The sequence below is a fragment of the Streptomyces sp. NPDC047917 genome (assembly GCF_043204345.1).
Classification (GTDB): domain Bacteria; phylum Actinomycetota; class Actinomycetes; order Streptomycetales; family Streptomycetaceae; genus Streptomyces; species Streptomyces sanglieri.
This window is the reverse complement of sequence record NZ_JBIDCA010000008.1, coordinates 288,151-343,792: the sequence shown is the minus strand read 5'-3', so window position 1 is coordinate 343,792 and position 55,642 is coordinate 288,151. Positions and strand designations below refer to the sequence as shown.

The 55,642-nt window shown below is 68.9% G+C and carries 53 protein-coding genes, 1 tRNA gene and 1 riboswitch (2 of these 55 running past the window's edge); of the genes, 32 read left to right on the top strand and 22 right to left on the bottom strand.

Annotation, left to right across the window (positions count from 1 at the left end; genetic code table 11):
- Positions 1-886: the 3' portion of an FAD-binding oxidoreductase gene (locus tag ACGF8B_RS21525; protein ID WP_392740801.1), read on the top strand. 482 nt of this gene lie to the left of the window's left edge; only the last 886 of its 1,368 coding nucleotides appear in the window; its start codon lies off the left edge, out of view; the stop codon is at positions 884-886.
- Between the two features lie 50 nt (positions 887-936).
- On the opposite strand, the gene ACGF8B_RS21520 is transcribed toward ACGF8B_RS21525, so the two are convergent.
- Positions 937-1,413 (bottom strand): SsgA family sporulation/cell division regulator, encoded by a 477-nt coding sequence (locus tag ACGF8B_RS21520; RefSeq protein ID WP_342287117.1) that lies wholly within the window; start codon positions 1,411-1,413, stop codon positions 937-939.
- A 212-nt stretch (positions 1,414-1,625) separates the two neighbouring features.
- On the opposite strand from ACGF8B_RS21520, the gene ACGF8B_RS21515 reads away from it, so the two are divergent.
- Positions 1,626-3,368, top strand: a complete 1,743-nt coding sequence (locus ACGF8B_RS21515) for an RDD family protein (protein ID WP_392740798.1) — start codon at positions 1,626-1,628, stop codon at positions 3,366-3,368.
- A gap of 110 nt (positions 3,369-3,478) precedes the next feature.
- Complete coding sequence (locus ACGF8B_RS21510) at positions 3,479-4,144, top strand: RDD family protein (RefSeq protein WP_266493292.1); 666 nt, start codon at positions 3,479-3,481, stop codon at positions 4,142-4,144.
- A gap of 93 nt (positions 4,145-4,237) precedes the next feature.
- Here ACGF8B_RS21510 and ACGF8B_RS21505 read toward each other — a convergent pair whose 3' ends face one another.
- Positions 4,238-4,603, bottom strand: a complete 366-nt coding sequence (locus ACGF8B_RS21505; RefSeq protein ID WP_392740795.1) for a hypothetical protein — start codon at positions 4,601-4,603, stop codon at positions 4,238-4,240.
- A gap of 370 nt (positions 4,604-4,973) precedes the next feature.
- Between ACGF8B_RS21505 and ACGF8B_RS21500 the strand changes: the two genes are divergently transcribed.
- Complete coding sequence (locus ACGF8B_RS21500) at positions 4,974-7,373, top strand: immune inhibitor A domain-containing protein (RefSeq protein ID WP_392740793.1); 2,400 nt, start codon at positions 4,974-4,976, stop codon at positions 7,371-7,373.
- 124 nt (positions 7,374-7,497) lie between these two features.
- A complete protein-coding gene (locus tag ACGF8B_RS21495) occupies positions 7,498-7,833 on the top strand; it encodes a hypothetical protein (RefSeq protein ID WP_342287123.1) in 336 nt (111 codons plus the stop codon).
- 120 nt (positions 7,834-7,953) lie between these two features.
- Here ACGF8B_RS21495 and ACGF8B_RS21490 read toward each other — a convergent pair whose 3' ends face one another.
- Positions 7,954-8,538, bottom strand: coding sequence for an isochorismatase family protein (locus ACGF8B_RS21490; protein ID WP_392740789.1), 585 nt, complete (start codon positions 8,536-8,538; stop codon positions 7,954-7,956).
- Positions 8,539-8,806: 268 nt separating this feature from the next.
- Positions 8,807-10,135: a nicotinate phosphoribosyltransferase gene (locus ACGF8B_RS21485; protein WP_392740785.1), complete on the bottom strand. Its 1,329-nt coding sequence runs from the start codon at positions 10,133-10,135 to the stop codon at positions 8,807-8,809.
- A 78-nt stretch (positions 10,136-10,213) separates the two neighbouring features.
- Here ACGF8B_RS21485 and clpS point away from each other — a divergent pair, with 78 nt between their 5' ends.
- From clpS to ACGF8B_RS21450, 7 genes are all read left to right on the top strand, one after another.
- Entirely contained in the window at positions 10,214-10,528 is a 315-nt protein-coding gene (gene clpS / locus ACGF8B_RS21480) for an ATP-dependent Clp protease adapter ClpS (RefSeq protein WP_124723297.1), read from the top strand.
- A gap of 71 nt (positions 10,529-10,599) precedes the next feature.
- On the top strand, positions 10,600-11,184 hold the full coding sequence (locus ACGF8B_RS21475) for a DUF2017 domain-containing protein (protein ID WP_392740781.1): 585 nt from the start codon (positions 10,600-10,602) through the stop codon (positions 11,182-11,184).
- 381 nt (positions 11,185-11,565) lie between these two features.
- Positions 11,566-13,005, top strand: a complete 1,440-nt coding sequence (locus ACGF8B_RS21470; RefSeq protein WP_392740778.1) for an amino acid permease — start codon at positions 11,566-11,568, stop codon at positions 13,003-13,005.
- A gap of 97 nt (positions 13,006-13,102) precedes the next feature.
- On the top strand, positions 13,103-13,534 hold the full coding sequence (locus ACGF8B_RS21465; protein ID WP_392740776.1) for a Mov34/MPN/PAD-1 family protein: 432 nt from the start codon (positions 13,103-13,105) through the stop codon (positions 13,532-13,534).
- Between the two features lie 133 nt (positions 13,535-13,667).
- A complete protein-coding gene (locus ACGF8B_RS21460; RefSeq protein WP_392740773.1) occupies positions 13,668-13,793 on the top strand; it encodes a putative leader peptide in 126 nt (41 codons plus the stop codon).
- Positions 13,794-13,896: 103 nt separating this feature from the next.
- Positions 13,897-14,175: a MoaD/ThiS family protein gene (locus ACGF8B_RS21455; RefSeq protein WP_392740770.1), complete on the top strand. Its 279-nt coding sequence runs from the start codon at positions 13,897-13,899 to the stop codon at positions 14,173-14,175.
- Positions 14,175-15,125: a PLP-dependent cysteine synthase family protein gene (locus ACGF8B_RS21450; RefSeq protein WP_392740768.1), complete on the top strand. Its 951-nt coding sequence runs from the start codon at positions 14,175-14,177 to the stop codon at positions 15,123-15,125. The genes ACGF8B_RS21455 and ACGF8B_RS21450 overlap by 1 nt, the downstream gene beginning before the upstream one ends.
- 46 nt (positions 15,126-15,171) lie before the next feature.
- On the opposite strand, the gene ACGF8B_RS21445 is transcribed toward ACGF8B_RS21450, so the two are convergent.
- Entirely contained in the window at positions 15,172-15,681 is a 510-nt protein-coding gene (locus ACGF8B_RS21445) for a type II toxin-antitoxin system PemK/MazF family toxin (RefSeq protein ID WP_392740765.1), read from the bottom strand.
- Between the two features lie 177 nt (positions 15,682-15,858).
- Between ACGF8B_RS21445 and ACGF8B_RS21440 the strand changes: the two genes are divergently transcribed.
- The gene (locus tag ACGF8B_RS21440; protein WP_392740762.1) at positions 15,859-16,611 is read left to right on the top strand and encodes an MBL fold metallo-hydrolase; all 753 of its coding nucleotides are present in this window, start codon (positions 15,859-15,861) and stop codon (positions 16,609-16,611) included.
- Positions 16,612-16,708: 97 nt separating this feature from the next.
- Here ACGF8B_RS21440 and ACGF8B_RS21435 read toward each other — a convergent pair whose 3' ends face one another.
- Positions 16,709-17,974, bottom strand: a complete 1,266-nt coding sequence (locus ACGF8B_RS21435) for a PTS transporter subunit EIIC (RefSeq protein WP_392740759.1) — start codon at positions 17,972-17,974, stop codon at positions 16,709-16,711.
- A 270-nt stretch (positions 17,975-18,244) separates the two neighbouring features.
- On the bottom strand, positions 18,245-19,555 hold the full coding sequence (locus tag ACGF8B_RS21430; protein ID WP_392740756.1) for a PTS transporter subunit EIIC: 1,311 nt from the start codon (positions 19,553-19,555) through the stop codon (positions 18,245-18,247).
- A 222-nt stretch (positions 19,556-19,777) separates the two neighbouring features.
- On the opposite strand from ACGF8B_RS21430, the gene ACGF8B_RS21425 reads away from it, so the two are divergent.
- The 4 genes from ACGF8B_RS21425 to rdgB all read left to right on the top strand — a co-directional run bounded on the left by ACGF8B_RS21425 (position 19,778) and on the right by rdgB (position 22,008).
- Positions 19,778-20,011 (top strand): glucose PTS transporter subunit EIIB, encoded by a 234-nt coding sequence (locus tag ACGF8B_RS21425; protein ID WP_014156020.1) that lies wholly within the window; start codon positions 19,778-19,780, stop codon positions 20,009-20,011.
- Between the two features lie 140 nt (positions 20,012-20,151).
- A complete protein-coding gene (rph, locus tag ACGF8B_RS21420) occupies positions 20,152-20,889 on the top strand; it encodes a ribonuclease PH (RefSeq protein ID WP_124723307.1) in 738 nt (245 codons plus the stop codon).
- Between the two features lie 102 nt (positions 20,890-20,991).
- Positions 20,992-21,384 (top strand): hypothetical protein, encoded by a 393-nt coding sequence (locus tag ACGF8B_RS21415; protein WP_392740752.1) that lies wholly within the window; start codon positions 20,992-20,994, stop codon positions 21,382-21,384.
- Between the two features lie 21 nt (positions 21,385-21,405).
- Positions 21,406-22,008 (top strand): RdgB/HAM1 family non-canonical purine NTP pyrophosphatase, encoded by a 603-nt coding sequence (rdgB, locus tag ACGF8B_RS21410; RefSeq protein WP_392740749.1) that lies wholly within the window; start codon positions 21,406-21,408, stop codon positions 22,006-22,008.
- Positions 22,009-22,073: 65 nt separating this feature from the next.
- On the opposite strand, the gene ACGF8B_RS21405 is transcribed toward rdgB, so the two are convergent.
- From ACGF8B_RS21405 to bcp, 3 genes are all read right to left on the bottom strand, one after another.
- Positions 22,074-22,157: transfer RNA gene (locus tag ACGF8B_RS21405), tRNA-Leu, on the bottom strand.
- Positions 22,158-22,751: 594 nt separating this feature from the next.
- Positions 22,752-24,248 carry a glycine betaine/L-proline transporter ProP gene (proP, locus tag ACGF8B_RS21400; RefSeq protein ID WP_392740746.1) on the bottom strand — a complete coding sequence of 499 codons (1,497 nt, stop codon included), beginning with the start codon at positions 24,246-24,248 and terminating at the stop codon, positions 22,752-22,754.
- Between the two features lie 163 nt (positions 24,249-24,411).
- Complete coding sequence (bcp, locus tag ACGF8B_RS21395) at positions 24,412-24,879, bottom strand: thioredoxin-dependent thiol peroxidase (RefSeq protein WP_392740744.1); 468 nt, start codon at positions 24,877-24,879, stop codon at positions 24,412-24,414.
- Positions 24,880-25,007: 128 nt separating this feature from the next.
- On the opposite strand from bcp, the gene ACGF8B_RS21390 reads away from it, so the two are divergent.
- From ACGF8B_RS21390 to ACGF8B_RS21380, 3 genes are all read left to right on the top strand, one after another.
- Positions 25,008-25,328, top strand: a complete 321-nt coding sequence (locus ACGF8B_RS21390) for a DUF3618 domain-containing protein (protein WP_342285624.1) — start codon at positions 25,008-25,010, stop codon at positions 25,326-25,328.
- A gap of 61 nt (positions 25,329-25,389) precedes the next feature.
- Entirely contained in the window at positions 25,390-25,728 is a 339-nt protein-coding gene (locus tag ACGF8B_RS21385; RefSeq protein WP_030923137.1) for a co-chaperone GroES, read from the top strand.
- Positions 25,729-25,798: 70 nt separating this feature from the next.
- Positions 25,799-25,863: riboswitch (guanidine-III (ykkC-III) riboswitch) on the top strand.
- Between the two features lie 39 nt (positions 25,864-25,902).
- Positions 25,903-26,223 (top strand): DMT family transporter, encoded by a 321-nt coding sequence (locus tag ACGF8B_RS21380; protein WP_392740740.1) that lies wholly within the window; start codon positions 25,903-25,905, stop codon positions 26,221-26,223.
- Here ACGF8B_RS21380 and ACGF8B_RS21375 read toward each other — a convergent pair.
- Positions 26,217-28,658, bottom strand: coding sequence for a transglycosylase domain-containing protein (locus tag ACGF8B_RS21375; protein WP_392740737.1), 2,442 nt, complete (start codon positions 28,656-28,658; stop codon positions 26,217-26,219). The two genes, ACGF8B_RS21380 and ACGF8B_RS21375, sit on opposite strands and share 7 nt — an antisense overlap.
- A gap of 179 nt (positions 28,659-28,837) precedes the next feature.
- On the opposite strand from ACGF8B_RS21375, the gene ACGF8B_RS21370 reads away from it, so the two are divergent.
- From ACGF8B_RS21370 to ACGF8B_RS21355, 4 genes are all read left to right on the top strand, one after another.
- Entirely contained in the window at positions 28,838-29,638 is an 801-nt protein-coding gene (locus tag ACGF8B_RS21370; protein ID WP_392740734.1) for an ABC transporter permease, read from the top strand.
- A 19-nt stretch (positions 29,639-29,657) separates the two neighbouring features.
- Positions 29,658-30,560 carry an ABC transporter permease gene (locus ACGF8B_RS21365; protein WP_392741023.1) on the top strand — a complete coding sequence of 301 codons (903 nt, stop codon included), beginning with the start codon at positions 29,658-29,660 and terminating at the stop codon, positions 30,558-30,560.
- Positions 30,561-30,592: 32 nt separating this feature from the next.
- Positions 30,593-31,579 (top strand): ATP-binding cassette domain-containing protein, encoded by a 987-nt coding sequence (locus tag ACGF8B_RS21360; RefSeq protein WP_392740731.1) that lies wholly within the window; start codon positions 30,593-30,595, stop codon positions 31,577-31,579.
- Positions 31,580-31,686: 107 nt separating this feature from the next.
- On the top strand, positions 31,687-32,409 hold the full coding sequence (locus ACGF8B_RS21355) for a DUF1707 domain-containing protein (protein ID WP_392740728.1): 723 nt from the start codon (positions 31,687-31,689) through the stop codon (positions 32,407-32,409).
- 130 nt (positions 32,410-32,539) lie between these two features.
- On the opposite strand, the gene ACGF8B_RS21350 is transcribed toward ACGF8B_RS21355, so the two are convergent.
- The gene (locus ACGF8B_RS21350) at positions 32,540-33,799 is read right to left on the bottom strand and encodes a GDSL-type esterase/lipase family protein (RefSeq protein ID WP_392740725.1); all 1,260 of its coding nucleotides are present in this window, start codon (positions 33,797-33,799) and stop codon (positions 32,540-32,542) included.
- Positions 33,800-33,945: 146 nt separating this feature from the next.
- Here ACGF8B_RS21350 and ACGF8B_RS21345 point away from each other — a divergent pair, with 146 nt between their 5' ends.
- The gene (locus ACGF8B_RS21345; protein ID WP_392740722.1) at positions 33,946-35,337 is read left to right on the top strand and encodes a DUF445 domain-containing protein; all 1,392 of its coding nucleotides are present in this window, start codon (positions 33,946-33,948) and stop codon (positions 35,335-35,337) included.
- A gap of 112 nt (positions 35,338-35,449) precedes the next feature.
- Here the strand turns inward: ACGF8B_RS21345 and ACGF8B_RS21340 are convergent, their stop codons facing one another.
- Complete coding sequence (locus ACGF8B_RS21340) at positions 35,450-35,752, bottom strand: hypothetical protein (protein ID WP_392740720.1); 303 nt, start codon at positions 35,750-35,752, stop codon at positions 35,450-35,452.
- A gap of 238 nt (positions 35,753-35,990) precedes the next feature.
- On the opposite strand from ACGF8B_RS21340, the gene ACGF8B_RS21335 reads away from it, so the two are divergent.
- From ACGF8B_RS21335 to ACGF8B_RS21325, 3 genes are all read left to right on the top strand, one after another.
- Positions 35,991-37,604 carry an MFS transporter gene (locus ACGF8B_RS21335; RefSeq protein ID WP_392740717.1) on the top strand — a complete coding sequence of 538 codons (1,614 nt, stop codon included), beginning with the start codon at positions 35,991-35,993 and terminating at the stop codon, positions 37,602-37,604.
- A gap of 215 nt (positions 37,605-37,819) precedes the next feature.
- Positions 37,820-38,395 (top strand): TetR family transcriptional regulator, encoded by a 576-nt coding sequence (locus tag ACGF8B_RS21330; RefSeq protein WP_392740716.1) that lies wholly within the window; start codon positions 37,820-37,822, stop codon positions 38,393-38,395.
- Between the two features lie 141 nt (positions 38,396-38,536).
- Positions 38,537-39,112: a hypothetical protein gene (locus ACGF8B_RS21325; protein WP_392740714.1), complete on the top strand. Its 576-nt coding sequence runs from the start codon at positions 38,537-38,539 to the stop codon at positions 39,110-39,112.
- 85 nt (positions 39,113-39,197) lie between these two features.
- Here the strand turns inward: ACGF8B_RS21325 and ACGF8B_RS21320 are convergent, their stop codons facing one another.
- Positions 39,198-39,794 carry a MepB family protein gene (locus ACGF8B_RS21320; protein ID WP_392740712.1) on the bottom strand — a complete coding sequence of 199 codons (597 nt, stop codon included), beginning with the start codon at positions 39,792-39,794 and terminating at the stop codon, positions 39,198-39,200.
- A gap of 137 nt (positions 39,795-39,931) precedes the next feature.
- On the opposite strand from ACGF8B_RS21320, the gene ACGF8B_RS21315 reads away from it, so the two are divergent.
- A complete protein-coding gene (locus tag ACGF8B_RS21315) occupies positions 39,932-40,771 on the top strand; it encodes an alpha/beta fold hydrolase (RefSeq protein ID WP_392740709.1) in 840 nt (279 codons plus the stop codon).
- 241 nt (positions 40,772-41,012) lie between these two features.
- Here the strand turns inward: ACGF8B_RS21315 and ACGF8B_RS21310 are convergent, their stop codons facing one another.
- Both ACGF8B_RS21310 and ACGF8B_RS21305 read right to left on the bottom strand, forming a co-directional pair.
- The gene (locus ACGF8B_RS21310; protein ID WP_392740706.1) at positions 41,013-41,567 is read right to left on the bottom strand and encodes an NADPH-dependent FMN reductase; all 555 of its coding nucleotides are present in this window, start codon (positions 41,565-41,567) and stop codon (positions 41,013-41,015) included.
- Between the two features lie 205 nt (positions 41,568-41,772).
- A complete protein-coding gene (locus ACGF8B_RS21305) occupies positions 41,773-42,120 on the bottom strand; it encodes a hypothetical protein (RefSeq protein ID WP_392740703.1) in 348 nt (115 codons plus the stop codon).
- Between the two features lie 212 nt (positions 42,121-42,332).
- Between ACGF8B_RS21305 and cpt the strand changes: the two genes are divergently transcribed.
- Complete coding sequence (gene cpt / locus ACGF8B_RS21300; RefSeq protein WP_392741021.1) at positions 42,333-42,854, top strand: chloramphenicol phosphotransferase CPT; 522 nt, start codon at positions 42,333-42,335, stop codon at positions 42,852-42,854.
- Positions 42,855-43,034: 180 nt separating this feature from the next.
- Here the strand turns inward: cpt and ACGF8B_RS21295 are convergent, their stop codons facing one another.
- The 4 genes from ACGF8B_RS21295 to ACGF8B_RS21280 all read right to left on the bottom strand — a co-directional run bounded on the left by ACGF8B_RS21295 (position 43,035) and on the right by ACGF8B_RS21280 (position 46,778).
- On the bottom strand, positions 43,035-43,514 hold the full coding sequence (locus ACGF8B_RS21295) for a GNAT family N-acetyltransferase (RefSeq protein ID WP_392740701.1): 480 nt from the start codon (positions 43,512-43,514) through the stop codon (positions 43,035-43,037).
- Between the two features lie 147 nt (positions 43,515-43,661).
- Complete coding sequence (locus tag ACGF8B_RS21290; RefSeq protein ID WP_392740698.1) at positions 43,662-44,570, bottom strand: hypothetical protein; 909 nt, start codon at positions 44,568-44,570, stop codon at positions 43,662-43,664.
- Positions 44,571-44,937: 367 nt separating this feature from the next.
- The gene (locus ACGF8B_RS21285) at positions 44,938-46,152 is read right to left on the bottom strand and encodes an MFS transporter (RefSeq protein ID WP_392740695.1); all 1,215 of its coding nucleotides are present in this window, start codon (positions 46,150-46,152) and stop codon (positions 44,938-44,940) included.
- Positions 46,153-46,466: 314 nt separating this feature from the next.
- A complete protein-coding gene (locus ACGF8B_RS21280; RefSeq protein WP_365463113.1) occupies positions 46,467-46,778 on the bottom strand; it encodes a metalloregulator ArsR/SmtB family transcription factor in 312 nt (103 codons plus the stop codon).
- Positions 46,779-47,350: 572 nt separating this feature from the next.
- Between ACGF8B_RS21280 and ACGF8B_RS21275 the strand changes: the two genes are divergently transcribed.
- Positions 47,351-48,334: a YDG/SRA domain-containing protein gene (locus tag ACGF8B_RS21275; RefSeq protein WP_392740693.1), complete on the top strand. Its 984-nt coding sequence runs from the start codon at positions 47,351-47,353 to the stop codon at positions 48,332-48,334.
- On the opposite strand, the gene ACGF8B_RS21270 is transcribed toward ACGF8B_RS21275, so the two are convergent.
- Positions 48,331-51,468 (bottom strand): DUF3427 domain-containing protein, encoded by a 3,138-nt coding sequence (locus tag ACGF8B_RS21270; protein WP_392740691.1) that lies wholly within the window; start codon positions 51,466-51,468, stop codon positions 48,331-48,333. The two genes, ACGF8B_RS21275 and ACGF8B_RS21270, sit on opposite strands and share 4 nt — an antisense overlap.
- Before the next feature lie 95 nt (positions 51,469-51,563).
- Entirely contained in the window at positions 51,564-52,073 is a 510-nt protein-coding gene (locus tag ACGF8B_RS21265; RefSeq protein WP_392740688.1) for a GNAT family N-acetyltransferase, read from the bottom strand.
- 256 nt (positions 52,074-52,329) lie between these two features.
- On the opposite strand from ACGF8B_RS21265, the gene ACGF8B_RS21260 reads away from it, so the two are divergent.
- Positions 52,330-55,642, top strand: the 5' portion of a protein-coding gene (locus ACGF8B_RS21260) for a hypothetical protein (protein ID WP_392740685.1). The gene runs 242 nt beyond the window's last position; the window shows 3,313 of its 3,555 coding nt (coding positions 1-3,313); the start codon lies at positions 52,330-52,332; the stop codon falls past the right edge of the window.

Here is a 55,642-nt window from a genome sequence, read left to right as displayed (position 1 = left end):
GTACGTACTCGGCCTGGAGGTCGTGCTCGCCGACGGGCGGCTGCTCACCACCGGCCGGCGCACCGCGAAGGGCGTCGCCGGATACGACCTCACCCGGCTCTTCGTCGGCTCGGAGGGCAGCCTCGGCATCGTCGTCAAGGCCGTGCTCGCGCTGAAGCCCCGGCCGGCGCAGCAGCTGGTCCTGGCCGCGGAGTTCCCGAGCGCGGCGAGCGCCTGCGACGCGATCTGCCGGATCATGGAGCGTGGTCACACTCCGTCACTCCTCGAACTGATGGACCGTACAACGGTCCGGGCCGTCAACAAGATGGCCCACATGGGCCTCCCCGACACCACCGAGGCGCTCCTGCTCGCCGCCTTCGACACCCCGGACCCGTCGGCCGATCTGGCCGCCGTCGCCGAGCTGTGCACCGCCGCGGGCGCCACCGACGTGGTTCCCGCCGAGGACGCCGCCGAGTCCGAGATGCTGCTCCAGGCCCGGCGGATGTCGCTCACCGCGCTGGAGACCGTCAAGTCGGCCACGATGATCGACGACGTCTGCGTACCCCGCTCGAAGCTCGGCGCCATGCTGGAGGGCACCGCGGCCGTCGCCGAGAAGTACGACCTCACCATCGGTGTCTGCGTGCACGCGGGTGACGGCAACACCCACCCCGTCGTCTGCTTCGACCACACCGACGCCGACGAGTCCCGGCGGGCCCGCGAATCGTTCGACGAGATCATGGCCCTCGGCCTGGAGCTCGGCGGCACGATCACCGGCGAGCACGGCGTCGGCCTCCTGAAGAAGGAGTGGCTGGCGCGCGAGCTCGGCGAGGTCAGCGTCGAGCTGCACCGGGGCATCAAGCAGGCGTTCGACCCGCTGGGGCTGCTCAACCCCGGCAAGGTGTTCTGACAGCCGGGATGGCCGGGATAGCCAGGGCGGCCGGGCGAAACGGCGCCCGCTCACGCCTCGCCGTCCTGCGACTCGTCCGACGGCCACGGGTCGCGCAGCCACAGGTCGTCGGCCGGCAGCGGGGCGAGCAGCTCGGCGAGGCCCTCGTCGATCCCGAGCCGCTCGGCCTCCGTGCCGGGCGGGACCACCCGCAGCGTCCGCTCCACCCAGGCGGCCACCGCGGCGGACGGCACCTCCAGGAGAGCGTTCCCGTCGGGCGAGGTCAGCGCGACGAAGATGACGTTGCGCCGGTCGACCTTGGTCGGCCAGATCCGGACGTCCCCGTGACCGCACGGCCGGAACACGCCCTCGACCAGCAGGTCGCGGGCGAACGTCCAGTGCACCGGGAATTCGGAGCCGATGTGGAAGGCCACGTGCACGGCGTACGGGTCCGCTGTCCGGTACGTCAGACGGGCGGGGACGGGGATGCTGCGCTCGGGCGACAGGACCAGCTTGAGTTCCAGCTCGCGTTCCACGGTGGTGTGCATGAGTGCGTCCTTCCGGTGTGCGTGGACCGGTCCCATGACCGGCCTGCACAGGGAGAGAGCGCCCTCCACGCCATCTATTACGCGACTTCCGGGAAAAACTTTCGGGCGACGGGAAAGCGGCCCAAACCCCTGGAGTGGCCCAGGGGTACGCGGGCGTCTGGTAGATGTGGACCCGTTGCATTCAGGCCTCGAAGAGATACGGGACCACGGTGATGAGCGCCCCAACCCCGGCACCCGGTGACGAAAGCCCCCGCGAGGGGTACTACCCCGACCCGTCCATTCCCGGATATGTCCGGTACTGGAACGGTGCTTCGTGGGTGCCAGGCACAAGCCGCCCGGCTCCTGAGCAGGGCGGGTCGACGCCGGTGACACCCTCCGGAGAAGAGCCCTCCGCACCGGTGCCCGAGCCCCAGCCACAGCCACAGCCCCAGCCACAGCCGCAGCCGCAGCAGTCCGCACCGCCTCCCGCTCCGGCTCCGGCTCCGGTGGACGAGACCGGTCCGGTTTTCCTGGACGAGGGACCGCACGCGGACAACCGCCCCGAACCGGCCACCGCCTGGCAGGCCGACGCCTCCCGGCAGACCGGATTCGGCGGCGAACACGACCGGCGGGTCTCCTGGGGCGGCGGGCAGCCCGGCGAACCGGGCGGACAGGACGGCGAACCGGGCCGGCCGGACAGGCAGAACGATCCGCGTACGCCCACGGACCGCGCCCCGGCCGACCCGGTGCCGGGCGATCGCGTCCCGGCGGTCCGCGCCCCCGCGCCGGACCCGCGACAGCCCGCCGCCTCTCCCGCGCTTCCTCCCGCACCTTCTCCTTCTCTTCCCGCTCTTCCCGCTTCTTCTTCTCCCTCTCCGTCGTCGTCTCCCGCACCGTCGTCTCCCGCACCGTCGTCCCCCGCGCCGGAGAACACCGTTGCGATCCGGATCGGCCGTCAGGGCCGCCCCGGCGGCGGTACGGATGCCGGCACGGGCGACGCGGGACGCCCGCCCACCGACGGGACGGTCACGATCCGGGCCGTGGGACGGGGCGGCGGCCCGCCGGCCCGTCGGGCGACCGAACCGGCGGTATCGGAGGGGACGATGGCGATCCGCGCGATCGCCCCGGGGCCGGGCGCACAGCCCTCCGCCCCGGCGCAGAATCCCGCCCCGGCGCAGAACCCCGCCCCCGTGCAGGGCCAGAATCCCGTGCAGGGTCAGAACCCTGCGCAGGGCCAGAACCCCGCGCAGCGGCAGAGTCCCGCGCAGGCTCAGAATCCGGCCCCCTGGGCGCAACAGGGCAATCAGCCCGCCCCGCCACCCGCTCAGGCAGCCCATCCCCAACTTCCGGCGCAGCAGTCCCAGCCGCAGCCCCAGCCCCAGCAGCCCCAGCTCCGCCCCCAGCCGCAGCAGTCCCAGCAGTCCCAGCAGCCCGTCGTGCCCTGGAAGCCGCCGGTCGACGACCCCTTCCAGCAGCTCGCGCAGGCCCAGGCGGCGGCCAGGCCCGCCGGGCTCGGCAAGCGGTTCGTCGCCCGGCTGATCGACAGCGTCGTGCTGATGGCGCTCGTCGGCGCGATCGGCTTCCCGCTCGTCTCGCAGGCGCTGGACCACATCGACGAGAAGATCAACGCGGCGAAGCTCTCCGGTGAGACGGTCACCGTCTGGCTGGTGGACCCCACCACGGCCGGCCTGTTCGGCGCGATGCTCGGCGCGTTCCTCGTGCTCGGGGTCCTGCTGGAGGCGCTGCCGACGGCCAAGTGGGGCCGCACCCTGGGCAAGAAGCTCTGCGGGCTCGAAGTACGGGACATCGAGTCCCACGGCCCACCGTCCTTCGGCGCCGCGCTGCGCCGATGGCTGGTCTACGGCGTGCTCGGCATCCTGGTGATCGGGGTGGTCAACGTGCTGTGGTGCCTGATCGACCGGCCGTGGCGCCAGTGCTGGCACGACAAGGCGGCACACACCTTCGTGGCGGGCTGACCGCACCCGGTCGGCCGACGGCCCACCGGGTGAAGGGCCGTCGGGGCCGGGGTTCCCCCGAACGCACCTGAGCCGTTGCGGGCGCCTCCGGGGCGGGATGCACTGCCCCCATGAGCAACGATCAGCCGACGTCCGGTCAGCCGCCCGAGGACGACCCGTTCCTCAAGAAGCCGCATGAGCCCCCGCCGTCGTCGGGCTCGCCGTACGACAGCGCTCCGCCCCCGCCCCCGCCGCCGTACGATCCGGGCCCCTACGGCGGCGGTGGACCGTACGGCGGTGCGGATCCGCTGGCCGGCATGCCGCCGCTCGCGGAGCCGGGCAAGCGCATCCTGGCCCGGCTGATCGACTTCCTGATCATCTCGATCCCGCTGTATCTGATCTCGCTGCCCTGGGGCGGCGCGGTCGAGGTGACGGACAACAACGGCAACGGCAGTGACGTCGGCGACGTCTTCAGCCAGACGTACAGCGGGCACCAGTTGATCTGGTCGCTCATCGGTCTGGTCGTGTACGTCGCCTACGACACGTACTTCACGCACAAGGACGGCCGGACCATCGGCAAGCGGCTGCTGAAGCTGCGCGTCGCGATGCTCAACGACGGGCGGGTGCCGGACACCGGTGCCTCGTTCCTGCGGGCCGTGGTGCTGTGGCTGCCGGCGCTGCTGTGCTGCCCGTGTCTGTGGTGGCTGATCAACATCGTGCTCATGTTCACGGACAAGCCGTACCGGCAGGGCCTGCAGGACAAGGCCGCGAAGACAGTGGTCGTCCAGACCAACTGACGCAGCCGGCCCCGGCCCGTACCGGCTGACGCCGCCGGTCCCGGCCCCGTCCCGAGACCCAGTCCCGCGGTCCCCTCCCGCGGCCCCGGTGGCTCAGTGGCGTACGGAGTGCCGGCTCACGTGCTCGTCCGCGGCGGCCGCGGGCCGCGGTGCGGCCTCGCGGGGGGCGGAGACCGGGGCATGGGCCCCGTCGCGGGCGAGGCCCTCGGCCTCGACGGCCGCGGAGACCGCGTCCTGATTCACCCGGACCGCGGAGCGGGCACCTGTCCGCCTCGCGGTTTTCGCGCGTGACGGCTGGGGTACGGTCACGGCCACCAGCAGACCGAGCGCGAGCGCCGCGGTCCCGATGACGGCGATGCCGAGGCCCGACCCCGTACGGGAGAGCAGCAGCATGGCGAGGGTCGAGAAGATGACGGTGACCGAACCGTAGGAGAGCTGTGCGGCTGTGGGACGCGGCATGGCGGTATCCGTCCTCGGGGCGTCGGATGGGCGGTCTCTCAACACGGTCGCACTGTCAAGCGACTCTACGACGGTGGATGCCCGAGCGGAGCCACCGGTAAGCACGGCCTAACCCAAGGTGCCGGTGCACAGGGGGCGCACGGAGTCATTCGCCGCTCCAACCGTGGTCCGCGACGCGCCGGTTGGCCCCTTGTTGAACGTCCGGATAACGGAAGCGTTCTCCTGCATAGTGCACTTGGCCTGTCCAAGTCAAGATCTGTCTTTTCTCGCGTAACTCCGGTCGAATGTCGTCACTTGTGACGCGTATTCGCGCGCGCGGCCCACATCACCCCCTGGCCGCAGCGGCGAGCGCCGGGGAGGACTGCATCAAGTGACCACAAACAGACGGGCGCTTCGCGCCGCTGCGGTTGTCGTGGCCATGGCCGCCACTGCCGCCACGGCGTCGGCTTTCGCCACGGCCCAGGCAGACGACAAGGCGCCGGGAGCCAAGAGCACCAGCGTCGACCGCCGTGACCCGGGGTCGGCCAAGGGCAACGAGCACGACCTGAAGGGCCCGTTCAGCGAGCAGCAGGACGCACAGCGTCAGGCCGCCCTTGAGCAGGTCATATCGGGCGACAAGAAGATCTCGAAGCGGGGCGGCTCCAAGGTCGTCAAGCTCGACGACAAGAAGTACGTCGAGCTCGGCCGCGAGAAGACGGACAAGATCTTCACGATCCTGGTGGAGTTCGGCGACAAGGTCGACAACACCACCATGTTCGACCCGGACGGCGACGGCCCGAAGCCGGCCGTCCCGAAGTACGGGGGCACGCCCGGCCCGCTGCACAACAAGATAGCCAAGCCGGACCCCAAGAAGGACAACAGCACCGCCTGGCAGGCCGATTACAACCAGGCGCACTTCCAGGACCTCTACTTCGGTGAGGGTGCCGGCAAGGACTCGCTGAAGACGTACTACGAGAAGACGTCCTCCGGGCGCTACTCGGTCGACGGCGAGGTCTCCGACTGGGTCAAGGTGCCGTACAACGAGGCCCGTTACGGCTCGAACTACTGCGGCTCGACCAACTGCGCCAACGCCTGGGACATGATCAAGGACGGCGTGAACGCCTGGGCCGCCGATCAGAAGGCCCAGGGCCGTACGCCCGAGCAGATCAAGACGGATCTCGCCAAGTACGACCAGTGGGACCGTTACGACTACGACGGCGATGGCAACTTCAACGAGCCCGACGGCTACATCGACCACTTCCAGATCGTCCACGCCGGCGAGGACGAGTCCGCGGGTGGCGGCGTCGAGGGCACGAACGCCATCTGGGCCCACCGCTGGTACGCCTACGGCACCGACGCCGGCGCGACCGGCCCGGCCGAGAACAAGGCGGGCGGCACCCAGATCGGTGACACCGGCATCTGGGTCGGCGACTACACCGCGCAGCCCGAGAACGGCGGCCTGGGCGTCTTCGCCCACGAGTACGGCCACGACCTGGGTCTGCCGGACCTCTACGACACCACCAACACCGCCGAGAACTCGGTCGGTTTCTGGTCCCTGATGTCGGCCGGTTCCTGGCTCGGCAAGGGCAAGGACTCGATCGGTGACCTGCCCGGCGACATGACCGCCTGGGACAAGCTGCAGCTGGGCTGGCTCGACTACGCCGAGGCCAAGGCCTCGACGAAGTCCACCCACAAGCTGGGCGTGTCGGAGTACAACACCAAGAACAAGCAGGCGCTCGTCGTCACGCTGCCCGAGAAGCCCGTCACCACCGCCGTCACCAAGCCGGCGGAGGGCTCCAAGCAGTGGTGGAGCGACATGGGCGACAACCTGAACAACACCCTGACCCGCTCGGTCGACCTCACCGGCAAGTCCAAGGCATCCCTGGACCTCGCGGGCTGGTGGGACATCGAGAAGGACTACGACTACCTCTACGCCGAGGTGTCGGACAACGGCGGCACCAGCTGGACCGCGATCGACGGCACGGCCGACGGCAAGGCGATCACGCGCGACGCCAGTGACAAGCCGGCCCTGACGGACGTCTCCGGCAAGTACCAGAAGCTCTCGTACCCGCTGGACGCGTACGCGGGCAAGAAGATCGACGTCCGCTTCCGTTACGCCACCGACGGCGGCGCGGGCGGCATCGGCTTCGCCGCGGACACCATCTCGGTGACCGCCGACGGCGCCGCGCTCTTCACGGACAACGCCGAGGGCGACGACAACGGCTGGACCGCCAAGGGCTTCTCCCGCGTCGGCGAGTCGTTCACCAAGGACTACCCGCAGTACTACATCGCGGAGAACCGCCAGTACGTCAGCTACGACAAGACCCTCAAGGTCGGCCCGTACAACTTCGGCTTCTCCAAGACCCGTCCGGACTGGGTGGAGCACTACCCGTACCAGAACGGTCTGCTCGTCTGGCTCTGGGACAAGTCCCAGAAGGACAACAACGTGTCGCAGCACCCCGGCCAGGGCCTGATCCTGCCGGTCGACGCGCACGCCAAGCCCCTGAAGTGGGCCGACGGCACGATCATGCGCAACAAGATCCAGCCGTTCGACGCTCCCTTCAGCTGGTACGCGACGGACGCCTTCACGCTGCACAACGCGGACGCGCCGGTCCGGGTGAAGTCGCAGCGCGGCATCCCGGCCTTCGACGACCACAAGGGCACCTACTGGTACAAGGAGAACCCGACCGGAAGTGTTCAGGTCCCTGACACGAACACCCGGATCTCGATCGTCAAGGAGCCGCGCAGCGGCCAGACGATCACCGTCAAGGTCGGTCCTTCGCACAAGTAGTCCCGTATAACCGCAGGTCAAAGCATGATCGGCCGTCGCCCTCTAGCGGGCGGCGGCCGATCGTGTTTAGGTGCGTCTTGTTCGGATTCTTATTGACACGACGTCTCACGGGGGAGCGCGGAACATGGCAGGCGGAGGATTCTGCAGGTTGCCGGACGGCAATGTGGTGGTGGCGATCACCCTGCCCCATCCGGCCGACGGACCGGGTTCCGGCACCCCGGTCCGGGTCCTGGTGCACGCGGCCAACCGGGCCCGCGCCCTGACCCGGCTGCGCAACGCCGGACTGCGCGCGGTCTACCTCCGCGGCAACGCAGAGCCGCCCACCCCCGACGAGATCACCGCCGTGCTGCACCACCCCGACGGGCTCCTCTGGCGCGCCAGACCGGAGCGGGCACAGGAGCTCTGGCACCCGATCCGGGCTCTGCTCCGCCCGGCCATCCCCGTCCGGCGGCCGGCCTGAGACACGGGGCTCCGGGCTCCGGGCTCTGGTCTCCGGGCTTCGGGCCGCGAACAGGCCGGACAGGTGCCAGGGCCTCGGCCCGGGTCGGGCCGGAGCCCGGGCTGGTTCGGGCGAAAGGCCCTAGACCACCGGCTTGCCGGTCAGCTTCACGCCCGCCCTGCGGAGCTCCTCCAGTGCCCGCTCCGTGGTCGTCTCGGCGACCCCGGCGGTCAGGTCGAGCAGCACATGCGTCGTGAAGCCCGCGCGGACCGCGTCCATCGCCGTCGCCCGCACACAGTGGTCGGTCGCGATGCCGACCACGTCGACCTCGGTGACATGGCGCTCCCGCAGCCAGTCGGCCAGCCCCACACCGTTCTCGTCGAGGCCTTCGAAGCCGCTGTACGCCGCCGCGTAGGCGCCCTTGTCGAACACCGCGTCGATCGACCCCGAGGCGACCGCGGGGGCGAAATTCGGGTGGAAGCCGACGCCCTCCGTGCCGGCCACGCAGTGCGGGGGCCAGGAGTGCTCGAAGTCCGGACGGTCGGAGAAGTGGCTGCCCGGGTCGACGTGGTGGTCGCGGGTGGCCACCACATGGCGGTACCCGGCCTGGGCCTCGCCGATCAGGTCGGTGACGGCGGCGGCGACATCGGCGCCGCCCGCCACGGCGAGGCTGCCGCCCTCGCAGAAGTCGTTCTGAACGTCGACGACGATCAACGCGCGGTGCATGACGGGTGTCCTTAGGTGGGGGACGGTCGGCGGTCGTGGGGGTGTGGGCGGGTTCGAGCCTTGTGGGGGGCGCATTTCGAGCCTAGAGACTCCGGCCCCGGATAGGGAGGGGACGGGACGGAGCCCTTGCGGCGTCCAGCGCCACAGACACGGCCGGAGCCGGAGCCGCATAGGTGAATGGGGCTGAGGGGGTGACCGGGGCTGCTGGGGTGATCCGGGCGGCTGGGGTGACCCGGGCGGCCCCGGTCACCGCACCGCACGGCCCACGTCAGATGTACTCGGTGGGAATCACCGGTTCGCCGCGCGACAGCTGCACCGCCGACATCGGCAGCCCCGCCCGCGCCGCGATGTGCCGCTCGCGCGCCGCGTCCAGCGGCTCGCGGGCGATCACCTCGCCGTCCTTGACCAGCTCCGCCAGCAGCTGCCGGTCGGCCAGCTCGGCGGGTACCGCGCCGGTGCCGATCACCTCGGCCTCGGCGATCCCGTGCTCGTCCAGCCGGCGCGCGGCCCACTTGCGACCGCCCACCGACGACTTCGCGCCGAGCGACTTCTTGGCCACCGGACGCAGCGGCTCGGCGGGATCGGCGGAGCCGGCGCGGGCGACGAGCTTGTAGACCATCGAGCAGGTGGGCTGCCCGCTGCCGGTCACCAGCTGCGTGCCCACCCCGTACGCGTCGACCGGCGCCGCCGCCAGCGAGGCGATGGCGTACTCGTCCAGGTCCGAGGTCACCACGATCTTCGTCTCCGTGGCGCCCAGCTCGTCCAGCTGCTGCCGCACCCGGTGCGCGACCAGCAGCAGATCGCCGGAGTCGATCCGCACCGCGCCCAGCTCGGTCCCGGCGACCTCGACCGCCGTACGGACCGCCTCGGTGACGTCGTACGTGTCGACCAGCAGCGTGGTGCCCCGGCCGAGCGAATCGACCTGGGCCCGGAACGCGTCGCGCTCGGTGTCGTGGAGCAGCGTGAAGGCGTGGGCGCTGGTCCCGACGGTCGGGATGTTGTAGCGGAAGCCCGCCGCCAGGTCGGAGGTGGTGTTGAAGCCGCCGATGTACGCGGCACGCGCCGACGCCACCGCCGACAGTTCATGGGTGCGTCGTGCACCCATCTCGATCAGACCGCGCCCGCCGGCCGCGGCGGACATCCGTGAGGCCGCGGCGGCGATCGCCGAGTCGTGGTTGAGGATCGACAGGATCACCGTCTCCAGCAGCACGCACTCGGCGAAGGAGCCCTCGACCCGCAGGATCGGGGAGCCGGGGAAGTACACCTCGCCCTCCGGGTAGCCCCAGATGTCGCCGCTGAAGCGGTAGTCGGCCAGCCAGGCGAGGGTCGGCCCGTCCACCACGTTCTGTTCGCGCAGGAAGGTGAGCATCTCGTCGTCGAAGTGGAAGTTCTCCACCGCGTCCAGTACCCGTCCGATGCCCGCGACGACGCCGTAGCGCCGCCCTTCGGGAAGCCGGCGCGTGAACGCCTCGAAGACCGAGCGCCGATCGGCCGTGCCGGCCTTCAGCGCGGCCTGCACCATCGTGAGCTCGTACTGGTCGGTGAAGAGCGCGGTCGACGGCACACCGACCCGTCGCCCAAGGTCCGCAGAGTTCATGTTCCGGATGCTACCCCTATTTCGTCAGAGTGACGAGATCTCGGGTCGTTTGTGCGATGCCCCCTCCCGAGTGGCAGCATGGGGTGGGTGAGCGTCGCCCCCACAGAGATCACGCGTCCCGAATCGGCCGAGGAGAGTCTTGTCGTCCCCGAGCCCGACGTCCCCTGGGTGACGCTGGTCCACAACGACCCGGTCAATCTCATGAGCTATGTGACCTATGTCTTCCAGGCCTACTTCGGCTACTCCAAGGACAAGGCGCACAAGCTGATGCTGGACGTCCACCAGAAGGGGCGCGCGGTCGTCTCCAGCGGCAGCCGCGAGGAGATGGAGCGCGACGTCCAGGCCATGCACGGCTACGGACTGTGGGCCACGCTCACGCAGGACCGCAACTAGACCTCCCCGCCGGACCTCCCCGCCCGTCCGCCCGACTCCTGCCCCGCCCGACCCACCATCGGAGAAAACCCATGGCCGGCCACTTCGAGGCCACTCCCGGCGGCGGCGCGGCCGTCGCGCTCGACGAGGTGGAGATCGCGATCCTGCGCTCCCTCGCCGTCCAGCTGCTGGAACTGATCGGTCCCGGCGACGAACCCGCCGAGGACGCGGACCCGCTCGCCGCCCTCTTCGCGGAGGGGCCCAGCGAGCCGCCCACCGACCCAGCCCTGGCCCGCCTCTTCCCCGAGGCGTACGGCGACCAGGACACCGAACTGCGGGCCGCCTCCGCCGAGTTCCGCCGCTTCACCGAGAACGACCTGCGCGCCCGCAAGCGCACCGACGCCCTCGCCGTCGTACGCACCCTGGACGCGCTCACGGTCACCGGGGACGACGGCGCCGTGCTCGAACTCACCGGCGACGAATGCCGCAACTGGCTCGGCGCCCTCAACGACCTCCGGCTCACCATCGGCACCCGCCTGGAGGTCTCCGACGAGGACGAGGGCGAGGCCGGATCGCTCTACCGGCTCCCGGACAGCGACCCGCGAAAGCCGATGGTCATGGCCTACCTCTGGCTCGGCGCGCTCCAGGAGACGCTCGTGGAAACGCTGATGCCGTAAGGGCTGTCCCGAAACCGTGCGGCGGTGCGGTGGTGCCGCGGTGCCGTGGTGCCGCGGTGCGGCGGTGCCGCGCTCCCGGAGGGCGCCGAGTGTTCGCTCAGCGGATGCTCAAATCCGAATAACGATCCCGTCACCTGAACGGTCGTCTTTGCTGCGGCAGGAAACTCTTGTCCGCTTTTAACTGTGGTGTACGCCACAGAACGTCAGGTGGGTCGCCCGAGTGGCCGTGATAGATCTTCACGACCACTCGGGCACGCCACCCCTGTTCCCGAGGGCGCCAAGAGCCGGCCACCACCGGCGGCACTCCATCCATATCCGGGGGGATCAGGAACCGATCCGCAGCCTCGACGGCGCGGATCGGCGTGGAGAAAGGCGCAGCACATGACATCGGCGCAGGTCGACAAAGGGAACAGCGGCGGGCAGGCCGTAGAGGTATCGGAATCCGGCGCGCCCGGTGAGGGATACCAGCGGGCCCTCGGTGCCCGCCAGATCCAGATGATCGCCATCGGCGGGGCCATCGGCACCGGGCTCTTCCTCGGTGCGGGAAAGGCGATCGCCAAAGCCGGGCCCAGCCTCGTCCTGGCCTATGCCGTCGCGGGCCTGGTGATCTTCTTCATCATGCGGGCCCTGGGCGAACTCCTCATGTACCGGCCGGTCTCGGGCTCCTTCTCCGAGTACGCCCGTGAATTCATCGGCCCCTTCGCGGGCTTCGTCACCGGCTGGACCTACTGGCTCTTCTGGGTCGTCACCGGAATCACCGAAGTCACCGCCGCAGCCCAGTACATGACGTTCTGGTTCGACATTCCGCAATGGATATCCGCACTGATCTTCACGGTCATCCTCTACGGGGTGAACCTGATATCCGTGAAACTCTTCGGCGAACTCGAATTCTGGTTCTCGATGGTCAAGGTCACCGCCATCGTCGGCATGATCCTCATCTGCGCCGGAATTCTCACCCTCGGCTTCTCCGACGCCGGGGACACCGCGTCCGTCAGCCACCTCTGGGCCGACGGCGGCTTCTTCCCGCACGGCATCAAGGGCACCCTGATGACGCTGCAGATCGTGATGTTCGCCTTCCTCGCCGTCGAACTGGTCGGCGTCACCGCGGGCGAGTCCAAGGACCCGAGGACCGTCCTGCCCAAGGCCATCAACACCGTGCCGTGGCGCATCGCCGTCTTCTACGTCGGCGCGCTCATCATGATCCTCTCCGTGGTTCCGTGGACCGAGTTCCAGCCCGACGTCTCGCCGTTCGTCGCCGCCTTCAAGAAGATGGGCCTCGGCCTCGGCGCCGGCATCGTCAACTTCGTCGTGCTGACCGCCGCGCTCTCCTCCTGCAACTCCGGCATGTACTCCACCGGCCGCATGCTGCGCGACCTCGCCCTCAACGGGCAGGGCCCGAAGTTCTTCACCAGGCTCACCAGGAGCGGCACCCCGCTCGTCGGCACCACGTTCTCCGCCGCACTGATGCTCGTCGGCGTCTGGATCAACTACCAGTGGCCCGGTGACGCCTTCACCTACGTCGTCTCGTTCGCCACCATCTCCGGCATGTGGGCCTGGATCATGATCCTGATCAGCCAGCTCCGCTACCGGCGCCTCTCCGACCTCGGCGTGCTCCCGCGGTCGGACTTCCGGGCCCCCGGCGCCCCGTACACCAGCGTCTTCGCGCTGTTCTTCATCGCCGTGGTCATCGTGATGATGGGCATCGACAAGGACACCAGGATCTCGCTGTACTGCGCCCCGCTCTGGGCCGCGCTCCTCGGCATCTCGTACGTGGTCCTCAAGGCCCGCAACCCCGGGAACAAGGCCTTCGCGAAGAACTGAACCCCCTTTACCACCCGGCCGCCCCAACGGCCATGTCCACCATGCGGGCCCTCTCGGACCACACTTCGGTACGAGAGGGCTCGCCTATCCTGGCGAAATGCTGACCATCACCCAGGCGCTGTACGACCAGATCGTCGCGCACTCCCGTGCCGACCACCCCGACGAGGCGTGCGGCGTGGTCGCGGGCCCGGAGGGGACCGGCCGCCCCGAGCGGTTCATCCCGATGCTCAACGCCGCCCGCTCGCCCACCTTCTACGAGTTCGACTCGGCCGACCTCCTCAAGCTCTACCGCGAGATGGACGACCGCGACGAGGAGCCGGTGATCGTCTACCACTCCCACACCGCGACCGAGGCCTACCCCTCCCGCACCGACGTCACCTACGCCAACGAGCCCGGCGCCCACTACGTGCTCGTCTCCACGGCGGACACCGACGACGCGGGCCCCTTCCAGTTCCGCTCGTACCGCATCGTGGACGGTGTGATCACCGAGGAGGACGTCGAGGTCGTCGAGGCGTACGAACCCGCCTGACCCCGCCGCACCACCGGAAACCGGCCGGACGGGACCGGGCTCACTAACGGTCCCGTCCACCTGTCGAACACCGGGCATCCATCAGGTGAGATCACACTCGGGATTACGGACCGGGAATCGATACGATGAGCGCATGGTTCTCCATGACGTGAGCGACAAGACGCCGGGCACGCTGCTCGTCGCGCGCCTGCACGTCGACCTGTGCAGGCTCTCCAGCGCGATCTGTACGTGCCGCCTGCCCGCCGGCCGCAAGGTCTGAGCCGGGCCCGCGGCCCCCAACACCACACGTACGCACCACCCCCGCGCGGGGGCAGAGCCGCGCGCCCCACGTCACCTCTCCGCTTCCGACAGGAGCCCACGCCATGGCCATCGAGGTCCGCATCCCGACCATCCTCCGCACCTACACCGACGGCGCCAAGGCCGTCGAGGGCGACGGAGCGACCCTCGCCGACCTCTTCACGGACCTGGAGAGCCGGCACAACGGCATCCGCGAGCGCATCGTCGACGGCGACCAGCTCCGCCGCTTCGTGAACGTCTACCTCAACGACGAGGACGTCCGCTTCCTCGACGGCATCTCCACCAAGCTCAGCGACGGCGACAACGTCACCATCCTCCCGGCCGTCGCCGGCGGCATGAACTGATGCGGTACGACAGCCCGCTCGCCGCGGTGGGCAACACCCCGCTCGTCCGCCTGCCGCGGCTGTCACCCTCCGACGACGTCCGGATCTGGGCCAAGCTGGAGGACCGCAACCCCACCGGCTCGATCAAGGACCGCCCCGCGCTCCACATGGTCGAACAGGCGGAGAAGGACGGCCGGTTGACCCCCGGCTGCACCATCCTGGAACCCACCAGCGGCAACACCGGGATCTCGCTCGCCATGGCGGCCAAGCTCAAGGGCTACGGCATCGTGTGCGTCATGCCGGAGAACACCTCCCAGGAGCGGCGCGACCTGCTCGCCATGTGGGGTGCCGAGATCATCTCCTCCCCGGCGGCGGGCGGCTCCAACACCGCCGTCCGCGTCGCCAAGGAACTGGCTGCCGAGCACCCCGACTGGGTCATGCTCTACCAGTACGGAAACCCGGACAACGCGGGCGCCCACTACGCCACCACCGGCCCGGAGATCCTCACCGACCTCCCGTCCGTCACCCACTTCGTGGCCGGCCTCGGCACCACGGGAACCCTGATGGGCGTCGGCCGCTACCTGCGCGAACACAAGCCGGACGTCAAGATCGTCGCCGCCGAGCCGCGCTACGACGACCTCGTCTACGGACTCCGCAACCTCGACGAGGGCTTCGTCCCCGAGCTCTACGACGCCTCGGTCCTCACCACCCGCTTCTCCGTCGGCTCGGCCGACGCCGTCACCCGCACCCGCGAACTCCTCCAGCAGGAGGGCATCTTCGCGGGCGTATCCACCGGCGCCGCGCTCCACGCGGCGATCGGCGTCGGAAACAAGGCCGTCAAGGCGGGAGAACCGGCCGACATCGTCTTCGTCGTCGCGGACGGCGGCTGGAAGTACCTGTCGACGGGCGTCTACACAGCCCCGACCACGGAAGCGGCCATCGAGACCCTGCACGGCCAGCTCTGGGCCTGACAGCCTCCGGGGAGGTGCGCCCGGCGCGGGCGCACCTCACCTCACCTCATCCGAGGTTCCGCACCCGCTCCCACACCGCCGGGTCCACGACCCCCACCCGGCGCCGGAACCCGCGTACCGCGACCTCCCGCAGCTCGTCCGTCTCCAGGAAACTCGCCCGGCCCTGAGCGTCACCCACCGTTCCCGCGGGCAGCGCGATCACCCCGGGCCGGTCCGCGTGATGCTTGCTGGTGATCTTCGCGACGAGCGCCGAGCCACCCCGTACCGACAGCACCAGACAGGGCCGGTCCTTCGCCCCGGGCCCGTCCTCGTACGGCACCTCGGCCCACCAGATCTCCCCCGGCCGCGGCCGCCGCTCCGGCCCACGTCCGGGCCCCGCCGGCGGGCGCGTCCGGCCGCCCGGACGCCCACCCGAGCGCGCCCCCTCCGCCCCCGCCGACCTGCGGGAACCCCCACGGGGCCGACGCCCGCCACGCCCCCGCCCATCGGCGACCGCCGCGACGAGCGCGAGCAGCACGACAAGAACGAGCGCGATCCACCACCAGGACATGTCCATGCCCCGACCGTACCGGCGTCGGCACCCCTTCCATCGAACCGGTGACAGAGCAGGTGAGTTCCCCCACAACGGACGGCCGTGGAGGAGCGACCGGCTGTTTCGCGCCTTACGCTCGACGGACCGCTCAACAGACCGCACGAACCCTCCCCGTTCCCACGTCTCGGAGGTTCACGCTCCATGAAGCTCACCGTCGTCGGCTGCTCCGGCTCGTTCCCGTCCGCGGGATCAGCGTGTTCGAGCTACCTCGTAGAGGCCGACGGCTTCAGGCTGCTCCTCGACATGGGCAACGGCGCCCTCGGCGAGCTGCAGCGCCATGTCGGTCTCTACGACCTCGACGCCATTTTCCTCAGTCACCTCCATGCCGATCACTGCATCGACATGTGCGCGTACTTCGTCGTCCGCTACTACCGGCACGACGGCGGACGCCCCGCCCCCATCCCGGTCTACGGGCCCGAGGGCACCGAGCAGCGGCTGACCACCGCGCACGCCGACACCCCGTCCGAGCACGCGATGGGCGAGGTCTTCGACTTCCACACGCTGAAGCCCGGATCGTTCGAGATCGGCCCCTTCTCGGTCCGCACGGAGAAGCTCTGCCACCCCGTCGACACCTTCGGGATCCGCATCGAGCACGGCGGCCGCTCGCTGACGTACTCCGGCGACACGGGAGTCTGCGAGGCCCTGGACGAACTCGCCGAGGGCGTCGATCTGTTCCTGTGCGAAGCATCGTTCATCCATGGCAAGGAGGACATCCCGGACCTCCACCTCAACGGCCGCGAGGCCGGCGAGACCGCCGCCAGGGCCGGCGTGGGACGCCTGGTCCTCACCCACATCCCGCCGTGGACCGACGCCGGCCGCAACCTGGCCGACGCCCGCGTGGTCTTCGACGGACCGGCGGAGGTGGCGGTGCCGGGGGCGGTGTACGAGATCTAGTGCCTCTCGTGCCACTCCTGCGCGCAGCGTCGCGGACAGCACGAAGCCCTCACCTCCCGCCGGGGAGGTGAGGGCTTCGTCGTGTGCCGGGCGCGGCCTACTTCGCCTCGGCCTTGAGGAGCTCGGCGAGCTCCTCGTCCGACTCACGGCCCGGAGTCGGCAGGTTGAACCTGGTGATCGCGAAGCGGAAGACCACGTAGTAGATCACCGCGAAGCAGAGGCCGACCAGCACCAGCATCCACGGCTTGCTGGCGATGCCGAGGTTCAGGAAGAAGTCGACCGCGCCGGCGGAGAAGCCGAAGCCGTCCTTCATGCCGAGGCCCCAGGTGAGGGCCATCGAGACACCGGTGAGCACCGCGTGGATCGCGTACAGCACCGGGGCGATGAACATGAAGGTGAACTCGATCGGCTCGGTGACACCGGTCACGAAGGCGGTGAGCGCGAGCGAGAACATCATGCCGCCGACGACCTTGCGGCGCTCCGGGCGGGCGCAGTGCACGATGGCGAGGCAGGCGGCCGGGAGGGCGAACATCATGATCGGGAAGAAGCCGGTCATGAACTGTCCGGCCGTCGGGTCACCGGCCAGGAAGCGGTTGATGTCGCCGCTCTTGCCGTGGAACTCACCGGCCTGGAACCACGGGAACGAGTTCAGCAGGTGGTGCATGCCGACCGGGATGAGCGCACGGTTGGCGACACCGAAGATGCCCGCGCCGACCGCGCCGGAACCGACCAGCCACTCGCCGAAGTTGTGCAGCCCGGTGCCGAGGACCGGCCAGATGTAACCGAAGACGATGCCGATGACCAGGCCCGCGAAGGCGGAGAGGATCGGGACCAGGCGGCGGCCGCCGAAGAAGCCGGCCCAGGCGGGCAGCTTCGTCCGGTAGAACTTCTGGTAGAGCAGCGCGACGACGATGCCCATCACGACACCACCGAGGACCTTGGCGTCCACCGGGGCGTCCGTCATGACGACCTTGCCGTCGACCACCGTCGCGACCTGGGGAAGGTTGCTGTCGGTGAAGGTGGCGAGCACCTTCTGGAAGACCAGGTAGCCGGTGACGGCGGCGAGCGCGGTCGAACCGTCCGACTTCTTCGCGAAGCCGATCGCGATGCCGACGGCGAACAGCAGCGCCATGTTGTCGAGGATCGCGTTGCCGCCCGCGGCCATGAAGCTCGCGATCTTGGTGACGAAGTCCGGGAACGAGTCCCTGCCGAGCATGTCGTTGTTGCCGAGACGCACCAGGAGCGCGGCTGCGGGCAGCACCGCGACCGGCAGCATGAGGCTGCGGCCGATGCGCTGCATGACCGACATCACGCCGGCACCCTTCTTCTTGGTGACCGCGGGTGCGGTGTCTGCCGTGGACATCAACTTCCTCCATGGGGCAAGGCGCCGCCCAGGTCGTTGGATGGGGGGAGGCGGCGACTCTAGAAACGCGGCAGAGTGCCACGTGGTCTGGACCACTCAGTGGTGTAGACCAGTTGTAGCACGGTGAAGGTTGGATAAGGAACCTGTACATTCCGACTACTTCGCATGAGCGATCGCCCACGCTCGGTGACACGGCAGAAGGCCCCCGGACCACGCGGGTCCGGGGGCCTTCGGGACTGCTCGGGACGGGTCGGCAGCCCGTCCGATCTGCTACTTCGTGAGGTTCCTCTCGATCTCCTCCTCCAGCTCGTCGGGTTCGCGGCCCGGTGTCTGGAGGTTGAACCTGGTGATCGCGAACCGGAAGATCGCGTAGTACCCGGCGGCGAAGACCAGTCCGATCGGAATGATCAGCCAGGGTTTGGTCGCCAGGCTCCAGTTGATGACGTAGTCGATCAGACCCGCCGAGAAGCTGAAGCCGTCCTTCACCCCGAGCGCCCACGTCACCGCCATCGAGACACCGGTGAGCACCGCGTGGATCCCGTACAGCAGCGGTGCGACGAAGAGGAAGGAGTACTCGATCGGCTCGGTGATGCCCGTCACGAACGACGTCAGGCCGACCGAGAGCATCATGCCGCCGACCGCCTTCCGGCGATGCGGTTTGGCGCAGTGGTAGATCGCCAGCGCCGCCGCGGGCAGGGCGAACATCATGATCGGGAAGAAGCCCGAGGTGAACTGGCCGGCCGTCGGATCACCCGCCAGGAACCGGTTGATGTCACCGTGCACGACCGTGCCGTCCGGCTTGGTGAAGTCGCCGAACTGGAACCAGACGAAGGTGTTCAGGAACTGGTGGAGGCCGATGACCAGCAGTGCGCGGTTGGCGAGACCGAAGATGCCGGAGCCCACCCAGTCCAGGTCCACCAGCCACTTGGAGAAGCTGGTCAGGCCGTCACCGATCGGCTGCCACAGCCAGGCGCACAGGCCCGCGAAGAGCAGCCCGACGAAGGCCATGATGATCGGGACGAGCCGGCGGCCGTTGAAGAAGCCCAGCCAGTCCACCAGCTTGACCCGGTGGTACCGCTGCCAGAACCAGGCGGACAGCAGCCCCATCACGATGCCGCCGAACACCCCGGGGTTCTGGTACGCGGCCGCCGTGACCTTGGCGTCGCCGGTGACACAGGTGCCGAACCAGGTGCCGCCGGAGGTGAACGTCGAACCCGGGGCGCAGTCCACCGGGAAGGCGTGCAGCACCGCGTAGTAGACGAGGAAGCCGGCCACCGCGGCGAGCGCGGTCGAACCGTCCGACTTCTTCGCCATGCCGATCGCGACACCGATGCAGAACAGCAGCGGAAGGCCGAGCCCCGAGTCGAGCAGCGCGCCGCCCGCCGCCGCGAACACCTTGGCGATGTTGTTCCAGCCCAGGCCCTCGTCGCCGAATACGTCCGGCTGGCCCAGCCGGTTCAGAATGCCGGCCGCGGGCAGGACGGCGATCGGCAGCTGAAGACTGCGTCCCATCTTCTGGAGACCCTGGAAGAGGCCGTTCCACCACGTCTTCTGTGGCACTGCGGCGCTGCTCGAACTCATCGGCATCCTCCCGGAACAAGGCGCGTTCGGCGGTCGTTGCAGACTGGTGTAGACCAGTTGAGGTACGGTGCGTAACCCGCCTGGAAGACAGGGCACCGGTGATCGTCATCATTGGGGACGGTCCAGCCACCCGCTCGCGAAGCTGGGCCAAACGTGCGTTACGGTGACGAAACGGACCCAGGGTGGGCCGTCGCACGCATGTGAAGAACCAGGGAGAAGGCCATGGCCAGCAAGGCTGAGAAGATCGTCGCCGGGCTCGGCGGTATCGAGAACATCGACGAGATCGAAGGCTGCATCACCCGCCTCCGCACCGAGGTCCACGACCCCAGCAAGGTCGACGAAGCCGCGCTCAAGGCCGCCGGGGCCCACGGCGTCGTCAAGATGGGCACCGCGATCCAGGTCGTCATCGGCACCGACGCCGACCCCATCGCCGCCGACATCGAAGACATGATGTGACCGGCCGCCCAGCCCTTCGCTGAGCCGGCCGCTCGGCACCGCACAGGCCCCGCCCACCCGGACGGGGCCTGCCGCGTACTCGAACGGTGCCGCCCCGCACCCGAACGGGCGCCGCCCCCGCACCCGATAAAGTCGACGCCATGTCTCGTATCGACGGCCGCACCCCCGAACAGCTCCGCCCCGTCACCATCGAACGCGGATGGAGCAAGCACGCCGAAGGATCCGTACTCATCTCCTTCGGCGACACCAAGGTCTTCTGCACCGCCTCCGTCACCGAAGGCGTCCCGCGCTGGCGCAAGGGCAGCGGCGAAGGCTGGGTCACCGCCGAGTACTCCATGCTGCCCCGCTCCACCAACACCCGCGGCGACCGCGAATCCGTACGCGGCAAGATCGGCGGACGCACCCACGAGATCAGCCGGCTCATCGGCCGCTCCCTGCGCGCCGTCATCGACTACAAGGCCCTCGGCGAGAACACCATCGTCCTGGACTGCGACGTCCTCCAGGCCGACGGCGGCACCCGCACCGCCGCCATCACCGGCGCCTACGTCGCCCTCGCCGACGCCGTCAGCTGGGCCCAGCACAAGAAGATCGTCAAGCACGGCCGCAAGCCGCTGACCGACACCGTCTCCGCGATCAGCGTCGGCATCGTCGACGGCACCCCCCTCCTCGACCTCTGCTACGAGGAGGACGTCCGCGCCGAGACCGACATGAACGTCGTCTGCACCGGCGACGGCCGCTTCGTCGAGGTCCAGGGCACCGCCGAGGCGACCCCCTTCGACCGCAAGGAACTCGGCGCCCTCCTCGACCTCGCCACCGCGGGCTGCGCGGACCTCACCGTCTTCCAGAACGACGCCCTCGCCCGCACCCTGGGCGAGTAAAGAAGCAACCAAATACGCACCACAGCGCGTCGTTACGAACACGGGCGCACGGGTCGAACCGTGCGCCCGTCCGCGTATCCGCATCCGGGGAGGAACCGCACCATGGCCAAGGCCGCCCGCCACCGCCGCATCACCGTCGCGCTGACCCTGACCGCCCTCGCCCTCACCGCCGCCTCCGGCTGCGGCGCCGTGGACAAGGCACTGGACTGCGTCCGCACCGCCGACGCCATCGCCACCAGCGTCGACAACCTCCAGCAGGCCGTCTCCAACGCCACGAGCGACCCCACCCAGGCTTCCGAGGCCCTCGACGAGATCCAGAAGGAACTCGGCAACCTCGGCGACAAGACCGACAACGCCGACCTCGGCAAGGCCGTCGACAACCTCCAGTCGGGCGTCGGCAACGTCCGCGACGCCATCGACAAGGGCGACGCCACCCCCGACATCAGCCCGGTCACCGACGCCGCCGCGGAGATCGGCAAGGTCTGCACCTCCTGATCACCCCTGATACTGGGTGGCATGACCCGCCTCATCCTCGCCACCCGCAACGCCGGGAAGATCACCGAACTCCACGCGATCCTCGCCGACGCCGGCCTCACCCATGAGCTCGTCGGCGCGGACGCGTACCCCGATGTCCCCGACGTCAAGGAAACCGGCGTCACCTTCGCCGAGAACGCCCTGCTCAAGGCCCACGCCCTGGCCAGGGCCACCGGCCACCCGGCCATCGCCGACGACTCCGGCCTCTGCGTGGACGTGCTCGGCGGCGCCCCCGGCATCTTCTCCGCCCGCTGGGCCGGCACCCACGGCGACGACCAGGCCAACCTGGACCTGCTCCTGGCCCAGCTCTCCGACATCGACGGGGCCCACCGCGCCGCCCACTTCGCCTGCGCGGCCGCCCTCGCCCTCCCCGACGGCACGGAACGCGTGGTCGAGGGCCGTCTGTCGGGCACCCTGCGCCACACCCCGGCCGGCACGAACGGCTTCGGCTACGACCCGATCCTCCAGCCCGAGGGCGAAACCCGCACCTGCGCGGAACTGACCCCGGCGGAGAAGAACGCGATCAGCCACCGGGGCAAGGCGTTCCGGGCGTTGGTACCGGTGGTGCGGGAGCTGTTGGGGTGACGACGTCTCCGTGAACGTGACAGGCCCGGCCCGCTACGGAAGCGGGCCGGGCCTGTCGCTGGAGGTACGCGAGGAGGGACTCGAACCCTCACGCCGCTAGGGCACTGGTACCTAAAACCAGCCTGTCTAACCAATTCCAGCACTCGCGCGTCTCCGGCAGTCTACAAGGAGAGGCTGTGCAGCCCCGAAGGGTTATGCAGTGACCGATTCGGCAGGTCGCCGGTTGCGGCGCCAAGTGTCATCGAGGGAACGGCAGTTGGGGCAGAGGTGGCGAAGGCTCTCGGGTCGGTTGCCGAGCCGGTCACCGTTGATGTGGTCGATCTGGAGTGTGAAGGGCTGTTCCAGGCAATGAGGAGGAGGATGCAACTGCGGCCGCGATGGCCGTGTCCGGATACTTTCGCCATGGACTGCGCTGCCTGAAGTGGGTTGTGTCCAAGCCGTGTCCGGCCACCTTCTGCTGAAGTACGCGTCGCTGGCCGCCGCTCTTCTTGAGCCCGAGCCGACGCATCAGGTCTGCCCAAGTCTTCGACCCGGCGACCGCAGCGGCGAGCCGCTCCCTCGTGTACGGACTCGCCCCCCATGCTTCCCCTCCGCATCCGGCCGCACGTTCGCAGCCTCGTGCGGATCACCGAGCCGTATATCGGGGCGTCATGTCCGATGTCCGACAAGATGTGGAATGGCCTGCGCCGTTTCGGTTGCGGCTGAAGCGGCGCGGGCCATTTCGTCAGGTGAGGGTGCCCGGTTCAGAACTTCGGCTCGGGCGTCTGGGCCGCGCACAGTTCCGCCGCCTCCTCCTCCGTCTCCACCGAGGGCGGGGAGCCGGCCAGGGGTTTGCGGGCGGTTTCCTTCATGCAGGCCACGGCGATCACGCCCACCAGCGCCGCCGCCATCGCGTAGAAGGCCGGCATCAGGTTGCTGCCGCTCCAGCTGATCAGTGCCGTGATCACCAGGGGGGTCGTGCCGCCGAAGAGGGAGGCGGAGAGGTTGTAGCCCACGGAGAGCGAGCCGTAGCGGACCGGGGTGGGGAAGAGGGCCGGGAGGGCGGCGGACATCGTGCCCAGCATGCAGACCAGGGAGAGGCCCAGCATCAGCATGCCGGTCGTGATGGCGGGGATGCCGCCCTGGCGGATGAGCAGGAAGGCGGGGAGGGAGAGGAAGAAGAAGCCGAGCATGCCGGTCATCAGGAGCGGTTTGCGGCCGAAGCGGTCGGAGAGCCTGCCGACCTGGCTGATGATCAGCATCAGGAAGACCATGACCGCGAGCAGGATGAGGAGGCCGTGGGTCTCGCTGTAGCCGAGTTCGTCGGAGAGGTAGGTCGGCATGTACGACAGCAGCATGTAGTCGGTGATGTTGTACGCGCCGACCAGGCAGATGCAGAGGATCAGCGTCGGCCAGTACTGCTGGAAGATCCTCGCGAGGTCGCCCTTGGCGGTGGTCTCGACGTGGTCGGCGGCCTCCGACGCGTGGACGGTGCCGCCCTCCAGCTTCTGGAAGGCGGGGGTCTCGTCCAGACGCAGCCGCAGATAGAGGCCGACCAGGCCGAGGGGGCCCGCGACGAGGAACGGGATGCGCCAGCCCCAGGACTCCATCTGGCCGGTGTCCAGGACCGCGGTCAGCGCGGTGACGAGTCCGGCGGCGCCGACGTAGCCGGCCAGGGTGCCGAATTCGAGGAAGCTGCCGAAGTAGCCGCGGCGCTTGTCGGGGGCGTACTCGGCGATGAACGTGGACGCGCCGCCGTACTCGCCGCCGGTGGAGAAGCCCTGCACCAGGCGGAAGAAGATCAGCAGGGCGGGTGCCCAGAGGCCGATGGTGTCGTGGGAGGGGATGACGCCGATGGCGAAGGTGCCGACCGCCATCAGGATCATGGTGAGGGCGAGGACCTTCTTGCGGCCGATCTTGTCGCCCATCGGCCCGAAGACCATGCCGCCGAGGGGCCGTACGAGGAAGGCCACGGCGAAGGTCGCGAACGAGGAGAGGAGCTGGGTCGTGTCGTTCCCGGACGGGAAGAAGACATGGCCCAGGGTGACGGCCAGATAGGAGTAGATCCCGAAGTCGAACCACTCCATGGCGTTCCCCAGCGAGGCCGCCTTCACCGCCCGCTTGACCGCCCGGTCGTCGGTGACGGTGATGTCCGACCTGCGCAGCCTGGGGTTTCTCCGCTGCCGGATGGCCCGGAAGAGGGTGGGATGGCGTTTGACCGCTTCAGGGTCGGCCGCCAGGTGGGGGTCGGAAGCCGCCATGGCCGGTCCTTTCCTGGTTGAGTGTTCCAGGACAGGCTTCTGCGCGGTCATGGCGGTCGCAAACCGGGGGGACGGCCGATTGGGATGTCCGTCACATGTTCCGGTCACATGTTTCGCACGCACGCGACGTGAACACGTGGTGGAAACACGCGACGGGCGGGGGTCAGATGCCGAGGTCCCTGATGATCTTGGCGACGTGGCCGGTGGCCTTGACGTTGTAGAGGGCGCGCTCGACCTTGCCGTCCTCGTCCACGACGATCGTCGAGCGGATGACGCCCGTCACCGTTTTGCCGTAGAGCTTCTTCTCGCCGAAGGCGCCGTACGCCTCAAGGGTCTCCTTGGAGGGGTCGCCGACCAGCGTGACCTTGAGGTTCTCCTTCTCGCGGAACTTGGCGAGCTTCTCGGGCTTGTCGGGGGAGACGCCGATGACGTCGTAGCCGGCGCCGGTGAGCAGCTCCAGGTTGTCGGTGAAGTCGCAGGCCTGCTTGGTGCAGCCGGGGGTGAGGGCGGCCGGGTAGAAGTAGACGATGACCTTGCGGCCCTTGTGCTCGGCGAGCGAGATCTCGTTGCCGTCGGCGTCGGGCAGGGTGAAGGCGGGGGCGGTGTCGCCGGGCTGGAGTCGCTCGCTCATGGTTCTCCTCGGGTGGCACGTGGGGTGTACGGGACCGAGCGTAATAGGGGTGCCGCCGGGTGTGTGGGCGGTCGAGCTGACAGACTGTCGACGAAGGTTTACCGGACGAGGACCACGGAGGCGGCGCAGTGTCGGATGCCAGGACCCCTGCGCAGATCGAGGCGGACATCATCACCAGGCGTGAGCAGCTCGCGGTGGTGCTCGATGAGATCGGGGTCCGGGTGCACCCGGACACGATCATTGGTGACATGAAGGCGAAGGCCGCCGAGGCCGTCGACCGGACGGCCGGGCGGGCGTTCGTCGCGGTGAACCGGGCGGTGTCGGACGTGAGGGCACAGTTCGTGTCCGAGGACGGGGCTCCGCGTCTGGAGCGGGTGGTCCCGGCGGCGCTGCTCGCGGTGGGTGTCGTGGGTCTGGTCGTGGCGTCGAAGCGGCGCCGCAGGGGCTGATGCCGCGGCCCGCGCACCCCGGAGGGGCGTGGCGCCGCCGCGGGCAGGTAGGTTGCGGGGCGTGAGCGAGAACACCGACGACAAACTGCCCATCCGCATGCTGCACGACCGCGTGCTGGTCCGGTCCGATACGCCCGAGGGCGAGCGGCGTTCCGGTGGCGGCATCCTCATCCCGGCGACGGCTGCGGTCGGCCGCCGGCTGGCCTGGGCCGTGGTGGTCGCGGTGGGTCAGAACGTGCGGACGGTGGAGCCGGGCGACCGGGTGCTGTACGACCCCGAGGACCGTGCGGAGGTCGAGGTGCGCGGGGTGGCGTACGTGCTGATGCGCGAGCGGGACCTGCACGCGGTGGCGGCCGACCGGTTCGAGGGGTCGGTGGATTCCACCGGGCTGTATCTGTAGCCGACCGCGGCGACGGCGGCAGTAGTGGGGTTGTGGCCTGGTGACCGGTGTCACCAGGCCCTTTGCGTGTTCTTTGCTACGGTGGTGTGACCCCGACGAGACGCGCCGTACCGGGCTTCGAAAAGACGACGCACCCGTGTTGTCCGCGTGTTCTGTCTCGTCGGAGGTGCCGTCATGGCCTGGATTCTGCTTGTTGTCGCCGGTCTGCTGGAAGTGGCCTGGTCGATCGGGATGAAGTACACCGAGGGGTTCACCCGGCTCTGGCCGAGCGTGTTCACCGGTCTCGGGATCGTCGCGAGCATGGTGTTGCTGTCCCATGCGGCCCGGACGCTGCCGATCGGTACGGCGTACGGCGTGTGGGTCGGTATCGGTGCTGCCGGTGCGGCGGTGCTGGGCATGGTCGTGCTGAACGAGCCCGTGACCGCGGCCCGGATCTTCTTCGTCTGTCTGCTGCTGGTGGCGGTCGTCGGGCTGAAGGCGACCTCGGGTCACTGACGCGGGGCCGGGGTGCCCCGGGTGCCGGGGAGGAACGCGCTGCCTTCCCGGCCGTCGTTGCCGCCGCCTCCGGGCCCTTCCCCGCCGTTCTCGCCGCCGCGCGGGCCGCCGTTGTCACCGCCGCCGTTCTGCGTGCCGCCGTTGTCCGTCGTGCCGTCGCTCGGGCTGCCGGTGTCGGTGCCGCCGGTCGCCGGTTCGCTGCTGCCGGGGGTCGCCGGGCTGCTGGGCGGGGTGGATCCGGGGGTGCTGGGCGGGGTGCTTGAGGTCTTCTCGGAGGGTGTTCCGGTGTTCTGGGGGTTGGTCTCCTCGTCGGTGGGCGGGGCGGTTTCCTCGGCGCCCCTTTCGAGGTCGAGGTCGAAGTCCGTGGCCGGGGTGGAGCGCAGGACGGCCTCGGTGTACTGGGCCCAGGTCTGGGCGGGGGCGCCGCCGCCGTTGATGCGGGCGAGCCCGAGCGCCCCGTACAGCGGCTTCTGCACGCCGGTCTCGGGGTCCTGGCCCATGACGGCGATGACGGTGGTGAGGTCGGGGGTGTAGCCGGCGAACCAGGCCGCCTTGTCCTCCTCGGCGGTGCCGGTCTTGCCCGCGGCGGGGCGTCCGGCGGCCTGGGCGGCGGTGCCGGTGCCGCTCTCGACGACGCTCCGGAGGATCGAGGTCGTGGTGTCGGCGGCCTCGCGGCCGACCGCCTGCCCGGTGTGGCCGCCGTCGGGGAGTTCGAGGTCCTCGCCGTCCTTGGTGATCCGGTCGACGAGGACGTGGGCGCTGTGCCGGCCGTGGTTGGCGAGGGTGGCGTAGGCCTCGGTCATGTCGAGGACGCTGGCGGTGGCGACGCCGAGGGCGTTGGACGGGTACGCGGTGAGGTCGGGGGTGTTCTTGGGCAGGCCGAGGTCGATGGCGGTCTGTTTGACCTTGCCGGGGCCGACGTCCTCGGCCATCTGGGCGTAGACGGCGTTGACGGACTTGTCGGTGGCGGTGGAGACGGTGATGGGCCCGTAGTCGATGTCGTCCTCGTTGGCGGGGGCGTAGCCGGTGGGTCCGTCGGGGCCCTGGACCATGCGCTTGTTGGTGCCGTCGTAGATGGTGTTGGGGGTGATGCGCCGGCCGTCCTGGGTGGTGGAGCGGTTGGCGACGGCGGAGGTGAAGACGAAGGGCTTGAAGGTGGAGCCGACCTGGTAGTCGCGGCGGGTCGCGTTGTTCACGTACTGCTTCGTGTAGTCGACGCCGCCGTACATGGCGACGACACGGCCGTTGCCGGGGTCGATGGAGGCGCCGCCGACACGTACGTTGCGGTCGGCCTTGCGGTCGGGGCTGGTGTGGGACATGACGTTGTCGTCGACGGCCTTGACGAGGGCGTCCTGTTTCTTCTTCTCCAGGGTGGTGGTGATCCGGTAGCCGCCGGTGGCGAGGGTGTCCTCGTCGATGACGTCGTTGCCGGTGAGGTAGTCCTCGACGGCCTGGACGATGTAGCCGCGCTGTCCGGAGAGTCCGGTGGACGGCTTGACCTTGCCGGGTACGGGGAATTTCATGGCGGCGCGTTCGGCCGCGCCGAGCCACTTCTCCTTGACCATGCCGTCGAGTACGTAGTTCCAGCGCCCGAGGGCGGCGGCCTTGTTCTGGGGGTGGACGACGATGTCGTAGGCGCTGGGGGCGTTGAGCAGCGAGGCGAGGTAGGCGCCCTCGGCGGTGGTGATCTCGCCGATGTCCTTGGAGTAGTAGGCCTGGGCGGCGGCCTGGATGCCGTAGGCGTTGCGGCCGAAGTAGCTGGTGTTGAGGTAGCCCTCGAAGATCTGGTCCTTGGACTCCTCGCGGTTGAGCTTGACCGCGATGAAGAACTCCTTGGCCTTGCGGACGAGGGTCTGTTCCTGGCCCAGGTAGTAGTTCTTGACGTACTGCTGGGTGATCGTCGAGCCGCCCTGTTTGCCCTTGCCGGTGAGTGTGTTGAAGGCGGCGCGGGCCATGGCCTTGAGGTCGACGGCCCGTTCGGAGTAGAAGTCGCGGTCCTCCGCGGCGAGGACCGCCCGCTGGACGGTGAGCGGGACCTGGGCGAGCTTGACGTTCTCCCGGTTGACCTCGCCGGAGCGGGCGAGGACGCTGCCGTCCTTGTAGAGGTAGACGTTGGACTGCGCGGTGGCGCTGGCGTTGGCGGGCGGGATGTCGACGAGTTCGTACCCGGCGATGAAGCCGCCGATCAGGAGCACGGCGACGACGAGGACGGCGCCGAGGACCATCCGCCAGGTGGGGACGGCACGGCGCCATCCGGTGCGTTTGGGGCGCTTGGATCTCTTTGCTGCGCCGCTGCCGTCGCCGCTGCCGCTTCTGTCGCCGGGATGGCCGCCCGGTCCGCCGGACGCTCCGGTGCTGCCGTGGGCAGCCGGATCCCTGGGGGCCCAGCCCCGGGGCTGGTGTTCCCCGCTCGGCTGCTGTGGCTCGTCGCTCATGTCCGTGCAGACTCCTCGGCCGCGGTCAGTTCCCCCATAGTGCCCTTTTCCGGGGAATAAGCGCCGGATCGACCCCGAATCGGCCCCCGAAAAGCGGTCGCGGCGGCTGTCCCCGCTGGACTAGGGTCTTGCGCTTTGGTGTCCAAAGCCGTTGGGCACCCGGCGATGGGGGGTGTGCGGTGCGGCTTTACGCGGTAGTGGCGGCGGGACAGTTCCGGCGCTACGCCACCTACCGGACCGCCACGGCGGCCGGAGTCTTCACCAACACCGTCTTCGGGTTCATCCTGGCGTACACCTATGTGGCGTTGTGGGACGAGCGGCCGCAGCTCGGTGGATACGACATGTCGCAGGCGCTCAGCTATGTCTGGCTGGGGCAGGCGCTGCTGATGACCTGTTCCATGATGGGCGGCGGTTTCGAGGACGAGCTGATCGAGCGGATCCGGACCGGCGACATCGCGGTCGATCTCTACCGGCCCGCCGATCTCCAACTGTGGTGGCTGGCGGGCGATCTGGGCCGGGCCGCGTTCCATCTGCTGGGGCGGGGCATCGTACCGATGCTGGTGGGTTCGCTCGCCTTCGATCTGGCGCTGCCCTCCTCGCCGGGGGTCTGGCTTGCCTTCCTGGTGTCGGTGGGGCTCGGCGTCGTGGTGAGCTTCGCGATCCGCTATCTGGTGGCGCTCTCCGCGTTCTGGCTGCTGGACGGGGCGGGGACGGCGCAGATGGCCTGGCTGGCCGGGATGTTCTTCTCCGGGATGCTGCTTCCGCTGACGTTGTTCCCCGGGGTGCTGGGGGACGTCGCGCGGGCGCTGCCGTGGTCGTCGCTGCTCCAGGTGCCGGTCGATGTGTTCCTCGGCAAGTACCCGGGCTGGGAGCTGGCGAGGGCGTACGCCTTCCAGGCCGGCTGGGCGCTGGCGCTGTTGCTGGTGGGGCGGATGGTGCAGTCGGTGGCGACGAGGAGGGTGGTGGTCCAGGGTGGCTGACACGACCGGAGCGGTGGAGGTGGCCGGGGCGGCGGACGGTCCTGGCGGCAGTTCCGCGGACGGTCCTGGCGGCCGTGCCGCGGACTGGCCCGACGTGGTGTTCGCCGAGCGGCCCCGGTTCGTCGAGGGGATCAGGGCGTACGGGCTGATCGCGATGATGTGGCTGCGCTCGACGATGGCCTACCGCGCCTCGTTCGCCATGACGGCGTTCGGGAACTTCGCGGCGACCGCCTTCGACTTCGTCGCGATCCTGCTGATGTTCTCGCACGTGGACCGGCTGGGCGGCTACACACTGCCCGAGATCGCCCTGCTGTACGGGGTGTCGGGCACCGCGTTCGGTCTCGCCGATCTGCTGCTGGGTTCGATGGACCGGCTGGGCGCGCGGGTGCGTGACGGCACGCTGGACACGTTGCTGGTGCGGCCGGTGCCGGTGCTCGCCCAGGTGGCGGCGGACCGGTTCGCGCTGCGCAGGCTGGGGCGGGTGCTCCAGGGGGTGCTGGTGCTGGGGTACGCGCTGGTGGCGCTGGACATCGAGTGGACGCCGCTGAAGGTGGCCCTGATGCCGATGATGCTGCTGAGCGGGGCGGCGGTCTTCGGGGCGCTGTTCGTGGCGGGGGCGGCGTTCCAGTTCGTCGCGCAGGACGCCTCGCAGGTGCAGAACGCCTTCACGTACGGCGGGAACACACTGCTCCAGTACCCGCCGTCGGTCTTCGCGAAGGACCTGGTGCGCGGGGTGACGTTCGTGGTGCCGCTGGCCTTCGTGAACTGGCTGCCCGCGCTGTACGTGCTGGGCCGGGACTATCCGCTGGATCTGCCGGTCTGGGTGGCGTTCCTGCCCCCGGTGGTGGCGGGTCTGTGCTGGCTGCCGGCCGGGCTGGGCTGGCGCTCGGGGCTGCGCGCGTACCGCAGTACAGGAAGTTGATCCACCACTACGAACGGGACAGGTCACCGGACATGGACGCGGAAACCCCCTCCGGCTTCATCGAGCTCGACCAGGTGGAGAAGGTCTTCGACGTGCGTCGCAAGACCGGATTCATGCGCAGTGAACGTCGGCAGGTACGGGCGGTCGATTCGATCAGCTTCCGCGTGGCGCGCGGCGAGATGGTCGGTTACATCGGCCCGAACGGTGCCGGGAAGTCGACCACGATCAAGATGCTGACCGGCATCCTCACCCCGAGCGGTGGCCGGCTGCGCGTGGCGGGCATCGACCCGTCGCGGGAGCGTACGAGGCTGGCGCACCGGATCGGTGTGGTGTTCGGCCAGCGCACCACGTTGTGGTGGGATCTGCCGCTGCGCGACTCGTACCGGCTGATGCACCGGATGTACCGGATTCCCGACGCGCGGTACCGGGAGAACCTGGGCCGTTGTGTCGAACTCCTCGATCTGGGCGAGCTGTTGGACACTCCGGTGCGGCAGTTGTCGTTGGGGCAGCGGATGCGCGGTGACATCGCGGCGGCGCTGCTGCACGATCCCGAGGTGCTGTATCTGGACGAGCCGACGATCGGGCTGGACGTCGTCTCCAAGTCGAAGGTCCGCGGCTTCCTGCGGGACCTGAACGCCGAACGCGGCACTACGGTGCTGCTCACCACCCATGATCTGACGGACATCGAGCAGCTCTGCAAGCGGGTGATGGTGATCGACCACGGCCGTCTGATGTACGACGGGGCTCTCGCCGGTCTGCACGAGGTGGGGGAGAGCGAGCGGACGCTGGTGGTCGATCTGGAGCGCCAACTTCCGCCGATCCGGCTGGAGTCGACACCCTCGGTCCGTACGGTGAAGGTGGAGGGCCCGCGGCAGTGGCTGGCCTTCCCGGCCTCGGAGTCGGCCGCTCCGCTGGTCGCCCGGATCGCCGCGGACTACCCGCTGGTCGACCTCTCGGTGCGGGAGCCGGACATCGAGGCCGTGATCGCGAAGATGTATGAGTCGGCCGGCGGCATGTAGCGGTATGGGGTGGGATGGCATGTAGGTGCCCGGTCGGGGCGCGTAGGGCTGGGACGGACGCGCGGACGTTCAATAGGCTGCGCGGTATGACAAGTGACCTTCCGGAAATGCGTGCTTCCGATTCCGAGCGTGAGCGTGTCGCCGAGACCCTGCGCGAGGCGGTTGCCGAGGGCCGGCTGGAGATGGCGGAGTTCGAGCAGCGGCTCGAAGCGACCTACAAGGCCTGTACGCACGGGGAGTTGGAACCGCTGGTACGGGATCTTCCGGCGCCGGGCGCGGCGGTGGCGCCGGTGGGGGCGGCTCCGGCACGGACCGGATCGCAGAAGCGGTGGGCGGACCGGATCGGCAAGCCCGCGACGTCCAGCGGTGCGTTCGCGATGTGGGGCGGATTCGGCCGGCGGGGGAACTGGACGGTGGGCCGCAAGTTCACCGCGTTCGCGATGTGGGGCGGCGGCGAGATCGATCTGCGCGAGGCGAATTTCGAGGACCGCGAGGTGGTCATCCGCTGCATCACGATCATGGGCGGGATCCAGGTGACGGTTCCGCCCGAGCTGAACGTCGACGTCCGGGGCTTCGGCTTCATGGGCGGTTTCGGGGAGCGCTCGAAGGACGAGGGCGTCCCGTCGCCGGACTCCCCCCGGGTGCGGATCACCGGCTTCGCGCTGATGGGCGGCGTCGGTGTGGAGCACAAGCGGAGCAAGGCGGAGAAGCAGCGGCTGCGGGACGCGGAGCTGGGACGGCTGCGGGAGCGGCAGCAGGAGCTGGACGGGGAGCACGGGAGCGGACACGGACGTGGCCGCGGCCGGCTGGAGAAGGGGCCGTCGGACTGAGCCGTCTGTCGGGCTGAGCTGCCCCGTTGAGCTGCTTGTCGGGCTGAGCTGCCCCGTCGAGCTGCTTGTCGGGCTGAGCTGCTCTGTCGAGCCGTCCCCGTCGGACTGCGCCGCCCGTCGGAGCCGAGCGTCAGAGCTGGTCGGACCGGGGCTGCTCGTACGCCGGAGTCGGCAGGTCCACCAGGGAGCCCAGCAGCCGGTATCCCGCGTCGTTCAGGTGGAGGTGGTCGCCGCTGTCGTGGGCCGGCAGGAGCCGTGTCGGGCGGTGGGGGTCACGGGCCGCCGCGTCGAAGTCGATGACGGAGTCGAAGATCCCGCCCGCCCGGATCAGCGCGTTGACCCGTTCCCGTACGTCGTTGCCCGCGGGCGTCCAGGTGGCGTACCCCTCGTACGGCATCAGCGTCGCCCCGGCGACCTGGAGTCCGCGGGCGTGGGCGCGCAGGGTCATGGCGCGCAGGCCGTCCGCGATGCGCCGCGGGTCGGTCTCCTGCGGGGACTGCTGCACGTCGTTGATGCCGAGCGCGATGACGACGGTCTTCACTCCGGCGACGTCCAGCACGTCGCGGTCGAAGCGGGCGCTCGCCTGTACGCCGTGTCCGTCGCGTCCGTCGCGCAGGATGCGGTTGCCCGCGATGCCCGCGTTGGCCACCCCGTACCGGCCGCCCAGCCGGTCGGCGAGGACATCGGGCCAGCGGCTGTTCGTGTCGAGGGAGGAGCCGGTGCCCGCGGTGAGCGAGTCGCCGATGACGGCGATCGTCCCGGCGGCGGTCCGGGTGTGCACGTCGACCGCGGTGAGGTAGCGCCAGCCGTCGGTCCGCCGCGTGCCCCACGCGGTGTCCACGTACGACGTCTGGTGGCTGCGCTCGTGGACGGTGACGGGCCCCCGGGCGGTGGGGGTGCGCAGGGTGACCACCAGGTCGGAGTCGGCGGCGACCGGGGTCGCGACCGGGTCGCTGACGACCTGCCCACCGGCCGCCACGGTCACGGTGCGGGCGCCCGTGAACGTCACCGGGCGGGTGTTCACGGTGACGCGGTCCATGACCAGCGGGCGGGTGCCGAAGGCATTGGAGAGGGTGATGCGGGCCGCGTCGCCGCCGATGCTGGTGTGCACGACGTTACGGATGGTGCGCCGGTTGAGCGCGCTGCTGTTGTAGGAGTCGACGACACCGGTGACGGGGGCCGCCGTCCACGTCGCGGCCCAGAGGCCGGTGGAGTGCGCGGCGGCGGCCGGCGTACGGGCCAGGGAGCGCGGGTCGGGTACGGCCATCTGCTGCGGCCGGGCGCCGGAGCCGGAGAACAGCAGGGAGCCGGCGAACGCCACGGCGGCGGCGAGCGCGGCGGTGCCCGCCACGAGGGCGATGAGCAGGGCGTACCCCTGGCGCCTGGGCATGGGCGGTGTGTCTCCTCATGATCAATCGGACTGATCCCATGATGGATCAGGGTCTCGGGAACTCGACGTGCGGCCCGGGAGTAGGTCAGGCAGGGACAATGCTTACGGGACACCGGGGGCGAGGCGTACGCGGACGGGTGGAGCGGATGGAACGGATCGATCGGACCGGAGCCGGAGCCGGAGCCGGAGCCGGGGCTGAGGCCGGGGGCGAGGCTGCGCGGCAGCAGGAGCGTGCCGGGGCGCGGGCGCCCGGCGGCCGGCCCGCCCCGCTCGCCTCGTTCGCGTACACCGCGGCCGACGAGGAGAAGCGGCGCGGTGTGCGCCGGATGAAGACCACGGCGACGGGCCTCCTTCTGCTGGTCGCGCTCGTGTACGTACTCGCCACCTGGGCGAAGAACGCGGGTGTGGGCGGCTGGCCGGGCTTCGTCGCCGCGGCCGCCGAGGCGGGGATGGTCGGTGCGCTGGCCGACTGGTTCGCCGTCACGGCTCTGTTCAAGCGTCCGCTCGGCCTGCCGATCCCGCACACCGCCATTATCCCCACCAAGAAGGACCAGTTGGGAGCGTCGCTGGGTTCCTTCGTCGGCGAGAATTTTCTCTCCGGTGATGTCGTGCGGGGCCGTATCCACGCACTCGGTGTCGGCCGCCGCGTCGGTGCGTGGCTGGCCGAGCCGGAACATGCGGACCGGGTCACCGCCGAGCTGTCGACCGCGTTGCGCGGGGCGCTGACGGTGCTGCGGGATTCGGATGTGCAGGCCGTGGTGGGCGAGGCCATCACCCGGCGGGCCGACGCGGTGGAGATCGGGCCGGGCCTCGGCAAGATGCTGGACAAGATCGTCTCGGACGGCGGCCACCGCAGGGTGGTGGACCTGATCTGCGTACGCGCCCACGACTGGCTGGTGCTGCACGGCGATTCGGTGATGGACGCGGTGCAGGGCGGGGCCCCGGGCTGGACGCCGCGGTTCGTCGACAAGCGGATCGGGGAGCGGGTCTACAAGGAACTGCTGCGGTTCGTCACGGAGATGCGGGACATGCCCGGGCACCCGGCGCGTGCCTCGATCGACACGTTCCTGACCGACTTCGCGGCCGACCTCCAGACGGACTCGGACACCCGGGCCCGGGTGGAGCGGCTGAAGTCGGAGATCCTTGGACGCGGCGAGGTCCAGGACGTCATCGCCTCGGCCTGGTCGTCCGTACGCACGATGATCATCGCGGCGGCGGAGGACGAGCAGAGCGAGCTGCGGCTGCGGGCGCGGGCCTCGCTGATGGCGCTGGGGGCGCGGCTGGCGACGGACGAACGGCTGCAGGCGAAGCTGGACGGCTGGCTGGAGGACGCGGCGGTCTACGTCGTCACGACCTACCGCGCGGACATCACCTCGCTGATCAGCGACACGGTCGCGAGCTGGGACGCGGACCAGACGTCGAAGAAGATCGAGGCGCACATCGGCCGCGATCTCCAGTTCATCCGGATCAACGGCACGGTGGTGGGCGCGCTGGCGGGGCTGCTGATCTACACGGTGTCGTGGGCGCTGGGGGCGTAGCGGAGCCCGGACAGGTCTGTGCGGGCGCAGCGGAGCCCGGACAGATTCGCACAGCGGCAGGGGCGGGGGCTCGTCGGAGCCCCCGCCCCTGCCGCTGTGCTTCGTGTGCGCTTCAGGCGGTCCGGCGGGTGACCGCCCAGGACGCGGCGGCCATGCCGCCCGCCACGGCGAAGACGGCGGGCCAGGCGCCGACCTTCTTGGCCAGCGGGTGCGAACCGGCGAACGCCGCGACGTACGCCGTGGTCAGCCCGACGGCCGCGCGCGGCCCGGCCTGCCGGTTCCACTCGTACGCGGCGACGGTGCCCGCGGCAGCCAGTGCGACCCCGCCCAGCGGCCGCTTCCTGGTCCATCGCGCGACGGCGTACCCGCCGACCAGCCCGCTCGCCGCCACCGCCGCTGCCGGAACCTTCGCCATCGCAGCCACCTTCGCCTTCTCGTCCGTGTCGTCCGGGCCCTGAGCCCGGGGCTTCGAGGCTAACGCGATGTCCGGGATTCCGGTCGCCGAGGGGGTGCACAAGCGTTTACCCTGGGGGTGAACACGCGTGCACCCCCTGCGTCGTGCCCTCCGCACCGCCCGCCCGGCGCAGCCGCACGAACGTCCCGCACGCCGCCCTCGCACGACGCCCCAGCCGCCGAGCACCGTACGGAGAGCCATGCCAGCGGACATACCCGCCCCGACCACCGGCAGCACGACCCCCGCCGCCCGGGCGCCGCATCCCCGCTTCGCCGTCGGTGTGCTGGCGTTCTGCGGTGTCGTGGTCGCGGTGATGCAGACGATCGTCGTCCCGCTGCTCCCGCACATCCCGGCCCTCACCGGCGCGACCCCGGCCGCCGCGAGCTGGCTGGTCACCGTCACTCTGCTCACCGGCGCCGTCTTCACGCCCGTCCTGGGCCGGGTCGGCGACATGTACGGCAAGCGCCGGGTGCTCGTCGCCTCGCTGCTGGTGCTGGTGGTGGGTTCGGTGCTGTGTGCGGTCAGTTCGCACATCGGGGTACTGATCACCGGCCGCGCCCTGCAAGGTGCGGCGCTCGCCGTTCTGCCGCTGGGCATCAGCATCCTGCGCGACGAACTCCCGCCCGAGCGGGTGCTGTCCGCCGTGGCGCTGATGAGTTCGACGCTCGGCATCGGCGCGGCGATCGGGCTGCCGGTCGCCGCCCTCGTCGTCGAGAACTTCGACTGGCACACCATGTTCTGGGTCTCGGGTGCGATCGGCGTCATCGACATCGTGCTGGTGCTGTGGTGCGTACCGGAATCCCCGCGACGTACCCGTGGCCGCTTCGACGCCCTCGGCGCGCTGGGGCTGTCCGGGGCCCTGGTCTGTCTGCTGCTCGCGGTCACCCAGGGCGCCGGCTGGGGCTGGACCTCGGGCCGTACGGTCGGCCTGCTGGTGGCGGCCGTCGTCGTGGCGCTGATCTGGGGCGCGTACGAGCTGCGGGTGGTCTCACCCATGGTCGACCTGCGGATCTCGGCCCGCCCCGCGGTCCTGTTCACCAACGTCGCCGCCCTGCTGATCGGCTTCGCCTTCTACGCGAACTCCCTGGTCACCGCGCAGATGGTGCAGGAGCCGAAGGAGACGGGTTACGGGCTGGGAGCCTCGCTCGTCGTCAGTGGCCTGTGTCTGCTGCCGGGCGGCGTGATGATGGTGGTGCTCTCACCGGTCTCGGCGCGGATCTCCGCGAAGTACGGCCCGAAGGTCAGCCTGGCGCTGGCGGCCGGGGTGATCGGTTCCGGTTACGTGGTGCGGTACTTCACCAGCCACAACCTCTGGCTGATCATCGCGGGCGCGACGGTCGTCGCCTCGGGCACGGCCATCGCGTACTCGGCACTCCCCGCGCTGGTCATGCGCGGCGTCCCGGTGAGCGAGACCGGCGCGGCCAACGGCCTCAACACACTGATGCGGTCGATCGGGCAGGCGTTCTGCAGCGCGACCGTGGCGGCGGTCCTCGCCAACATCACGTTCCGGGTGGGCGGCAGAACGGCCCCGACGCTCCACGCGTACCAGCTGGTCTTCCTGATCGCGGCGGGCGCGGCACTGGCGGCGCTGCTGGTCACCCTGTGCCTGCCGGGCGGCCGTGCCCCTGCGACGGGAGCGACGGGCGACAGGGGAGCGACGAGCGACAGGGGAGCGACGGGCGGGGCCGGCGAGGCGGGCGAGACTGTTGGGGCGGGCGGGACCGTTGGGGCGGGTACGGTCGAAGGGAACCGCGACGTCCCGGGCGACCGGAAGGACGGTGTGCGGACGATGCCGATCCAGGAGGGCGCATGACCAGCGGCCAGGCCACCGCACCGGCTCCGGGCCCTTCTGCGGCCTCGGACTCTTCTGCGGCGTCGGGCCCGACCCCGGCGTCGGGCCCTCCTTCGGGTCCTTCTCCTTCGGCCTCCCCTCCTCCGGCGGCTTCCTCCCCGGTCTCTTCTTCCCCGGCGGCTTCTTCCCTGGTCTCTTCTTCCCCTGCGGCTTCCTCCCCGGTCCCTGCTTCCCCGGTGGCCTCTCCTCAGGCCCCCGCCCGGTCCGCCGCTGATCCGGGCAGCGGCAAGGACGCGATCCTGCGTGCCGCCCGCCGGGCGTTCACCCAGCGCCCGTACGCCGAGGTCACCATCAGGGGGATCGCGGCCGACGCAGGAGTCAGCCCGTCCCTGGTGGTCAAGCACTTCGGCCGCAAGGAAGAACTCTTCAACACCGTCGCCGACTTCGGCCCCGCCGCCGCCGAACTCTTCGACGCCCCGCTCGGAACCCTGGGCCGCCACATGGTGTTGACGCTGGTGAAGAGCCGCCGCGTACAGCAGTCGGACCCGCTGCTGCGGGTCGTCTTCTCGCTGGGCAACCAGGACGAACGCTCCCTGCTGCGCGACCGCTTCCACGAACAGGTCACCGACGCCCTGACCGCCCGCCTCCCCGGCCGTGAACGCGCCCTGCGCGCCGAACTGATCGCCGGTCACCTCATCGGCCTCGGCGCCACCCTCAGCCTCCACCGCGAAGGCGCCGGCGCGGACGCCACCGCCGAACACATCGCGGACCTGTACGCGCCCGCGCTGCAGTCCCTGATCGACGCTCCGTGATCGACGTTCCCTGATCGATGCCTCGGGATCGATGCTCCGTGATCGACGCTTCGGGATCGATGCTCCGGGATCGACGGGAGGCCTGGACTTGTGGGCGTGCGGGACATGTATGGTCTGGGCCAACCGGACGAGGGGGGCCTCATGGCTATCCGTTCCAGTCGTACAGGTGCGCGCGGCGGAGCAACGGCCGTGGTCGCGGCGGTGGTTCTGGGCGCGGTCCTGGTGGGCTGCTCGGACGCCGGGACCTCACAGGGGCCGGGCGGCGACGTTCCCTACGTGGCGCCGTCGGTGAACGCCGCAGCCGCGTCCAGGGCCGCCGACGAGGCCGTCGTGGCGCAGGACGCCAAGGACGGGGCCAGTGCGGAGGCGGCGGCATCCGAGGAGGCCGGGGAGGCGCGCAACAGGCCGGAGGCCGTACGCGACGCCTTCGCGGGACTCCAGGCCACACTGAACGACAACTGCACCCCGGGTTCGTCGAACTGCGCCTACTTCCTGGGCCGGGTCCACGACGAACTGGTCCGCCTGGACAAGGCCATGAAGGCGGACGGCAAGGGCCCCGGCCACTTCAAGGAGCCGATCGCCGGGATCGCCGCCCTGCGCAAGACGCTGAACGGCGACCTCTCCACGGACAACCTGGAGAAGCACCGATCCGAACTGATCGGCACCCGCGACCGCATCAACACCTGGATGCAGGGCCACCCGGAGGACTACCGCTGACCGTCCGCCACCGTCACGGACGACACACCCAGCCCCGGCCCCGGGCCACTCGCCCCCGTCAGGGACGGCGGACCGCCCACCCCCGTCAAGGACGGTAGAGCGCCCGGCAGCGGTCCGGGTCGGCCGGTTCGCCGCCCGGGACCGGCAGGAAGTACTCCACCTGCCACTCCTGCGTCCGGCCGGCCTGGCGGTTGGTCGTCGTCACCCACGGCGGATAGACACGGAACCCGCGCTTCCCGCCGACCCCGTCCGTCGACACGATGTCCCGCTCGCGGAGCACCGCCCGCGGAAACACGAACTGCCCGAAACCACTGCTGTCACCGCTGTCACGGCCGTCGTTGCCGTCGTTGCCGTCACCGGTTTCGCGGGTGCTGATGACGAAGAGGTCGACGGGATCCCCGGAGTCGTAGGGCCGGATCGGCCCGCCGTCGGCGGACCGCTTCCACACCGTCACGAACTGACCGACCTTGGTCGGGGTGGTCCGGGCCACCCGGAACCTGACGGCGGAGCCGTCCACGCTGAACCCGTGCGCACCGTACTCGGCGCTCTCGGCCTCGGGCACCGGCCGCGAGCACACGAGTCCGCTCGGGTCGTAGACGAGTGCCTTCGCCGCGAGGAGATCGGGGTGAAGGGGCAGGCCGTCCGGCCAGGGCATCGACGGAGGCGCAGAATGTGTTGCCATTTCACCCATTCTGTCAGTGTCTGTCTCGTCGTTGTGTCTCGGGCAGGCGATGAGTTTTTCCGACGGCCGGAGTCCTACCTCTGTCAAACGCAACGGCACCGGGACCGCGGGGCGCCGATCGAGGAAGGACCACCGGCATGACCGCCACCCACACCCTTCGAGTTCCCGGCGCGCAGCTGCACTACGAGGTGCGCGGCGCGGGACCGCTCCTGCTGATCATGGGGTCGCCCATGGAGGCCGAGGCGTTCGCGTCGCTGGCGGACGCGCTCGCGAGCGACCACACCGTCGTCACGCACGACCCCCGCGGCATCTCCGGCAGCACCCTCGACGACCCCGACGAGGACACCCTGCCCGACCGGCGGGCGGACGACGTGGCAGCGATCCTGTACGCGCTCGGGGCCGATTCGGCCGATGTGTTCGGGAGCAGCGGCGGCGCGGTGACCGGGCTGGCACTCGTCGCCCGGCACCCCGACCGGGTACGGACGCTGGTCGCGCACGAGCCGCCCGTCATGGAGATCCTTCCCGACGCGGCCGAGCAGCGCGCCCTGACCGAGGACATCATCGAGACCTTCCGGAAAGAGGGCCAGGGCGCGGCATGGATGAGGTTCATGGCCGTCGCCGGATTCGTGACCGAGGGTGGGGAGGGCGCGGAAAGCGGGGAGGGCGGTGAGAGCGCCCCCGACGGGCCGTTCGGCGAGCCCACGGAACAGGACCTCGCCAACGGCGCCCGCTTCTTCGGCCACGATCTGCGGGGCACCGCCCGCTACGTACCCGACATCGCCGCCCTGACCGCCGCACCGACCCGGGTCCTCGTCGGGGTCGGCGCCGAATCGCAGGGCCTGATCACGTACCGGACGTCCATCGCGCTGGCGGAACTGCTCGGCACCCGCCCAGTCGAGTTCCCCGGCGACCACGCCGGCTTCCTCGGCGACCCGAAGGGCTTCGCCGAGGCACTGCGAAACACACTGACGAACTGAGAACGGGGCGAGAACGGAAGCGGGGGCGCGGCGGGGAAGCGGGGGCAGGGGGGAGGCAGAGCTGCGAGGAAAGAAAGGGTGGCGTGCAGACGGGGGAGAGGGGGAGAGGGGGAGCCAGGGAGGCCGGACGGTCCGAAACCGGTGCCTGCCCACCCCCGCTCGGCTTCCGGGAGCCTATCCACCCGACTCGCCCTTTCCGCGGGGCCGCCTACCCTCGCTCGGCCTCTCCGCGGGCCCTCGCCTACCCTCGCTCGGCCTCCGCGGCCCGCCCCGCCAGCAGCCCGAGCACCCGCCCCAGCTGCTCGCGGGCGCCCGGATCGGCGATGATCCCGTCCGGTCCGACCGCGTCGCGGCCCACGGAGATCCGCACGCAGGCGGGCTCCACGATGTCCGCGCCGGTGTAGCCCAGCACCGTACGCAGCGTGGCCTCCGCGCCCTGGCCGCGCCCGGGGGCGGCGGCATTCACCCAGGCGGTCGGCTTGTCGCAGATCTCGGTGCCGCCGACCGTCCAGTCCAGCAGGTTCTTGAACGCCCCCGGCAAGGTCCCCGCGTACTCCGGCGTACAGACCAGAACGGCATCCGCCCCGTCGATGGCCGCACGCAGCTCCGCCACCGGCCCCGGCAGCGGGTCCGTGTCGTCGTCGGGGTTGAAGTGCGGGAGCGCCGCGAGGCCGCCGTAGAGAACGGTCCGCACCTCCGGGGCAGCCACGGCCTGCGCGGTGCGCAGCACGGTCTCGTTGGAGGAACCGCTGCGCAGGCTTCCGGACAGCAGAAGGATCACGGGTGGTCTCGGCATACCCGTTCAACCCCCGAAGCCCGCACCCCATTCCCGTACAAGCACTCGAAAACGCCCTCGTACACGCCGACATACTCATCCCCTATGCGCCCCCGGCACGGCACCACCCCGGCACGGGCGCGGGGCGGCTCGTACCGGGGTGGAGGTCGCGTGGTGCTCACGGCGCGACGGGATCAGCTTGCGACGGGGCCGGCTTGCGACGGGATCAGCTGAAGACGACCGAGCGGAGCTTCAGCCGGCTGCTGGCGTGGCCGCCGTTGGGCCGGAGCGTGAAGTAGTCGCCCTTGCAGTCGGGACCGGTGAAAACGGTCGCGCTGGAGTCGGTGAAGTTCTGCGGGGTGTGGGCGGGGTACGACGAGTTGGGGTCGGCGACCTCGGGCAGCGTGATGCACATCCGGCTCGGCGGGTCGAAGAGGAATCCCACCTGCGGCGAGCCGTCGAGACCGGTGTACGTGTACGAGAAGTCCCCGGTGGCCGCGCCGGCCGAGGCCGGAACGGCGACGAGCAGCGCGAGCGCGCCGAAGGCGGCAGCGACGGTGGAACGAAGACGCATGGGGGAACTCCTTGTACGGGGGGACGGAACCGGCCCAAGTCTGAGCCGTTGACCTGCGATGACGGCCTCGTATGGGGTTCCGTCACCCGGACGTGAGCTGCTGAATCGGTTCTGCCGACGGCCATGCGGGTCATGTACCAGTTCCACTGTGTTGACCGAGGTGCCCGGCTGCCCCCGCTGCCAGGTCTTACCGTGGCTCTGTGAAGACACAGATGATCGTGCTCAACGGCGGCTCCAGCTCCGGAAAGTCAGGCATCGCCCGGTGCCTCCAGGCGGTGTTGCCGGATCCATGGCTGACGTTCGGGGTCGACACACTGATCGAGGCGATGCCCCCGTCCATGACCGGGTCGGACGCGGGCATCGATTTCGCCCCGGACGGCGAGGTGGTCGTCGGCACGGAGTTCCGTACGGTGGAGGCGGCATGGATCGAGGGCGTCGCCGCGATGGCCCGGGCCGGTGCCGGAATCATCGTGGACGAGGTGTTCCTCGGCGGTGCGGAGTCCCAGCAACGGTGGCAGAAGGCGCTCGGCGGACTCGGGGTGCTGTGGGTCGGAGTCCGGTGCGAGAGCGCCGTCGCCGCTGCCCGGGAGATCGCGCGGGGAGATCGCGTACCCGGCATGGCGGCAGCACAGGCGGAACCGGTCCACCGGGGTGTGACCTACGACCTGGAAGTGGACACGACACGGAGCGAGCCCATCGAGTGTGCGCGGATCATCGCAGCTCACGTCATGTGACGAGGCTCGGCCCACTACCCCCCACTGATCATTTCCGGCCACAGCACGCCCCACCACAGCACGCCCCACCACAGCACGCCCCATCACGGAACGCCCCACCACGGCAGGGCGCATCACAGCGTGGCCGACCCGCCACTTCGCACCCCGGCACTACACACCCCGAATTGGCGCACCCCGGCACTACGCGTCGCCGAGCTCCAGCTCACCGACGACCTGGTCCCCGCTCGTCTCCCCGGTCGGCCGGAACCCGAGCTTGAAGTAGAACTGTTCGGGCCCGTGCTCGCCGGGAACCCAGCTCACGGTCGCCCGCGTGTGTCCCCGTCGCCGGATCTCCTCGCACACCGCTTCCACGGCGAAACGGCCGTATCCCCGGCCCTGTTGGCCGGCGGCGATGTTCAACCGCCAGAGTCCGGAGCGCAGCCTGGTGTCGTCCGGGTCGTCCGGATAGAAGCGGACGTCGAAGAAGGCCATGACGAAGCCGACGGGCCGCTCGCCGTCGAGGATCAGCCGTGGCCAGGCGATGTCGGGGGTCGCGTAGGCCTGGGCGAGTGACCAGGCGACCGGCTTCACGAGTCCGTCCTGGTCGGGTCGTACGTGCAGTCGGCAGGCGGCCTCGACGTTGTCCGCCGTGATCTTTTCGAGTCGCAGTGATGAAGACATGCGCGCAACCTAAGGGCGGATGCACCGCCGCATCGAACGGATATCCGCCTTCGGCGACCCTGCCGTCGCATGGTCCACAACGCCGGGATGCCCGGCGCCGCCGCAACGGCGGAACCGGGCATCCAGCGAACTCACCTTCTATGAGGGTCAGTTCGCGGGGGCCTGGTAGAGGCCCCGGCCGGCGCGGTGGGCCCGGGAGGTGGCGACGAGCCGGTCCAGGGTGCTGCGAACGGTGTTGATGCCGTTGGGGGTGAGCTCGCGCCCCAGGGCCTTCGTCACGTCACGGGCACGGACCGCCTTGTTGCCGGCGTCGGCGAGCACCTTCATGGTCAGCTCGGTGAGGCTGCCGCTGTCGTCGGCAGCCGGTGCGGGGGCCGACGTCGACGCGGTCGCGGTGGCCGCGGCCTTCTTCGGCGCACGGGCCTTCGCGGGCTTGGCGGCCTTCGTCGCCTTGGCCGGTGCGGCGGACTTGGTGTCCTTGACCGTCCGGGTCGCCTTCGTCGCCCTCGTCGCCTTGGCGGGTGCGGCAGCCTCGGTCTCCTCGGCGCCCTTGCTGCCCTCGGCGTCCTTGACCTCCTCGACGGGCTGGGCGGCGGCCTTCTTGGCCTGGCCGCGGGGAGTCTTCGGCTTGGCCGCAGCCTGCTTGCGACCCTTGGGCGCGGCGGGCGCCTTGCGGGCGGTGCGGCGCGCGGGGGTGGCCGCGGCCGCCTCCTCCTGCGAGGCCTCCGCCTGTGCGGCGGAGTCCACGGAATCCTGAGCCTGCTGCGGAATCCGGGCAGCCGGAATGTCTTCCGCTCCGGCCTCGGCGGCCGCTGCGCTCCCCGCGTCCTCGGTCTTGACGTCCTCGACCGCGGGGGCGGTGACGGTGGCGGTGGCGGGGGAGGCCGAGAGGGCACGCAGTGCGGTCAGCGCGGTACGCACCGACTCCAGGCGCTCGGTAACGGTCGCGAGTTCCTTCTCCAGGCTCTGCTGGTGCTGCTCCAGTCGGGGAAGTTCCGCCTCCAGCAAGGTAGTTGTGGCATCGATGGTGACCAGTGTGTTGGTCTCGGAGGTCATGTTGTCGCCCTTCTGTCCCGGCCGACCGTTGGTGACCGATGTATCGCAGGGTAAGGGGTGTTGTGTTGTGGCCGGAAATCACCCGTACGCTATGGCGTTCCGTGAAGCGCCGTCAGCACTGGCCGCCAGTCTCCTGAACGCCGGAGCGGTGTGCCCCGGAGTTGGCACGCGAGACACTCGTTTGGCCGTACCCCTACCACCCGTACTCGCACCCCAGTCCCGTCCCGGGCCACCGATCGCCCCTGACGAATCGCCATCGACGCGTCCCACCGTGCCCCGGACCCGCAGAGGCAAGGAGGCGGTCCGGAGCACACCGCCCCGGACCGCCTCCTCATCACCTCTCGCCGCCCCGCCTCCACGGGTCGCGTCAGGCTCCCACCTCCCCGAGCTCCTCCGCGCCGGGCTCGGACGGCACGGCCTGCCGCCCACCGCTCCGATCCGCCCCGAGGCTCAGCCGCAGACCCATCACGATCAGCGCGGCGACCGCGAATCCGCTGCCGACCCAGGCGAGTTGACGGGCTCCGTACTCCGCCAGGACCCAGCCGCCGACCGCCGTGCCGATGGTGATGCCGAGGTTGGAGAACGAGATGAAGAGGCTGTTCCCGAACTCCGGCGCGTCACTCGCGTCCCGCCCCAGCCAGCTCTGGCTCACGATGAGTCCGCCCGAATGCACGGCACCCCACACCAGGACCGCCAGGACCATGGGCGCGAACAGCGGGCCGACGGCGTACAGCAATACGTAGACCAGCAGACACAGCGCCGGGTAGGCGACAACGGTGCGGACGAGGTTGCGTCGCAGCAGGCTGCCGAAGGCGAAGTTCCCGAGGATCATCACGATGCCGAACGCCATCAGCATGGCGCTGACCCACGTACCGTCCATGTGCGTGACCTGGCCCAGGTACTCGGCGAAGTAGCCGTAGACCGAGAACATCGCCGCGAAGACGAGGACGACGGAGGCGATGGTCAGCCACATCCGGGAACGCTTGAGAATGCTCAACTGCGCACCATAGGACGTCCGTTGCCCGACCGGCATCGACGGTACGAACCGCAGGATGCCCAGGAACGCGACCAGGTTGACGAGCGCACCGAACCAGAAGGCCGAAGACAGCGACAGGTGCTCGGCGAGATACGAGGTCAACGGCACACCGAACGCGAAGCCGACGGTGACCCCCGCGAACACGGTCGTCGTGGCCCGGGTCGCGTCCTGCGCCGGCACCAGCCGTGCGGCGGTGGCGAGCGCGACCGCGAAGAACACGGGATGGAAGAGCGCGGGAATGACCCGGAAGGCGAGCATCACCTCGTACTGCGTGGTGAGCGCGTAGACAGCGTTGGAGACGGCGAACACCGCGATCGCGGCGGCGAGCACCTTCTTGCGGTCGATGCCGGAGGCGAGCAGCGTGGTGAATGGCCCGGACACCGCGATGACCAGGGCAAACACCCCGACGAGCCAGCCGGCGGTGGACGGCGTGACACCGAGCTCGGCCGAGACCTGAGGGAGCACACCGACCATGCCCATCTCGGTGGTGATGATCCCGAACACGCCCAGGGCGAGCACGAGGACGGTGAGGGGGGTCTTTCTCATCGGAACGATCAGAACCTTTCAGTAAATCTAGAAAAGTAGATGCATTGCATCATGGGAGCGGACTTCGATACCTCGAAGCGCGGACCGAGATCAAGGGTCGACTGGCGGGGATGCCATCAAGTGCCCTGAGGTGGCGGTCACTTACGGGATGCTGAGGGCGAGGTCGCCTCGCCGCGGGGCATGCTTCGTATGGTGTGGTCGCAGGAGAGAAGGGTCGGGGTGCCGGCGATGGCAGTGGTATCGAGCGAGAGGCGGGGGCTTGCCGAACTGCCGGAACAGGACGTCCCGACTGGCCCTACTCGGGACCGTGTGAACTACAGCTCGTCACGAACGTACGCGGCGAACTCGGCGATCACCGGCTCGTTGCGTCGGTAGTACGTCCACTTCCCGACGCGCTCCGAGATGAGCAGCCCGGCGTCCTTCAGTGTCTGTAGATACCCCGAAACCACCGACTGCGCCAGCCCGGCTCGCTTCTGGATGTCGCCGACGCACACTCCGATGTGGAATCCGAGCTCCTGCTGCCGGTAGGAGTCCTCGTCGAAGTACTTCTCCGGCTCCCTCAGCCACTGCATGAACTGCAGCCGCGCGGGATTGGCGAGCGCCTTGTGCACGGCCAGGGGGTCCATTGGATTCACCTCTCGAAGGAATGTATCTAGTTTTCGCGATATGTAGCGCAAAGTCAAGCCGCGATCCCCTCCGCCGGGCCATCGAGACGCCGGCAGGCCGGAGGTCCTGGGGTAAATGCCCCTGCTCGGGTGCTTGCCCACGGCTAGGGTCGCTCGGGTCTCAGTCGACACACGGGCGACGCGGAGGGCTCACGGGCTTCGCGCGCGGCCGACCAGGCTTCCCTGCAGGCTGTCGCGGATGGAGCCCCATGATGTGCATGGTGTCGGTACGGCGCCCGAAGTCTCGTCAACCGATCCCGCCAAAAGTTCCATCGGTTTCGTCTGGCGGGTGCGAACCGCACGACGCCCTCGAACGCGTGCAAACAAACTTCAGAGTCGGGGTGGCTGGGTGAGTAGTCAAGGTCGTTCGTTGCCCCTCCCTCCAGTAGGGCGCGGCTATGGCCTCGATGAAGCGTCGGATCAGGCTCAGTCGGTGATCGATTTTAGGTCAAGCAGCGCCGCCATCAAGCCACTTTTTGCGGCAATGCGGCAGGAGTGATTGAAGATGATCGCATAGTCGGAAATATATTCGCATGGCTGCGTACAGAGCTTCCTTCGGACATGTTGACGGGTTTCTCTCGGGTGCCCACTTTGATTCTCGCCAGGCTGTTAAGGATGCCAAGCTTCACAAGGAGCGTGAGGCGGGAATCTCGTGGGGCCTTGATGCTGAAGAGGAGAGAGCTGCCGACGCGATCGTGCTGAATCAGGGCTATGAAGACGATCTCGATCAGTGGGACGAGGTCGTTTATACAGGTGCCGGCGGACGGGATCGGAATACTGGTCGGCAGATAGAGGATCAGACTTGGGATAACCGTGGGAATGCAAGTCTGCGAAGAAGTCGAATATCGGCAAACCCTATACGCGTAATTCGAGGAAGTGACGGGGAACTGGACTACTCGCCTGCGAGCGGGTACCGATATGACGGTCTCTACGAGGTTGTCGAGGAGTGGACCGAAATTGGCAAGGCAGGCTTCCGGATCTGTCGATTTAGGCTGCGTCGCCACCCGGCTGAAACACAGGAACTGACGCCTGTTGAGCAGCAAGTCCGAGACATCCTCGACCAGCAGGGACGGGGCGTTGTCGATCAGAACGGTGCTGATGCCTCTGAGGCGGCCACGCAGCGAAGGGTGACCACGGTCGAACGTATCGTCCGAGACACGGCCGTTGTCCGCCGGGTCAAGCGCTGGCATGAGTACACGTGTCAGATTTGTGGCCTAGCGTTGACAGTTGGGGCGGAGGGTAAGAGCTATGCCGAGGGTGCACACATACAGGCACTTGGGGGCTCGGCCGGAGGTCCCGATGTCGAAGGAAACGTGCTGTGCCTATGCCCCAACTGTCATGTGAGACTCGATCGTGGCGCCCTCTACCTGACCGATGACTTTCATGTTGTGGATCGCTATGCAGCAGGTCTCACTTTGCGGTCAGTTCCGTTGCGGATGGTGGAGCAGCACCGTGTCAGGAAACGCTTCCTGCGAGCGCACCGCCGCTTCTGGCGCATAGGTGACCTGGACGGCTAACCCACGGCGATTGCCGAGTATGTCCACACGTCGGCTGGCATCTCGTGCTGGAGTTTCCAAACAATGCCCATGGGCTTGCTGCCCTCGTGTTCGACATACTCGGCGGGGCCAAGGAGCATCCATGGCTGGGGTCCGCTGATGTCCGTCTTCTTGTAGCGCCGGACGAAGAGGAGGACATGGGTGCCCTTCTCCTTGTGGGTCTGGTAGCGGATGCCAGTGGGAGACGTTTCCGAGGTCTGGTTCTGGGACTCCCAGTGGAACAGATGCTCGTTCCGTGCGTAGTCCTTGTAGCGAGTCTCCGGAGAAAAGTCCTTCTCGTCCTTTTCGAGCGTGATGAGCAGTGCATCGGTTTGGATTTTCTCGCACCATTTCACGCCTTCCCGGAAGTGCCCCGGCATGAAGCCGCCTACGTGGGACTGGCCGAGCGCGGGAAGGATCTCTTCCCGGCTGTACGAGGCGTGCACTGACAGTGGCAGGCTCGCGTGCTCGCCGAGCAGCGGGACGGGCACGTGGTTGGCCTGGTCTAGGACGTGAGCGAGGACCTGGCGGAGCTCGTCGCGGAAGGCGTGTTGTGGGCGGAGGGTGTCGAATCCCTCCTGGTAGCTGCTGAAGCCGCCGCCCAGTGGCCACAGCGAGAAGAAGAACATCCGGGCGAACGCCTGCTCTTGCTCGCTGAGATCGCTGTACTCGGGGGCATCGCTGGTGAGGAGCTTGCTGTACGCGGCGACTCGAAGTGGATCATCGACGTGAAGAAAGGCTGAGACGCGCTTCAGCAGTGAGGATTCTCCGGCTGGCCCGGAATCGGGGAGTAGCTTTGCTCTGCGGAGCAGACCCGTCCAGCTCCCGCTGCCCCGGTACAACTCCTTGAGCTCGCGGCGGCTCTCCTGGAGGTACTGGGCGATCCGAGGCTCGGCGTAGTCGGCGACCTCGCGGGCGAGCTGAGTGACGTTAACACTGATCTGGCTACGGATGTTGTCAATGATCAGATCTTTGGCCTTCGACTCAAGGATGATCTGGCAGCCAGAGGGCAGCTGTGGGAAATCGTTCTCGATGTTGGTGAGCAGACGGTTGCGGGTGAGATTGGTCAGCGCGCGGAACTGCTCCTCGAAGCGGAATTCCTTGCGGTGCTGACCGATGAAGTCCAGGACAGTGAGGACAGCCTTGTCCTCGGTCCGCCGCAGGCCTCGCCCCATTTGCTGGAGGAACACTGTGGCACTGGAAGTGGGGCGCAGGAGAAGTAGGGTGTCGACGTCCGGGATGTCTAGCCCCTCATTGAACAGGTCAACAGAGAAGATGACTTGGACTGTTCCTGTTCTGAGCCGGTCCAGGGCGTCTTTGCGTTCATGGCGCGGGGTCTCGCCGGACAGCGCGACCGCGTTGAGGCCGGCTCGACGGAAGAAGTCGGCCATGAAGACTGCATGTGCGACTGACACGCAGAAGCCCAAGGCACGCATCGAGCCTGGGTCAGCAACCTTGTCCTTCACGGCTTGCACGACGAGCCTGGCTCGTGCGTCATTGCCGGTGAAGAGGTTGCTGAGGTCCCCGACGTCGTACGCTCCACGCTTCCAGGCGATTGCGCTCATGTCAGTGTTGTCGGTGACGCCGAAGTAGTGGAAGGGGCTGAGCAGGTCGTTCTCTAGAGCTTCCCAGAGGCGCATCTCTGCGGCGATCCGACCGTCAAAGAACTCGTCCTGGATGTTCAGCCCATCCATGCGCTCCGGGGTTGCAGTGAGACCGAGGAGCTCCTGCGGATCGAAGTGATCCAGGATTCTCCGGTACGTCGGGGACGTGCCGTGGTGGAACTCGTCGATCACGATGACATCGAAGTGGTCTGGAGCGAGGCGGTCCAGAGCACGTGAGTTGAGCGACTGGACGCTACCGAAGACGTGCGTCCAGTTATCGGGGATCTCTCCTCCGACGAAGAGCTCGCCGAAGTTCGCGTCCACCAATACGTTCTGGTAGACGCGCAGAGACTGTTCCAAGATCTCTTTGCGGTGCGCGACGAAGAGCAGACGTGGGTCGCGGCCTAGCGTCTGCCGCAGGCGCTTGAAGTCCAAGGCTGCCATCACGGTCTTACCCGTTCCGGTCGCGGCAACGAGGAGGTTGCGGTGCCGGTTGTGGACGATGCGTTCTACTTCGAGGCGTTCAAGCATGTCGCGCTGGTGGGGGTAGGGACGAACCTCAAGTCCAGAGAGTGTGATGGCGGGGCTTCCGTTCCGGCTGGACCCGCCAGCCTGTGCGAGCGCTTCGTCGAGTCGTGATGCATCGCTGTCGGGGTCGTATGGCTCGAAGGAGCGCTCGCTCCAGTACGCATCAAATGTTGCCTCGAACTTGCGGATGACCGCGGGGGTGGCAACCGACGAGAGCCGCACGTTCCATTCGAGCCCGTCGAGCAATGCGGCCTTGGACAGGTTCGAGCTGCCTACGTACGCCGTATCGAAACCACTACTGCGACGGAAGAGCCATGCCTTGGCGTGCAGACGCGTCGAGCGAAGCTCGTAGTTGACCTTCACCTCAGCACCAAATTCACGGACCAGGCGGTCCAGCGCACGACGCTCGGTTGCTCCGATGTAGGTAGTGGTCAGCACGCGGATGGGGATGCCGCGCTCGCGCGCGGAGGAGAGCGACTGCTCAAGGACTCGGAGCCCATGCCACTTCACGAAGGCGCAGAGGAGATCAACGCGGTCTGCTGTGGCCAGCTCGGCTCGCAGTTCAAATCCCAGGCTCGGGTCTTCGGGGGAATTTGTGATCAGCGCCGTCTCGGAGAGGGGCGTCGCCGGGCGAATTGCGTACACACCAGGAGCTGCTTGCTCTGCGACTGCGAGCAACTGCCTTGGGCCTTCGAGGACGAGATCGACCCACTCGGTCGCGCCTTCGATGGTGCTGAGCGAATCCAGGATGTGGTTCGCTGCGACTACCTGCTCCGCAGGTGAGAGGCCCTGGAGGACCCTTCGTACAACGTTCGCGATGTGACGGGTCAGCACGGTTGGCGCAGATTCAGCGCCAACCACCTCGTCGATGGAGCGCCAGCCCGCGGAGTCGAACTGCTTCATGCGATCTTCGAGGCGTTGGGTGATCAGCGTCTCGTACAGCCCAGCGACCGGAGCCGCGTTGCCTGCCATTTCGTTGGGCATGACGGGATCTCCTCATCTCACCAGCTATGCATGCAGTTGTATCAAGCGGGGCTGACAAACCACCGGCCGCCTGCGCCCTTGCACTGGGGCGGTGGCTACCGGGCCCTGCCATTGGGGCCTCGGCTCAAGTCCCACACATAGCCCAAGCCCGGCCGCCCGCTCAGCTGGACCTCTTCTCCCGTCGGGACGAAACCCGCGCGGGTCAGGACCGTGCGGGAGGCCGTGTTGTCGAGGGCGGCTGCCGCGCGGAGAGTGGTCAGGCCGTAGTCCGTGGCTGCCAGGGTGCAGAGGTGGAGGACGGTGGCCGTGGCCAGGCCGCGGCGGGAGGCCTTCTCGGCCACACGAAAGCCCAGGTCGGCGGAGCCGTCCGCGACGTCGACCAGGTTGAAGCGGCCCAGCACCGCTCCGTCCGCGTCGACCAGTAGGTGGAAGTGGCAGATCCCGGCGGCCTGTTCGGCGAGCCGGGCGGTGTGGAGGGCGGCGAAGTCGGTGAAGTAGGCGTCGCCCCGGTCCGGTACGGATCCGGCGAAGTACGTGCGGTTCTCCCGCTCGAAGGAGAGCAGTGCGGGCGCGTGGTCGGGGCGGAGGCGCTGGAGTTCGGGCATGGCAGAACCATATGGATTCCGGGCCGTCGGGTGGATTTCTTTTGTCGGTGAGGCTCCGGGAGGGGTGGGGGCTGTGCGGCCTTCGCGTGTGTGCGATTCCCTCTTCCCGTTCGCGCAGCGAGGGTGCCCGATTGGGCAAGTCCCTTGATTTATAACGTAGTTGGTCTTCCGTAGGGTCTTCCTGGCTTCGTATGTTTCTCCTTGGTGAGTTGGCCGACACGGCGGAGTACGCGGTAGTGACGGGCCGGGAGGGCGGATGAAGGCGGTTCCGGAGAAGGGCCCCGCCTCTGCTCGTTCCTCTCCTGACGCGGCTCATCCGGGTGTCTCCCGTACGACGGTGACGGCACCGAAGCGCCCGTCCGGGGACCGGCCCGCCCCTGATCCCCGCAGCCTGCAACGCCTGCAACGCGCGGCGGGCAACGCGGCTGTCTCCCGTCTGGTCGCGCAGCGGTACACGGCCCCGGTGAAGCCGTCCCCGGCGCAGGCGCCGGGTTTCCGCAAGGTGAAGGCGGATGTGGCGGCCAAGGGGGTTCGGCTGGCGCATCACGCTCCTGCCGCCACCGAGTCGAAGTCGGCTCAGGATGCTGCGGTCGCGCCGCCCGACGACAAGGAGGCGCAGGGCAAGGCGGCGAACGCGGAGAAGATGAACGCGGCGAAGCCCGGCGAGTTCAACAAGCAGGCGTTCATCGACGCGGTGAACAAGGCGATCGACGCGCAGGCCCCGAAGAGCCTCGACGACGCGGACAAGTTCTCCAAGTCCGGCAAGGCGGACAAGATCAAGGGTGAGGTCGACGGGAAGGTCAAGGACGGGAAGGAGTCGTCGGCCAAGGACATCGACACGGCGACGAAGGCTCCGCCGGACACGTCGGCGGCCAAGGACAAGCCGGTCACCCCGATGTCCCCGGACCAGCCGCCGGGCAATCCGGGGGCGCCGGCCGCCGCCGATGCCGTGCCCGCCCAGCAGCCCGCCTCCGTGACGGACTTCTCCGAGGGGCCGGCCGCCAACGACCAGGCGATGGCGGACGCCGAGGTCACCGAGGACCAGCTCGCCAAGGGCAACGAGCCCGATTTCGATCAGGCTCTCTCGGCGAAGAAGACCGCCGAGACCGATTCCGCGAAGGCCCCCGCAAAGGGAAAGGCGGCCGAGGCCCAGCAGCTCTCCACGGCCAAGGCGGGGGCGGCGGCCTCCGGGGCCCGGGCCATGAACGCCCTCACCGCTACCCGTTCCTCCGCCGGGAAGCAGGTCGACGGCGGCAAGGGCGAGACGAAGTCGAAGGACGAGAAGAAGCGCGCCGAGGTCACGGCGAAGCTCCAGAAGGTCTACGACGGGACGAAGAAGGACGTCGAGGAGACCCTGTCCGGCCTGGACAAGAAGGTCGACGACAAGTTCACCTCGGGCGAGAAGTCGGCTCGGGACGCGTTCACCGCCGACCACAAGCGCCGGATGAAGGCGTACAAGGACAAGCGGTACTCGGGGTGGACGGGCAAGGCCCGCTGGGTCAAGGACAAGTTCGCGGGGCTGCCGAAGGAGGCCGACAACCTCTATCAGGAGGCCCGCAAGCTCTACGTCGCGAAGATGCAGACGGTCATCTCGTCCGTCGCCGACATCATCGGTGCCGAGCTCGGGCGTGCGAAGGCCCGTATCGCCAAGGGGCGGGCGGAGCTGAAGGCGGAGGTCGACAGGCTCCCCGCCGATCTGCGCCAGTTCGGCGAGGACGCCGCCAAGGACTTCGCGGGCAAGTTCGACGACCTGGAAGCGACGGTCAACGAGAAGTCCGAACAACTCGTCCAGGACCTCGCCCAGAAGTACACCGCTGCCCTGAACAAGGTCGACGAGGAGATCAAGAAGCTCCAGGAGGCCAACAAGGGGCTGATCGACAAGGCGAAGGACGCGATCGTCGGTGTCATCAAGACGATCAACGAGCTCAAGAACCTCCTCCTCGGCATCCTCGCCAAGGCCGCCTCCGCGATCATGAAGATCATCAAGGACCCCATCGGGTTCCTGGGCAACCTCGTCAAGGCCGTGGGTGCCGGGCTTCAGCTCTTCGTCACCAACATCGCCGAACATCTGAAGACGGGCGTCGTGTCCTGGCTGCTCGGCACCGCCGTCAAGGCCGGTCTCGAACTTCCGCAGAAGTTCGACCTCAAGGGCATCATCCAGCTCATCGGCTCCCTCCTCGGCCTGACCTGGGCCAACATCCGCGCCCGCATCACCCGCAAGGGCATCCCCGACCAGGCCATGACCGCCGTCGAATCCTCCGTCCCCGTCGCGAAGAAACTCGCCGCCGAGGGCCCCGCAGGCGCGGTCAAGGAAATCGAGTCCGAGGCCGGCGACCTCAAGGCCACCATCCTCGAAAAACTCACCAGCTACCTGATCCCCACCGTCATCATCGCCGGGATCACCTGGATCATCTCCCTCCTCAACCCCGCCTCCGCATTCGTCCGCGCGGTCAAGGGCATCATCGACATCGTCACGTTCATCGTGAACCAGGGCGCCCAGATCGTCGAATTCGTCAACGCCGTACTCGACGCGGTCATCGCCATCGCCAACGGCGGCTCGGCAAGCGTCCCCAAGATGGTCGAAACCGCCCTCGCCGCCAGCGTCCCGCTACTGATCGGCTTCCTCGCCTCCCTCCTCGGCATCGGATCCCTCGCCAACAAGGTCAAATCCGTCTTCCACGCCGTCGCCAGACCCGTCAACCGGGCCATCGACAAAATTGTCGGATTCATCGCCAAGAAAGGCAGAGCCCTCTGGAACAAGCTCAAAGGGAAGAACGGAAAAGACGGGAAGGGCGACGACAAGAAGCCCGGGCAGGACAACGGCGATGGCAAGAAGGGGAATGAGCGGCAGGCCATCGACGAATCGTCGAAGCTGCTTGCCAAGAACCCCGCCAAGAACGACGCCCTCAGCGGGATTTCCGCGATTGCCAGGCGGAACAAGGTCCCCTCGCTCCATCTGGTCACGGAGAGCAGGACTGACCACACGGAGAAGGTGCACGTCCAGACCATGACCACCCCGAGCTTCCAGCTCGGGCCGGCGCCGCCGTACGTGGCGCACTCTCTCGGTCAGCTCATCACAGTGTTCCAGAACCTGTCCGACGACGATCTGTGGCGCTATGCCCTGGAGAAGAATCGTTTCCATCCTGCCGAGAACGCGAACGATGCCATGGTGCGCGCCGATCGCGCACGGAAGAACCTCTGCTCCAGACACAGTCTGAAACGGCCCTTGCTCGATGCCTTGCTCAGTGTTCACGACGGTTTGCAGCCGCGGTTCAACACATTGCGGGGAGAGGAGGGGCTCGGCGGCCACACCTACCAGAAGCACATCAAGGGGAAGGGGCTCCTGGCCGGGTTCGCCATTTCCAACGGGCGCACGGTCACCGGTGCCAAGGCCGCGCTTGCCGTACGTCTGATCGAGGGGTATCCGGGAGAAGGCGCGCCACCCCGGGCCAGCTACTTCGAAAGTCTCTCGGAGGCGGACGGGGTGATATCGGGGTGGCTGCACGGGAACTGGCTCAGCACGACCCGATACACGATGGCCAAGGGCGGGAACCCGGAGCCCAAAATCC

Bases quoted from the DNA above. Each gene is read 5' to 3' on its own strand.
- ACGF8B_RS21520 (WP_342287117.1), bottom strand. From the start codon at position 1,413: ATGCACACCACCGTGGAACGCGAGCTGGAACTCAAGCTGGTCCTGTCG.
- ACGF8B_RS21515 (WP_392740798.1), top strand. From the start codon at position 1,626: ATGAGCGCCCCAACCCCGGCACCCGGTGACGAAAGCCCCCGCGAGGGG.
- ACGF8B_RS21510 (WP_266493292.1), top strand. From the start codon at position 3,479: ATGAGCAACGATCAGCCGACGTCCGGTCAGCCGCCCGAGGACGACCCG.
- ACGF8B_RS21505 (WP_392740795.1), bottom strand. From the start codon at position 4,603: ATGCCGCGTCCCACAGCCGCACAGCTCTCCTACGGTTCGGTCACCGTC.
- ACGF8B_RS21495 (WP_342287123.1), top strand. From the start codon at position 7,498: ATGGCAGGCGGAGGATTCTGCAGGTTGCCGGACGGCAATGTGGTGGTG.
- ACGF8B_RS21490 (WP_392740789.1), bottom strand. From the start codon at position 8,538: ATGCACCGCGCGTTGATCGTCGTCGACGTTCAGAACGACTTCTGCGAG.
- ACGF8B_RS21485 (WP_392740785.1), bottom strand. From the start codon at position 10,135: ATGAACTCTGCGGACCTTGGGCGACGGGTCGGTGTGCCGTCGACCGCG.
- clpS (WP_124723297.1), top strand. From the start codon at position 10,214: ATGGGGTGGGTGAGCGTCGCCCCCACAGAGATCACGCGTCCCGAATCG.
- ACGF8B_RS21475 (WP_392740781.1), top strand. From the start codon at position 10,600: ATGGCCGGCCACTTCGAGGCCACTCCCGGCGGCGGCGCGGCCGTCGCG.
- ACGF8B_RS21470 (WP_392740778.1), top strand. From the start codon at position 11,566: ATGACATCGGCGCAGGTCGACAAAGGGAACAGCGGCGGGCAGGCCGTA.
- ACGF8B_RS21465 (WP_392740776.1), top strand. From the start codon at position 13,103: ATGCTGACCATCACCCAGGCGCTGTACGACCAGATCGTCGCGCACTCC.
- ACGF8B_RS21460 (WP_392740773.1), top strand. From the start codon at position 13,668: ATGGTTCTCCATGACGTGAGCGACAAGACGCCGGGCACGCTGCTCGTC.
- ACGF8B_RS21455 (WP_392740770.1), top strand. From the start codon at position 13,897: ATGGCCATCGAGGTCCGCATCCCGACCATCCTCCGCACCTACACCGAC.
- ACGF8B_RS21450 (WP_392740768.1), top strand. From the start codon at position 14,175: ATGCGGTACGACAGCCCGCTCGCCGCGGTGGGCAACACCCCGCTCGTC.
- ACGF8B_RS21445 (WP_392740765.1), bottom strand. From the start codon at position 15,681: ATGGACATGTCCTGGTGGTGGATCGCGCTCGTTCTTGTCGTGCTGCTC.
- ACGF8B_RS21440 (WP_392740762.1), top strand. From the start codon at position 15,859: ATGAAGCTCACCGTCGTCGGCTGCTCCGGCTCGTTCCCGTCCGCGGGA.
- ACGF8B_RS21435 (WP_392740759.1), bottom strand. From the start codon at position 17,974: ATGTCCACGGCAGACACCGCACCCGCGGTCACCAAGAAGAAGGGTGCC.
- ACGF8B_RS21430 (WP_392740756.1), bottom strand. From the start codon at position 19,555: ATGAGTTCGAGCAGCGCCGCAGTGCCACAGAAGACGTGGTGGAACGGC.
- ACGF8B_RS21425 (WP_014156020.1), top strand. From the start codon at position 19,778: ATGGCCAGCAAGGCTGAGAAGATCGTCGCCGGGCTCGGCGGTATCGAG.
- rph (WP_124723307.1), top strand. From the start codon at position 20,152: ATGTCTCGTATCGACGGCCGCACCCCCGAACAGCTCCGCCCCGTCACC.
- ACGF8B_RS21415 (WP_392740752.1), top strand. From the start codon at position 20,992: ATGGCCAAGGCCGCCCGCCACCGCCGCATCACCGTCGCGCTGACCCTG.
- rdgB (WP_392740749.1), top strand. From the start codon at position 21,406: ATGACCCGCCTCATCCTCGCCACCCGCAACGCCGGGAAGATCACCGAA.
- proP (WP_392740746.1), bottom strand. From the start codon at position 24,248: ATGGCGGCTTCCGACCCCCACCTGGCGGCCGACCCTGAAGCGGTCAAA.
- bcp (WP_392740744.1), bottom strand. From the start codon at position 24,879: ATGAGCGAGCGACTCCAGCCCGGCGACACCGCCCCCGCCTTCACCCTG.
- ACGF8B_RS21380 (WP_392740740.1), top strand. From the start codon at position 25,903: ATGGCCTGGATTCTGCTTGTTGTCGCCGGTCTGCTGGAAGTGGCCTGG.
- ACGF8B_RS21375 (WP_392740737.1), bottom strand. From the start codon at position 28,658: ATGAGCGACGAGCCACAGCAGCCGAGCGGGGAACACCAGCCCCGGGGC.
- ACGF8B_RS21360 (WP_392740731.1), top strand. From the start codon at position 30,593: ATGGACGCGGAAACCCCCTCCGGCTTCATCGAGCTCGACCAGGTGGAG.
- ACGF8B_RS21355 (WP_392740728.1), top strand. From the start codon at position 31,687: ATGCGTGCTTCCGATTCCGAGCGTGAGCGTGTCGCCGAGACCCTGCGC.
- ACGF8B_RS21350 (WP_392740725.1), bottom strand. From the start codon at position 33,799: ATGCCCAGGCGCCAGGGGTACGCCCTGCTCATCGCCCTCGTGGCGGGC.
- ACGF8B_RS21345 (WP_392740722.1), top strand. From the start codon at position 33,946: ATGGAACGGATCGATCGGACCGGAGCCGGAGCCGGAGCCGGAGCCGGG.
- ACGF8B_RS21340 (WP_392740720.1), bottom strand. From the start codon at position 35,752: ATGGCGAAGGTTCCGGCAGCGGCGGTGGCGGCGAGCGGGCTGGTCGGC.
- ACGF8B_RS21335 (WP_392740717.1), top strand. From the start codon at position 35,991: ATGCCAGCGGACATACCCGCCCCGACCACCGGCAGCACGACCCCCGCC.
- ACGF8B_RS21325 (WP_392740714.1), top strand. From the start codon at position 38,537: ATGGCTATCCGTTCCAGTCGTACAGGTGCGCGCGGCGGAGCAACGGCC.
- ACGF8B_RS21320 (WP_392740712.1), bottom strand. From the start codon at position 39,794: ATGGCAACACATTCTGCGCCTCCGTCGATGCCCTGGCCGGACGGCCTG.
- ACGF8B_RS21315 (WP_392740709.1), top strand. From the start codon at position 39,932: ATGACCGCCACCCACACCCTTCGAGTTCCCGGCGCGCAGCTGCACTAC.
- ACGF8B_RS21310 (WP_392740706.1), bottom strand. From the start codon at position 41,567: ATGCCGAGACCACCCGTGATCCTTCTGCTGTCCGGAAGCCTGCGCAGC.
- ACGF8B_RS21305 (WP_392740703.1), bottom strand. From the start codon at position 42,120: ATGCGTCTTCGTTCCACCGTCGCTGCCGCCTTCGGCGCGCTCGCGCTG.
- cpt (WP_392741021.1), top strand. From the start codon at position 42,333: ATGATCGTGCTCAACGGCGGCTCCAGCTCCGGAAAGTCAGGCATCGCC.
- ACGF8B_RS21295 (WP_392740701.1), bottom strand. From the start codon at position 43,514: ATGTCTTCATCACTGCGACTCGAAAAGATCACGGCGGACAACGTCGAG.
- ACGF8B_RS21290 (WP_392740698.1), bottom strand. From the start codon at position 44,570: ATGACCTCCGAGACCAACACACTGGTCACCATCGATGCCACAACTACC.
- ACGF8B_RS21285 (WP_392740695.1), bottom strand. From the start codon at position 46,152: ATGAGAAAGACCCCCCTCACCGTCCTCGTGCTCGCCCTGGGCGTGTTC.
- ACGF8B_RS21280 (WP_365463113.1), bottom strand. From the start codon at position 46,778: ATGGACCCCCTGGCCGTGCACAAGGCGCTCGCCAATCCCGCGCGGCTG.
- ACGF8B_RS21275 (WP_392740693.1), top strand. From the start codon at position 47,351: ATGGCTGCGTACAGAGCTTCCTTCGGACATGTTGACGGGTTTCTCTCG.
- ACGF8B_RS21270 (WP_392740691.1), bottom strand. From the start codon at position 51,468: ATGCCCAACGAAATGGCAGGCAACGCGGCTCCGGTCGCTGGGCTGTAC.
- ACGF8B_RS21265 (WP_392740688.1), bottom strand. From the start codon at position 52,073: ATGCCCGAACTCCAGCGCCTCCGCCCCGACCACGCGCCCGCACTGCTC.